Origin of the sequence: Serratia grimesii (assembly GCF_900186025.1) — a bacterium.
Lineage (GTDB): Bacteria > Pseudomonadota > Gammaproteobacteria > Enterobacterales > Enterobacteriaceae > Serratia > Serratia grimesii.
Map to the genome: position 1 here is coordinate 4,067,730 of NZ_LT883155.1, position 57,671 is coordinate 4,125,400.

At 52.1% G+C, this 57,671-nt stretch carries 55 protein-coding genes; 17 read left to right on the plus strand and 38 right to left on the minus strand.

Features of this window, described 5'->3' with window-relative positions:
* Positions 1–70 precede the first annotated feature (70 nt).
* Entirely contained in the window at positions 71–634 is a 564-nt protein-coding gene (gmhB, locus tag SGBXF1_RS19125) for a D-glycero-beta-D-manno-heptose 1,7-bisphosphate 7-phosphatase (protein WP_037426422.1), read from the minus strand.
* A gap of 187 nt (positions 635–821) precedes the next feature.
* Here gmhB and metN point away from each other — a divergent pair, with 187 nt between their 5' ends.
* The 6 genes from metN (at position 822) to proS (ending at position 6,589) form a co-directional block, all read left to right on the plus strand.
* Complete coding sequence (gene metN, locus SGBXF1_RS19130) at positions 822–1,853, plus strand: methionine ABC transporter ATP-binding protein MetN (protein ID WP_037426424.1); 1,032 nt, start codon at positions 822–824, stop codon at positions 1,851–1,853.
* Entirely contained in the window at positions 1,846–2,499 is a 654-nt protein-coding gene (locus tag SGBXF1_RS19135; RefSeq protein WP_012146460.1) for a methionine ABC transporter permease MetI, read from the plus strand. The genes metN and SGBXF1_RS19135 overlap by 8 nt, the downstream gene beginning before the upstream one ends.
* A gap of 60 nt (positions 2,500–2,559) precedes the next feature.
* Positions 2,560–3,375, plus strand: a complete 816-nt coding sequence (locus tag SGBXF1_RS19140; protein WP_037426426.1) for a MetQ/NlpA family lipoprotein — start codon at positions 2,560–2,562, stop codon at positions 3,373–3,375.
* 266 nt (positions 3,376–3,641) lie between these two features.
* Positions 3,642–4,046: an Rcs stress response system protein RcsF gene (rcsF, locus tag SGBXF1_RS19145; RefSeq protein WP_037426428.1), complete on the plus strand. Its 405-nt coding sequence runs from the start codon at positions 3,642–3,644 to the stop codon at positions 4,044–4,046.
* Positions 4,043–4,750, plus strand: a complete 708-nt coding sequence (gene tsaA / locus SGBXF1_RS19150; protein ID WP_186427379.1) for a tRNA (N6-threonylcarbamoyladenosine(37)-N6)-methyltransferase TrmO — start codon at positions 4,043–4,045, stop codon at positions 4,748–4,750. Before rcsF ends, tsaA begins: the two co-directional genes overlap by 4 nt.
* 120 nt (positions 4,751–4,870) lie before the next feature.
* A complete protein-coding gene (gene proS, locus SGBXF1_RS19155) occupies positions 4,871–6,589 on the plus strand; it encodes a proline--tRNA ligase (protein ID WP_186427380.1) in 1,719 nt (572 codons plus the stop codon).
* A gap of 51 nt (positions 6,590–6,640) precedes the next feature.
* Here proS and nlpE read toward each other — a convergent pair whose 3' ends face one another.
* Genes nlpE through SGBXF1_RS19170 form a run of 3 tightly spaced genes read right to left on the minus strand, consistent with a single transcriptional unit; the run spans position 6,641 to position 8,319 of the window.
* Positions 6,641–7,324, minus strand: a complete 684-nt coding sequence (gene nlpE / locus SGBXF1_RS19160) for an envelope stress response activation lipoprotein NlpE (protein ID WP_186427381.1) — start codon at positions 7,322–7,324, stop codon at positions 6,641–6,643.
* A 29-nt stretch (positions 7,325–7,353) separates the two neighbouring features.
* Positions 7,354–7,767, minus strand: a complete 414-nt coding sequence (gene arfB, locus SGBXF1_RS19165) for an alternative ribosome rescue aminoacyl-tRNA hydrolase ArfB (protein ID WP_037426459.1) — start codon at positions 7,765–7,767, stop codon at positions 7,354–7,356.
* 3 nt (positions 7,768–7,770) lie between these two features.
* Positions 7,771–8,319 (minus strand): YaeQ family protein, encoded by a 549-nt coding sequence (locus SGBXF1_RS19170; protein WP_037426438.1) that lies wholly within the window; start codon positions 8,317–8,319, stop codon positions 7,771–7,773.
* 213 nt (positions 8,320–8,532) lie between these two features.
* On the opposite strand from SGBXF1_RS19170, the gene SGBXF1_RS19175 reads away from it, so the two are divergent.
* The gene (locus SGBXF1_RS19175) at positions 8,533–8,733 is read left to right on the plus strand and encodes a YaeP family protein (protein WP_037426441.1); all 201 of its coding nucleotides are present in this window, start codon (positions 8,533–8,535) and stop codon (positions 8,731–8,733) included.
* A complete protein-coding gene (gene rof / locus SGBXF1_RS19180) occupies positions 8,726–8,983 on the plus strand; it encodes a Rho-binding antiterminator (protein WP_004952197.1) in 258 nt (85 codons plus the stop codon). Before SGBXF1_RS19175 ends, rof begins: the two co-directional genes overlap by 8 nt.
* A gap of 86 nt (positions 8,984–9,069) precedes the next feature.
* Here rof and SGBXF1_RS19185 read toward each other — a convergent pair whose 3' ends face one another.
* The 8 genes from SGBXF1_RS19185 to SGBXF1_RS19220 all read right to left on the minus strand — a co-directional run bounded on the left by SGBXF1_RS19185 (position 9,070) and on the right by SGBXF1_RS19220 (position 18,600).
* Positions 9,070–9,387: a c-type cytochrome gene (locus SGBXF1_RS19185; RefSeq protein WP_172479790.1), complete on the minus strand. Its 318-nt coding sequence runs from the start codon at positions 9,385–9,387 to the stop codon at positions 9,070–9,072.
* Between the two features lie 11 nt (positions 9,388–9,398).
* Positions 9,399–10,715 carry a tRNA lysidine(34) synthetase TilS gene (gene tilS, locus SGBXF1_RS19190; RefSeq protein WP_186427382.1) on the minus strand — a complete coding sequence of 439 codons (1,317 nt, stop codon included), beginning with the start codon at positions 10,713–10,715 and terminating at the stop codon, positions 9,399–9,401.
* 56 nt (positions 10,716–10,771) lie between these two features.
* Positions 10,772–12,220: a dipeptide permease DtpD gene (gene dtpD, locus SGBXF1_RS19195; protein ID WP_037426450.1), complete on the minus strand. Its 1,449-nt coding sequence runs from the start codon at positions 12,218–12,220 to the stop codon at positions 10,772–10,774.
* A gap of 64 nt (positions 12,221–12,284) precedes the next feature.
* A complete protein-coding gene (gene cadA / locus SGBXF1_RS19200) occupies positions 12,285–14,426 on the minus strand; it encodes a lysine decarboxylase CadA (protein ID WP_186427383.1) in 2,142 nt (713 codons plus the stop codon).
* Between the two features lie 87 nt (positions 14,427–14,513).
* Positions 14,514–15,857: a cadaverine/lysine antiporter gene (gene cadB, locus SGBXF1_RS19205; RefSeq protein WP_037426456.1), complete on the minus strand. Its 1,344-nt coding sequence runs from the start codon at positions 15,855–15,857 to the stop codon at positions 14,514–14,516.
* Positions 15,858–16,227: 370 nt separating this feature from the next.
* Positions 16,228–17,766: a lysine decarboxylation/transport transcriptional activator CadC gene (gene cadC, locus SGBXF1_RS19210; RefSeq protein ID WP_130381858.1), complete on the minus strand. Its 1,539-nt coding sequence runs from the start codon at positions 17,764–17,766 to the stop codon at positions 16,228–16,230.
* Between the two features lie 89 nt (positions 17,767–17,855).
* Positions 17,856–18,245 (minus strand): VOC family protein, encoded by a 390-nt coding sequence (locus tag SGBXF1_RS19215; RefSeq protein ID WP_037418806.1) that lies wholly within the window; start codon positions 18,243–18,245, stop codon positions 17,856–17,858.
* 121 nt (positions 18,246–18,366) lie between these two features.
* The gene (locus SGBXF1_RS19220) at positions 18,367–18,600 is read right to left on the minus strand and encodes a glutaredoxin family protein (RefSeq protein ID WP_130381862.1); all 234 of its coding nucleotides are present in this window, start codon (positions 18,598–18,600) and stop codon (positions 18,367–18,369) included.
* A 148-nt stretch (positions 18,601–18,748) separates the two neighbouring features.
* On the opposite strand from SGBXF1_RS19220, the gene SGBXF1_RS19225 reads away from it, so the two are divergent.
* On the plus strand, positions 18,749–19,294 hold the full coding sequence (locus SGBXF1_RS19225) for a MarR family winged helix-turn-helix transcriptional regulator (RefSeq protein ID WP_061808476.1): 546 nt from the start codon (positions 18,749–18,751) through the stop codon (positions 19,292–19,294).
* Here the strand turns inward: SGBXF1_RS19225 and SGBXF1_RS19230 are convergent.
* From SGBXF1_RS19230 to rpsB, 18 genes are all read right to left on the minus strand, one after another.
* Positions 19,291–21,435, minus strand: a complete 2,145-nt coding sequence (locus tag SGBXF1_RS19230) for a lysine decarboxylase LdcC (RefSeq protein ID WP_130381864.1) — start codon at positions 21,433–21,435, stop codon at positions 19,291–19,293. The two genes, SGBXF1_RS19225 and SGBXF1_RS19230, sit on opposite strands and share 4 nt — an antisense overlap.
* Positions 21,436–21,545: 110 nt before the next feature.
* Positions 21,546–22,505: an acetyl-CoA carboxylase carboxyl transferase subunit alpha gene (accA, locus tag SGBXF1_RS19235; RefSeq protein ID WP_037418817.1), complete on the minus strand. Its 960-nt coding sequence runs from the start codon at positions 22,503–22,505 to the stop codon at positions 21,546–21,548.
* A gap of 12 nt (positions 22,506–22,517) precedes the next feature.
* Complete coding sequence (dnaE, locus tag SGBXF1_RS19240) at positions 22,518–26,006, minus strand: DNA polymerase III subunit alpha (RefSeq protein ID WP_037418820.1); 3,489 nt, start codon at positions 26,004–26,006, stop codon at positions 22,518–22,520.
* Positions 26,007–26,093: 87 nt separating this feature from the next.
* On the minus strand, positions 26,094–26,687 hold the full coding sequence (gene rnhB / locus SGBXF1_RS19245; protein WP_037418824.1) for a ribonuclease HII: 594 nt from the start codon (positions 26,685–26,687) through the stop codon (positions 26,094–26,096).
* The gene (gene lpxB / locus SGBXF1_RS19250) at positions 26,684–27,832 is read right to left on the minus strand and encodes a lipid-A-disaccharide synthase (RefSeq protein WP_037418825.1); all 1,149 of its coding nucleotides are present in this window, start codon (positions 27,830–27,832) and stop codon (positions 26,684–26,686) included. The genes rnhB and lpxB overlap by 4 nt, the downstream gene beginning before the upstream one ends.
* A 3-nt stretch (positions 27,833–27,835) precedes the next feature.
* Positions 27,836–28,624, minus strand: a complete 789-nt coding sequence (gene lpxA, locus SGBXF1_RS19255) for an acyl-ACP--UDP-N-acetylglucosamine O-acyltransferase (protein ID WP_037418828.1) — start codon at positions 28,622–28,624, stop codon at positions 27,836–27,838.
* A gap of 3 nt (positions 28,625–28,627) precedes the next feature.
* Positions 28,628–29,083 carry a 3-hydroxyacyl-ACP dehydratase FabZ gene (gene fabZ / locus SGBXF1_RS19260; protein ID WP_017893789.1) on the minus strand — a complete coding sequence of 152 codons (456 nt, stop codon included), beginning with the start codon at positions 29,081–29,083 and terminating at the stop codon, positions 28,628–28,630.
* A 278-nt stretch (positions 29,084–29,361) separates the two neighbouring features.
* On the minus strand, positions 29,362–30,393 hold the full coding sequence (lpxD, locus tag SGBXF1_RS19265) for a UDP-3-O-(3-hydroxymyristoyl)glucosamine N-acyltransferase (protein WP_061808473.1): 1,032 nt from the start codon (positions 30,391–30,393) through the stop codon (positions 29,362–29,364).
* 3 nt (positions 30,394–30,396) lie between these two features.
* Positions 30,397–30,894: a molecular chaperone Skp gene (gene skp, locus SGBXF1_RS19270; protein ID WP_037418831.1), complete on the minus strand. Its 498-nt coding sequence runs from the start codon at positions 30,892–30,894 to the stop codon at positions 30,397–30,399.
* A 159-nt stretch (positions 30,895–31,053) separates the two neighbouring features.
* Positions 31,054–33,459: an outer membrane protein assembly factor BamA gene (gene bamA, locus SGBXF1_RS19275; RefSeq protein ID WP_061808472.1), complete on the minus strand. Its 2,406-nt coding sequence runs from the start codon at positions 33,457–33,459 to the stop codon at positions 31,054–31,056.
* 35 nt (positions 33,460–33,494) lie between these two features.
* The gene (gene rseP, locus SGBXF1_RS19280) at positions 33,495–34,850 is read right to left on the minus strand and encodes a sigma E protease regulator RseP (protein ID WP_130381869.1); all 1,356 of its coding nucleotides are present in this window, start codon (positions 34,848–34,850) and stop codon (positions 33,495–33,497) included.
* A gap of 28 nt (positions 34,851–34,878) precedes the next feature.
* Complete coding sequence (gene cdsA / locus SGBXF1_RS19285) at positions 34,879–35,727, minus strand: phosphatidate cytidylyltransferase (protein ID WP_037418841.1); 849 nt, start codon at positions 35,725–35,727, stop codon at positions 34,879–34,881.
* Between the two features lie 9 nt (positions 35,728–35,736).
* Positions 35,737–36,495, minus strand: a complete 759-nt coding sequence (ispU, locus tag SGBXF1_RS19290) for a (2E,6E)-farnesyl-diphosphate-specific ditrans,polycis-undecaprenyl-diphosphate synthase (protein WP_061808470.1) — start codon at positions 36,493–36,495, stop codon at positions 35,737–35,739.
* 278 nt (positions 36,496–36,773) lie between these two features.
* Positions 36,774–37,970, minus strand: coding sequence for a 1-deoxy-D-xylulose-5-phosphate reductoisomerase (ispC, locus tag SGBXF1_RS19295; protein ID WP_061808469.1), 1,197 nt, complete (start codon positions 37,968–37,970; stop codon positions 36,774–36,776).
* 157 nt (positions 37,971–38,127) lie between these two features.
* The gene (gene frr / locus SGBXF1_RS19300; RefSeq protein ID WP_037418850.1) at positions 38,128–38,685 is read right to left on the minus strand and encodes a ribosome recycling factor; all 558 of its coding nucleotides are present in this window, start codon (positions 38,683–38,685) and stop codon (positions 38,128–38,130) included.
* A 123-nt stretch (positions 38,686–38,808) separates the two neighbouring features.
* Positions 38,809–39,534, minus strand: a complete 726-nt coding sequence (gene pyrH / locus SGBXF1_RS19305; RefSeq protein ID WP_004952223.1) for a UMP kinase — start codon at positions 39,532–39,534, stop codon at positions 38,809–38,811.
* 148 nt (positions 39,535–39,682) lie between these two features.
* Positions 39,683–40,534 carry a translation elongation factor Ts gene (gene tsf, locus SGBXF1_RS19310; protein ID WP_037418853.1) on the minus strand — a complete coding sequence of 284 codons (852 nt, stop codon included), beginning with the start codon at positions 40,532–40,534 and terminating at the stop codon, positions 39,683–39,685.
* 128 nt (positions 40,535–40,662) lie between these two features.
* Complete coding sequence (gene rpsB, locus SGBXF1_RS19315) at positions 40,663–41,388, minus strand: 30S ribosomal protein S2 (protein ID WP_004952226.1); 726 nt, start codon at positions 41,386–41,388, stop codon at positions 40,663–40,665.
* Between the two features lie 357 nt (positions 41,389–41,745).
* Here rpsB and map point away from each other — a divergent pair, with 357 nt between their 5' ends.
* The 4 genes from map to SGBXF1_RS19335 all read left to right on the plus strand — a co-directional run bounded on the left by map (position 41,746) and on the right by SGBXF1_RS19335 (position 46,758).
* Entirely contained in the window at positions 41,746–42,540 is a 795-nt protein-coding gene (map, locus tag SGBXF1_RS19320) for a type I methionyl aminopeptidase (RefSeq protein ID WP_037418856.1), read from the plus strand.
* A 74-nt stretch (positions 42,541–42,614) separates the two neighbouring features.
* Entirely contained in the window at positions 42,615–45,293 is a 2,679-nt protein-coding gene (glnD, locus tag SGBXF1_RS19325) for a bifunctional uridylyltransferase/uridylyl-removing protein GlnD (protein WP_061808468.1), read from the plus strand.
* Between the two features lie 121 nt (positions 45,294–45,414).
* A complete protein-coding gene (gene dapD / locus SGBXF1_RS19330) occupies positions 45,415–46,239 on the plus strand; it encodes a 2,3,4,5-tetrahydropyridine-2,6-dicarboxylate N-succinyltransferase (RefSeq protein ID WP_037418465.1) in 825 nt (274 codons plus the stop codon).
* Between the two features lie 129 nt (positions 46,240–46,368).
* A complete protein-coding gene (locus SGBXF1_RS19335) occupies positions 46,369–46,758 on the plus strand; it encodes a DUF3461 family protein (RefSeq protein WP_006318690.1) in 390 nt (129 codons plus the stop codon).
* A gap of 100 nt (positions 46,759–46,858) precedes the next feature.
* Here SGBXF1_RS19335 and SGBXF1_RS19340 read toward each other — a convergent pair whose 3' ends face one another.
* Genes SGBXF1_RS19340 through SGBXF1_RS19350 form a run of 3 tightly spaced genes read right to left on the minus strand, consistent with a single transcriptional unit; the run spans position 46,859 to position 48,441 of the window.
* On the minus strand, positions 46,859–47,308 hold the full coding sequence (locus SGBXF1_RS19340; protein WP_037418462.1) for a flavodoxin: 450 nt from the start codon (positions 47,306–47,308) through the stop codon (positions 46,859–46,861).
* A gap of 33 nt (positions 47,309–47,341) precedes the next feature.
* A complete protein-coding gene (truC, locus tag SGBXF1_RS19345; protein WP_130381871.1) occupies positions 47,342–48,112 on the minus strand; it encodes a tRNA pseudouridine(65) synthase TruC in 771 nt (256 codons plus the stop codon).
* Positions 48,112–48,441, minus strand: coding sequence for a YqcC family protein (locus SGBXF1_RS19350; protein WP_037418506.1), 330 nt, complete (start codon positions 48,439–48,441; stop codon positions 48,112–48,114). Before SGBXF1_RS19350 ends, truC begins: the two co-directional genes overlap by 1 nt.
* Positions 48,442–48,624: 183 nt before the next feature.
* Here SGBXF1_RS19350 and SGBXF1_RS19355 point away from each other — a divergent pair, with 183 nt between their 5' ends.
* Positions 48,625–49,863: an MFS transporter gene (locus tag SGBXF1_RS19355; protein ID WP_037418458.1), complete on the plus strand. Its 1,239-nt coding sequence runs from the start codon at positions 48,625–48,627 to the stop codon at positions 49,861–49,863.
* Positions 49,864–50,480: 617 nt separating this feature from the next.
* Here the strand turns inward: SGBXF1_RS19355 and syd are convergent.
* On the minus strand, positions 50,481–51,032 hold the full coding sequence (syd, locus tag SGBXF1_RS19360; RefSeq protein ID WP_186427384.1) for a SecY-interacting protein: 552 nt from the start codon (positions 51,030–51,032) through the stop codon (positions 50,481–50,483).
* Positions 51,033–51,095: 63 nt separating this feature from the next.
* On the opposite strand from syd, the gene queF reads away from it, so the two are divergent.
* The 3 genes from queF (at position 51,096) to xni (ending at position 54,345) form a co-directional block, all read left to right on the plus strand.
* Complete coding sequence (gene queF / locus SGBXF1_RS19365) at positions 51,096–51,941, plus strand: NADPH-dependent 7-cyano-7-deazaguanine reductase QueF (RefSeq protein WP_186427385.1); 846 nt, start codon at positions 51,096–51,098, stop codon at positions 51,939–51,941.
* 199 nt (positions 51,942–52,140) lie between these two features.
* Positions 52,141–53,505, plus strand: coding sequence for a nucleotide 5'-monophosphate nucleosidase PpnN (gene ppnN / locus SGBXF1_RS19370; RefSeq protein ID WP_037418448.1), 1,365 nt, complete (start codon positions 52,141–52,143; stop codon positions 53,503–53,505).
* A gap of 84 nt (positions 53,506–53,589) precedes the next feature.
* Positions 53,590–54,345, plus strand: coding sequence for a flap endonuclease Xni (xni, locus tag SGBXF1_RS19375; protein ID WP_186427386.1), 756 nt, complete (start codon positions 53,590–53,592; stop codon positions 54,343–54,345).
* Between the two features lie 149 nt (positions 54,346–54,494).
* Here the strand turns inward: xni and rlmM are convergent, their stop codons facing one another.
* The 4 genes from rlmM to SGBXF1_RS19395 form a co-directional block, all read right to left on the minus strand.
* Positions 54,495–55,598 carry a 23S rRNA (cytidine(2498)-2'-O)-methyltransferase RlmM gene (gene rlmM, locus SGBXF1_RS19380; protein ID WP_037418444.1) on the minus strand — a complete coding sequence of 368 codons (1,104 nt, stop codon included), beginning with the start codon at positions 55,596–55,598 and terminating at the stop codon, positions 54,495–54,497.
* Complete coding sequence (locus SGBXF1_RS19385) at positions 55,591–55,986, minus strand: DUF423 domain-containing protein (RefSeq protein WP_115185176.1); 396 nt, start codon at positions 55,984–55,986, stop codon at positions 55,591–55,593. The genes rlmM and SGBXF1_RS19385 overlap by 8 nt, the downstream gene beginning before the upstream one ends.
* Positions 55,987–56,038: 52 nt before the next feature.
* A complete protein-coding gene (locus SGBXF1_RS19390) occupies positions 56,039–56,956 on the minus strand; it encodes a transcriptional regulator GcvA (RefSeq protein WP_020828381.1) in 918 nt (305 codons plus the stop codon).
* Positions 56,957–57,339: 383 nt separating this feature from the next.
* A complete protein-coding gene (locus SGBXF1_RS19395; RefSeq protein ID WP_037418438.1) occupies positions 57,340–57,564 on the minus strand; it encodes a YgdI/YgdR family lipoprotein in 225 nt (74 codons plus the stop codon).
* Positions 57,565–57,671 lie beyond the last annotated feature (107 nt).

The following is a 57,671-nucleotide window of genomic DNA, read 5'->3' on the forward strand; positions in this document are numbered from 1 at the left end:
GCCAGCTCAGAATGACAAGGATTAATATTCACTTTTTATCTGACTGCTCACTATTCATGCATAACGTCTACTAAACCCGCTTTTTGATGGCTTCCGGCAGATCTGCCAGGCTGTTTAACACCCAATCTGCCAGTTTCTCACCTTCTTCAGTGACTGGCTTGCCGGTACGCACCAGTACTTTTGTACCAACACCTGCCGCCACTGCCGCCTGCATATCTTCCAGTTTGTCGCCAACCATATAAGAAGCAGCCATATCAATGTTCAATTCCTGCTGCGCCTGCAACAACATGCCAGGTTGAGGTTTGCGGCAATCGCACACTTGGCGGAACTCTTCTATTACTGCTTCTGGATGATGCGGACAGAAATAGATGCCATCCAAATCAACATCACGATCGGCTAACGACCAATCCATCCATTCAGTCAGGTACATAAACTGGTCTTCACTGAACTTACCGCGTGCGATGCCAGACTGGTTGGTTACCAATACCAGAGCAAAGCCCATCTTTTTAAGTTCGCGACAGGCGTCAATCACGCCATCAATAAAGTGGAAGTTATCGATTTCATGGACGTAGCCATGGTCGACATTAATCGTGCCATCACGATCGAGAAAAATTGCTGGAACGCTTTGTGTCACCGGTTTGCTCCTGAGGGCCTGAAAACGTGCACAGTATCGCATGTTTTACCCAGCGCTGAGAACGGAAGAGAACAGCGTTGATCGTTGACTTAGACGTCTAGACGCCTTAACATCTGAGTCATACCTTGGTCCACGCCAAGGTTTACTTTTATCTAGCCACGGGCAACCACGCTAAAATAAGAAGAATATGATTAAACTTTCTAACATCACCAAAGTGTTCCAGCAGGGTTCGCGCACGATTAACGCGCTCTCCGACGTGACTCTTCACGTCCCTGCAGGGCAAATTTATGGCGTTATCGGTGCATCAGGCGCCGGTAAAAGTACATTGATCCGCTGCGCCAACATGCTTGAGCGCCCAACCTCTGGCCAAGTACTGGTCGACGGGCAGGATTTGACTTCGCTGTCTGAAAGCGAACTGACGCGTGCACGCCGTCAGATTGGCATGATTTTCCAACACTTTAACCTGTTGTCTTCCCGCACAGTATTTGGCAACGTTTCATTGCCGCTGGAGCTGGACAACACTCCCCGCGCTGAAATCAAAAAACGCGTAACCGAGTTGCTGGAATTGGTCGGGCTGTCAGACAAACATGATGCCTACCCAGCCAACCTGTCGGGTGGCCAGAAGCAGCGCGTGGCGATTGCCCGTGCACTGGCAAGCCAACCCAAAGTCCTGTTATGTGATGAAGCCACCAGCGCGTTGGATCCGGCCACCACCCGCTCAATTCTGGAACTGCTGAAAGACATTAACCGCCGTCTTGGTCTGACTATTCTGTTGATCACGCATGAAATGGACGTGGTGAAACGCATCTGCGATCAGGTTGCGGTCATCAGCCAGGGCCAATTGATTGAAAAAGACAGCGTCAGCGAAGTGTTCTCGCACCCGAAAACCCCGCTGGCCCAACAGTTCATTCAATCCACTCTGCATCTGGATATCCCGGATGACTATGCCAAACGCCTGGCGCCTGAACGCAGTGGTGGCCGTCAGCCGCTATTACGTCTGGAGTTCACCGGCCAGTCCGTTGATGCGCCGCTGCTGTCAGAAGCCGCTCGTCGTTTCAACGTGAACAACAACATCATCAGTGCGCAGATGGACTATGCCGGTGGCGTTAAATTCGGCGTGATGCTCGCGGAGCTCCACGGCAGTGATGAAGACGCATTGGCAACGATTAAGTTCCTGCAGGAAAATCAGGTAAAAGTAGAGGTTCTGGGTTATGTCTGAGGCAATGATGTGGTTAATGGCTCGTGGCGTGTGGGAAACCGTCATGATGACCTTTGTCTCCGGCTTCTTCGGTTTCGTGCTCGGCTTGCCGGTTGGCGTGCTGTTGTATGTGACTCGTCCGGGGCAAATCGCCGCCAATAATACGCTATATAGAACACTGTCTGGGTTAGTAAACGTTTTCCGTTCCATCCCCTTCATTATCCTGTTGGTGTGGATGATTCCATTTACTCGCTTGATCGTCGGTACGTCGATCGGCCTGCAGGCGGCTATTGTGCCACTGACCGTGGGTGCAGCACCGTTTATTGCCCGTATGGTAGAAAACGCGCTGTTGGAAATCCCGTCTGGTCTGGTGGAAGCAGCGCGTGCGATGGGCGCAACCCCAATGCAAATCATTAAAAAGGTGTTGTTGCCTGAAGCCTTGCCGGGTTTGGTTAACGCCGCCACCATCACCTTAATCACTCTGGTGGGTTATTCCGCCATGGGCGGCGCTGTTGGCGCAGGTGGTCTGGGGCAAATTGGTTATCAGTACGGTTATATCGGTTATAACGCCACAGTAATGAATACCGTATTAGTATTACTGGTGGTGCTGGTTTATCTGATTCAGTTCTTCGGTGACCGGATCGTCAAGGCCGTTACCCATAAGTAGTTTTTACAGCAACTGCGCTCACACAGCGTATTTCAAATGCGAGTCTAATGAGGAAGGGATATGTCGTTAAAATTTAAATCCATCGCAGCAATCGGCGCACTGATCGGTACTCTGGCTCTGGTAGGCTGTGGTCAAGAAGAAAAAGATCCGAACCATATTAAAGTCGGTGTCATTGTCGGTGCTGAACAGCAAGTCGCCGAAATCGCGCAAAAAGTGGCGAAAGAGAAATACGGTCTGGACGTTGAGCTGGTAACCTTCAATGACTACGTACTGCCAAACGAAGCGCTGAGCAAAGGTGACATCGATCTGAACGCCTTCCAGCACAAACCGTATCTGGATCAGCAAATCAAGGATCGCGGTTACAAACTGGTCGCAGTCGGTAATACCTTCGTGTATCCGATTGCCGGTTACTCCAAGAAAATCAAATCTCTGGACGAACTGAAAGACGGTTCCCAGGTTGCCCTGCCTAATGACCCAACTAATCTGGGCCGTTCCCTACTGCTGTTGCAGAAGGTTAACCTGATCAAACTGAAAGACGGTGTTGGCCTGCTGCCGACCGTACTGGACGTGACTGAGAACCCGAAAAATCTGAAACTGGTCGAGCTGGAAGCACCACAATTGCCACGCTCACTCGATGATCAGCAAATCGCATTGGCCGTAATCAATACCACTTACGCCAGCCAGATTGGCCTGACCCCAGCGAAAGACGGCCTGTTCGTTGAAGGCAAAGACTCACCTTACGTTAACCTGCTGGTTGCCCGCGAAGATAACAAAGACGCGGAGAACGTGAAGAAATTCGTTCAGGCTTACCAATCTGACGAAGTGAATGAAGCAGCCAACAAGATCTTTAACGGTGGTGCAGTTAAAGGTTGGTAATCATTAATTACCGATTTTATTCCTATAATTGCAAGACGGGCTACGGCCCGTCGAGAGAGTTGGCATAGTTCTTTGCGACTAAAAATAATGATTTAGTCGTAATGAAAACAAAGAATTAGATCTTCTGAATTACCCCAAGCACCCGAAAACCACAATTTTCGGGTGCTTGTCTTATATCTAGACGGGCTCCAGCCCGTCTTGTTATTTCCACGATAGATTGCTTCAATAGCGCCACTTCTATATTCCATCAAGGCAGAGGAATCTCAATGCGTGCTTTACCTCTCTGTTTGTTAGCGCTTGCGCTAGCAGGGTGTTCGTCGCAACGTTTCGCGCCCCCCTCAACAAACAGCACCAGCAAACCGGTAGCAACAGCGCCGACGAAAACGACCTCAGCGGCACGTCCGGCGCCGGTTAAACTGTACAAAAGTGCAGAAGAGTTAGTCGGTAAGCCATTCCGCGATCTGGGTGAAGTCTCCGGCGAATCTTGCCAGACGACGGTGCAGGACTCTCCACCTAACCTGGCAACCGCCCGTAAACGCATGCAAATCCGCGCTTCCTACATGAAAGCAAATGCCGTGCTATTGCACGACTGCCAGATTGTCAGTGGCGTTGCTGGTTGTTACCAACAGGCCATTTGCCAAGGCTCAGCGCTTAACGTTTCGTCCAAATGACCGAGTTTGTTTTCAATCAGATCGGAACCATCCGTTCACCGTATAAAGAAAAATTCGCCGTCCCTCGTCAACCAGGGTTGGTGGAAGACGGTGGCGGCGAGTTAGTACTGCTGCCGCCCTATAACCAGGCGGAAGCAGTACGCGGCCTCAATGAGTTCAGCCATCTTTGGGTGATGTTTATTTTCCATCAAACCATGGAAGGTGGCTGGCGGCCAACCGTCCGCCCACCCCGCCTCGGTGGCAACGCGCGTATGGGAGTATTCGCTACTCGTTCGACTTTCCGTCCGAATCCGCTCGGTATGTCACTGATTGAATTAAAAAACGTGCGGGTTCAGGGAAGCGATGTCGTACTTGAATTGGGCAGTCTCGATCTGGTTGATGGTACGCCAGTGGTGGATATCAAACCTTACCTGCCCTTTGCCGAAAGCCAGCCACAGGCACGTGCCGGATTTGCTCAGTCAGCGCCTGCCGGTGATATGCCGGTGTTTTTTGCACCTGAGGCGGAACAGCAGATACAGCAACATCAGAAGCGCTATCCGCAGTTACGACGTTTTATCACTCAGGTTCTGGCTCAAGATCCCCGGCCAGCCTACCGTAAGGGGCAACAAGCGGAACGGGATTACGCGGTCTGGTTACTGGATTTCAACGTGCGCTGGCGAGTTGTGGATCAACAAACCGAGGTGCTGTCTCTCGACCTGCGTTAAAATTCCACCGTCTCTCTTTTGACAACCCGCTCGCACTGGTAAACTAAACCACTTTTGTCACTTTTGGCCGCCACTGTGGCTGCCCAATGCAATTTGCAGTTCTAACGGAACCAAAACACCATGCGTACTAGCCAATATCTGCTCTCCACCCTGAAGGAGACACCTGCCGATGCCGAAGTGATCAGCCACCAGCTGATGCTGCGCGCCGGGATGATTCGCAAACTGGCCTCGGGTCTTTATACCTGGCTGCCAACCGGTCTGCGCGTTCTGAAAAAGGTTGAAAACATCGTTCGCGAAGAAATGAACAATGCTAACGCGATCGAAGTGTGTATGCCGGTGGTACAGCCTGCCGATCTGTGGCAGGAAAGTGGCCGTTGGGAACAGTATGGCCCTGAGCTGTTGCGCTTTGTCGATCGCGGCGATCGCCCGTTCGTGCTGGGTCCAACGCACGAAGAAGTGATCACCGATCTGATCCGTAACGAGATCAGTTCTTACAAGCAGCTTCCGCTGAACTTCTTCCAGATTCAGACCAAGTTCCGGGATGAAGTACGCCCACGTTTCGGTGTGATGCGTTCTCGCGAATTCCTGATGAAGGACGCTTATTCGTTCCACACCACGCAGGAATCGCTGCAAGCGACCTACGATGCGATGTACGAAGCCTACAGCAAAATCTTCAGTCGCATGGGCCTGGACTTCCGTCCGGTACATGCCGATACCGGCTCTATTGGCGGTAGCGCATCACATGAGTTCCAGGTGCTGGCTGACAGCGGTGAAGACGATATCGTATTTTCCACCGGGTCCGATTTTGCCGCCAATATTGAACTGGCAGAAGCCGTTGCCCCAGCGGAGCCGCGTGCCGCAGCCAGTGAAGCACTGCGCATTGTGGATACGCCAAACGCCAAAACAATCGCCGAGCTGGTAGAACAATTCCAGCTGCCAGTGACAAAAACCGTCAAAACGCTGCTGGTACGTGCCAAAGAAGAAAGCGGCCACAAGCTGGTTGCCCTGCTGGTTCGTGGCGATCACGAGCTGAACGAAATTAAAGCCGAGAAGCTGCCGCAGGTTGCGGCTCCATTGGTTTTCGCTACCGAAGAAGAAATCCGCGCCATTATCGGTGCTGGTCCAGGTTCACTCGGTCCAGTCAATTTGCAGGTTCCTGTCGTGGCCGATCGCAGCGTAGCGGCGATGAGTGACTTCGGCGCCGGCGCTAATATCGACGGTAAGCATTACTTTGGTATCAACTGGGAACGCGATCTGCCGTTGCCACACGTTGCCGATATCCGTAACGTTGTAGAAGGCGATGCCAGCCCGGATGGTAAAGGTACGCTGTTGATCAAACGCGGTATCGAAGTAGGCCATATCTTCCAGCTCGGTACCAAATACTCCGAAGCGATGAAAGCCACCGTTCAGGGTGAAGACGGTCGCAATCAGGTACTGACCATGGGTTGTTACGGTATCGGGGTGACCCGTGTGGTCGCTGCAGCTATCGAGCAGAACCATGACGAACGCGGCATTATCTGGCCGGATGCTATCGCTCCATTCCAGGTGGCGATTCTGCCAATGAACATGCACAAGTCTTTCCGCGTACAAGCACTGGCGGAAGAGCTGTACAACACCCTGCGTTCACACGGCATCGACGTAATTCTCGATGACCGTAAAGAGCGTCCAGGCGTGATGTTTGCAGATATGGAACTGATTGGCGTACCGCACTCTATCGTTATCGGCGATCGTAACCTCGACACCGAAGAAATTGAGTACAAAAACCGCCGTGTCGGCGAGAAACGCATGATCAAGACCGGCGAAATCGTTGATTTCCTGTTAGGCCAGATCAAGCGCTAATCCGCTATAGCAGAAACGAAAAACCCGCCGAGGCGGGTTTTTTTATGACGCTTATTTACTGTCGCAATTTTTACTGCGGTCGAAAGCAATTTTGCCGTCAGGCACCAGTGCTTTCTCGGTTAACCCATCTTCCATTGAGGGCTGAACGCTAAAGTGGCCATTCAGGGTCAGGAACACTGGTTCGCCCGGGGTTTTGTAGGCCTTGGCATAACCTTGCTCCAGCGCGATAGTATTATCGACCGGGAAAGTCTGGCCTGTAGCACAGTCTTTAAACACTGCCGCATCCGCCATGTAGGTGTAACTGCCTTTCAGCGACATAGGTGTCTTAGGCAATGCCTTTTCTACAGGATCAAGGCGGTAATTCAGCTGAGACTCAATCACAGCGCCAGTTTGATCAAGCATTTCCAAGCTTTTACCTACCGGGCGGAAATAACGTTTATCACCACGGCTGTCGGTCAGTACTAACTTATCCGCTGTACGCGACCATTTGCCGTAATCAGCAAAGGTTTGATCGCCATCTTTAGTACCGCGATAGGTTTCCTGCAACACAAAAGTGCCGTCTTTATCCAGGAACAACGAAGTATCCAGGCCACCACAATCAGCGCAAGGCAAAATACCTTGGTAGCTTTGTTGCATCGCTTGAAGTGGTTGTTCTTTCGGCTGGTAGTGGTTATTACATCCCAGTAACGAAAGTGCCCCTGCCGCTAAAAACAGGGCCAGTGTTATTTTCTTCACAGTTATTCTCCTACTGTGTTCATGTGTCCTTAAGTGCGGATCTTGCCGCGTAGCGCTTTAGTCGCGCCTTTTCTTACCTTGCCTTCCAGCCGACGTAATTTTGACCCTTTAGTAGGCTTGGTCGCTTTGCGCGCCTTCTCCACTACCATCGCCTGCTGGATTAGCGCGACCAACCTGGCCAACGCCGACTCGCGGTTTAATTCCTGACTACGGTATTCCTGCGCTTTAATAATCACGACGCCATCAGCGGTAATTAAATGATTATTCAGGGCCAGCAGCCTTTCCTTGTAATACTCTGGCAGGCTGGATGCCCGGATGTCAAAGCGCAAATGGATAGCCGTTGAGGTTTTGTTCACGTGCTGGCCACCCGCACCTTGGGCGCGGATCGCCGTCAATTCCAGTTCGTTATCCGGTATGGCTACGTTTCTTGACAGTTCTAACACCAATTACACCTGCGCCTGTTGCCACTCGGCAAACTGGATTTCCAGACTATTCTGAGCGTCAGAAAGCCAGATAGTTCCCTCTTGCAGCGTAGCCTGCAGCGTCATGTTGCGGCTGGCCAACGCGGCCAATTTGCCTAATTGTTCATCATCCAGAAAACGGATGCTTAGGTTTTTGTGGTTTGCCACTTTGCTCTGCATCGACTGCCACCACACATGGCCCGCGCGTTCGCCGTAAGCATACAACACGACCCGCGGTGACTGGTTGCAGGCTTTCTTGATACGCTTCTCATCGGGCAACCCCATTTCGATCCACATTTCCAGCCCGTTATGGTCGTTCCGCTGCCAAATTTCCGGCTCGTCGTCAGCACTCAGGCCTTTAGTAAAGACCAAACGCTCATCAGCGTGGCAGATCCAGGCCAGTAAACGCAGCATCATGCGCTGTTCGGTTTCAGAAGGATGTTGGGCCAGGGTGAGCGTGGCGTCGTGGTAGAAGTGACGATCCATATCAGCGATATTGACCGTGGCTTTATAAATAGTAGCTTTCAGCGCCATGGGTGACCTCATAATTATCAGGCGACAGTGTACTAGATTTCGCCCATCCGCAGCCAGCGCGGCCGGGAAAAGCACGGTACGAAAGCCGCGCGGAGGTGCTAATAACTCCACAATAGCTGTGCTATAGTCGTCTAGGATAGAGCCAAGCTCCGAGAGCCTGCGCCTCATCGCTGTAGGGCTTCGATGACGCAGAGGTTCTTAAGGGAGGAAACTGTGCAACAATACTGTGAGTTAGTACGCCGTTTTTACGCTGAGATCGGCAGTGGTGATCTCGGCTACGTGCCTGATGCGTTAGCATGTGTATTAAAGGCATTGGACGAAGTTGCTGCGAATAACGCGCTACCGTCCTCCGTTAGGGAACAGGCGGCTTTTGCCGCCGCTAACTTATTGGTGAGCGACTATGTTGATGAATGATGAGTACCAATCCATCAATTGCGATGACTATGAAAGCCTGGAACTCGCCTGTCAGCATAACTACATTCTGAAGCTGGAGTTACGCGACGGAGAAAAACTCGAAGGCAAGGCCACCGAGCTGAAGTTTACCAAGGGCGTTGAGTATCTGATTATCGATCAGGCCGGCAATGCTCTCAGCTTGCGTTTGGATCATATCCTCAGTTTCAGTCATCCGGAAATCGGTACCGTGGTCGTCAGCCTGTCTGACTGATTAAACGGTAACGCCATCCCAACAGGGCAGCCCAACGGCTGCCCTCGTCTTTTATATCTTCAGGCTGGCTCGGGTTTGAGACTGGCCTAGGGTTTGAGGCTGGAATAGTAGGCTGCCAGATCGGCAATATCATCATCAGACAACGCAGAGACATAAGCCTTCATTACTTCTGCCTGGCCACCGTTGCGCTCACCTTTTTTATACGCTTGCAATGCATGCTCCAGATACATGGCATTTTGCCCGGCCAGGTTCGGGTACATTGGCACAGAGACCTTCCCTTCAGCACCGTGGCACGCCATACAACTGGCAGATTTATCCTTACCCGCCGCCGCATCACCCGCAGCCATCGCTGGCAGACTGCACAACCCCAACATCACTACCATTGCGCTCACAAATTTCATCATGGTTCCTCAGTCTAATTATTATTTTTACGCCAGTGCAGCCGCCAAGGATGCTGCCCTTCCGGTGTTTGTCCGGCCTCGCAGACAAAAGCCCCCAGCGCAGCAATAAGTTGATCATCATAATAGATCAATGGGATACGCTCACGCTGCCATGGCGGAATACCCAACTCTTGCCACAATTTTTTGATCGACCGGGAATGTGTCCGGCCCAAGATACGGAGCTTGCCTTGCGCGGTAAAACGTATACTTACTTTTTGCTCGGGCTGCGGTGGTCGCAGACAAATATTCCCCTCCCCGGTGACCAGAACACCTAATCCGTCCGGCAGTGTTAATGGGGCTGCCAATGACCAGCTTAGACAGAGATCTCGTAGATCGTCCATCGGCGGCAACAGGTACAAACGCCGGCGGAAACGACGGATCTGATATTGCCGCAGTTGCAGTTGTGGTTCGGCGTCGTCACGGCTGAGTGCGACCTCTTCCCATAGTCGTTGCAACTGTTCACGTGAGGGCATGGTAACGTCGAATAACGCAATCCAGCGGCGTAACACAGCAAAACGCCGGGATGCTGAACACGTCAGCAAACCGTCAATTGCCAGTGCATTGTCTTCATCCAGCAATGAGTGCAGTTGCTCTGCCAGTAACTCGTCCAGTAATTGCTCTTGCTCGGCACACAAGCTGGCGCTACGCGCCGTTGCGGCGGCAAAATGCGGCCAACGCTGATTCAGCAGCGGCAACACCTGAAGACGCAGGAAATTACGGTCAAAACGCGGGTTCTGGTTGCTATCGTCGTCAATCCAGGTGAGTTGATGCTGCTGCGCATAAGCTTCCAACTGTTCGCGTGAAATCCCCAACAATGGACGCAACAAACTATTTTCCCCTCGCGTCGCCTGCACAGCCATCGCCGACAGGCCCGCCGGGCCACTGCCACGCTTTAACGCCAGCAGGAAGGTTTCACATTGATCGTCAAGATGCTGTGCGGTCAGCAAGACCTCACCGGCCACCAGCGTGGTGGTAAAGGCCGCATAACGCGCGGCGCGGGCGGCGGCTTCAATTCCGCCTTGGCTGCTGTCAACCTGCACATGCTGAACCACCAGCGGCAATTGCCAGACTGCGCATTGCTGCTGGCAGTGTGTTGCCCACTGATCGGCAAAAGCACTCAGGCCATGGTGCACGTGCACCGCGCGAAGCTGCAAGCCCGGCAATTGCTGCCGTAACGCAACCAGCAGGTGCAACAGCACAGTGGAGTCAAGCCCGCCGCTGAATGCCACCAGCAAATGCCGGTGTGCACCCAATTGGCGGGCAAGCTGTGCAGATAATTGATTACTCTTCATTGATTAGGCTTATTGACGTCCAGATAGCTGCACGTTAACCCCCGTCATACCATCAATCAAGCATTAACCGCACGGATATGCCGTCCAGTCAGTAACCACCACATGGCCAATACTGCCACCACTGCCGCCGTGCAGCCCAGCGCCCACCAGCCAATTTGAGCAAACAGATGGACATAGGCTTGCGCCGTCGCTCCCGTTGCCGGGTCGTCAGCGGTCTGGCCTGCGATAATACCCGCCAAATAATTGGCTATCGAACCGGTGGTCAGCATATAAATACCGGTCAATACTCCGGTGGCACCGGGAATATTCAGACGCGTAATTTGCGCCATCGCAACAGGATCGATAAACAATTCAGCGAGCCCCATGACCGAAAGCCCGGCGATCATTAACGTCATCGAGCCTTGCCCGTAACGGGCGTTCAGTGCCATCAAGGTAAAACCCACACCAATCAGTAACAAACCAAAGGCGAATTTTCCCCAGATACGCAGTGTTCGGCTCCCACTGCTATTTCCTCTTACCAGCCAGGCCAACATCACACCGCCAAACATGACGGCAAAAGCATTCACCGACTGGAACAATGCGGTCGGTACCGACCAGGAAAACCATTGGCGATCGACATAGTGATCGATAAACAAGCTAATGGAGCTGCCGCCCTGCTGAGCGAAAGCCCAAAATAAGGTACCTAATAGCATCAACATGACGATCTGCCACAACCCACGGCGCTGTATCGTCGTGGCACGAGCCATGATACGCACTACCATCACGACGGCAGCGGCACACACTAGCATCAGTAACTGCCCGGCCAAGTCGTAAATGAACAGCGCGGTGAAAAACAACGGCGCGAGCAACAGCATGACGCTCAACCATACCCAGTTTGGCACCTGTAACGTGGTAGCAGACATTTGAGCACGGTCCACGCCCCGCGTATGGCTGAAATGGCGGCTACCGCACAAGAAAATGGTTAACCCAGCCAACATACCGATACCCGCAAGTGCAAAGCCTACATGCCAACCGTAGCGTTCCGCTGCCAACCCACAGGCGATCGGTGCCAGAATCGAGCCGACATTCCCGGCAGCATACAGCAGGGAGAACCCCCCTTCACGGCGCGTATCCTGCGGCTGATATAGCTCACCCAGTAAGCAACTGATATTGGATTTAAACAGGCCATAACCGCAGATGATGATCGCCAATGCCAGATAGAGTGAATGTGTAGATACGGCGCTCAGGCCGAGTACGATATGGCCCAATGTCATGAGCACCGCTCCAGCAATGACTGCGACGCGGTTGCCAAGCAGGCGATCGGCAAGCAAGCCGCCAAGAATCGGCGTAACGTAAACCAGGGAAGCGTAGGCGCTATAAAGGCTAATGGCGCGGCTGTCGGAATAACCAAGTTGGTGGGTAAGATAGAGAATAAGTAACGCACGCATGCCGTAAAAGCTGAAATATTCCCAAATTTGTATGGCTACGACATAGTAGATTGCGCGCGGCTGTGAGGGTGTTTTCATGGTTTTCTCCCATCAGTCGTTGAACGACAAAGGGGAAGCGCGAACGCCTCCCCTGTTATTGCACTTATTTATCGTTTTTCAATACCTTAACGGTATAACGTCCATCCGCCTGGCGATAAGCGCCGTGGATATCGGTTTCAAAGCCTGGGTAATGCGCGCCGATTTCGCACAGCATTTGCAGGAACTCCAGCACCGGACGACTTTCTTCAGTAAGCATTTCACCCGGCATGACCAGTGGAACACCTGGAGGATATGGCAGGATCATGTTGGCATTCACTTTGCCGACCATCTCCTCCAAATAAACCTCTTCTACTTCACCGTGCAGCTCTTTCTGGAAGGCTTTGAACGGATTCATCACCATGGCTGGCAGCACTTCAAAGGCGCGGTACATCAGATCCGGCAGGTTATGTTGTTTCACCAGATGGTGAATATTCTGAGCCAGCTCCTGGATCCGCATATTCTCATAAAACTCTGGAGCTTCTTTGTACAGCGAAGGCAGCATGTTTTTCACCCGCAGGTTCAGATCGAACGAGCGTTTAAAGTCAGTCAGACCGCGCAGCAGGCTGAGAGCTTTGGTTTTGTCGATACCGATGCTGAACAAGAACAACAGGTTATATGGACCGGTTTTCTCAACAATGATGCCGTGCTCATCAAGGTATTTCGCAACCAGGCTGGCAGGAATACCAAACGATTCCATTTGGCCATCTTTGCTCATCCCTGGTGTCAACATGGTGACCTTGATTGGGTCAAGGTACATATGTTCGTTATCAATACCTTTGAAACCATGCCAGGCACTGTCGGAACGTAGCGGCCAACATTCCGCTTCGTCGATGTGTTCTGGCTGCCAAACATCAAAGAACCAACCTTCAGATTCCACATTCAGGCGTTTGATTTCTTTACGGAACTTGATAGCACGTTCAATTGAACCGTTGATCAGGCGCTTACCGGCATTGCCTTTCATCATTGCCGCTGCGGTTTCGGTAGATGCCACGATACCGTAGTGCGGTGAAGTGGTGGTGTGCATCATATAGGCTTCATTAAAGGTTTCTTCGTTAATGTCACCTTTCACGTGGATCATTGAGGCCTGTGAGAACGCCGCCAGCAGTTTATGGGTAGATTGAGTTTCATAAATCACCTTCCCTTCCACACGACCGCCACTCATGCCGCATTTGCCTTTATAAATCGGGTGGAAATTGGTGTAAGGCACCCAGGCAGAGTCAAAGTGGATAGATTTCACATCCAGCGTGTTCTTAATGAAATCGGTGTTGTACAGCAGGCCGTCGTAAGTCGAGTTGGTGATAACCGCATGTGCAGGCCAGGTGGCGTTCGGCGTTTCTTTCACGCGTTTGGCGATAGTGGCACGGGTAAACTCGCTCTGTGGAATACCACCGAGGATGCCATAAGCATTACGGGTCGGACGGAAATAGATCGGCGTAATGTCGCTCATCATCATCAGATGGGTCAGCGATTTATGGCAGTTACGGTCGATCAACACTGTGCTGCCAGCAGGTGCGGAGTACATACCAACAATTTTGTTGGCCGTAGACGTCCCGTTAGTCACCATGTAGCTACGTTCAGCGTTGAATACGCGGGCAATATACTCTTCAGCTTCTTTGTGCGGGCCGGAGTGATCCAGCAGCGAACCGAGTTCAGATACTGAAATCGAAACGTCGGATTTCATCGCGTTCGGGCCAAAGAAATCATAGAACAAGCTACCTACCGGGCTTTTCTGGAAGGCAGTACCGCCCATATGGCCAGGTGTACAGAAGGTGTATTTACCTTCACGCACATATTTGAACAGTGCCTTGGTCAGTGGAGGCAAGATGGTATCGACGTATTCATCGGTGTTTTGTTTAATCTTGTCAGCAATGTCGTTAGCTGCACCTAAGGCATACTCAAAGAAACGTACCTGCATACGCAGATCGTTCAGGCTGACATCCAGAGTTGAATAGGTATTGGCAAATGCATACAGCGGCATGTACTCATTCAACTGGCTGATTTCTTCACACAACTCAAGATTGTATTTATCCCAGTCGAAGATAACCCCACACAGGCGAGCATTATTCTCGATCAGTTTGAGCAGGTCTTCGCGGTCGTTCGGATAAACAATGCGGAAATTCAGTTTTTCTAACGCGTTGTGCAGTTCGCGGATGGGCTCTTCTTTAAAGTAGACACCCATGTGGTTCATGATAGCAATAACGTTCATAATCATTTCTCCAGGTAATGCGAGCCCCTTGCCATCACGGATGACAATTGTTGCAAGGGGCTGAATTAGAAGTGGGTCAGTGCGTACTTAGTGCGCTTTGGCCGTCGTGTTGCCGTCGATAGCTACGGTTTTGGCCGTCTGGCGAGTATTCATTTTGCGGGCGTAGAACATCAGAATGATCAGGCTAATGATGAAGGTGCCGGCCAGTTCGAACGATTCGGCGCCCATCAGTGCGATGAAGCAGAAGCCACAACCCAGAACCGATGCAATCAGGCTCAACAGGTTACGTATATTGACGCCTTCAAAGCGGATCAGGTCTACGCAAGAGTAGAAGTAAGGCAACATGGTCAGCAGTACCGCAATACCGGTTAACATCCCGAACAGATCGGAAGCTTTACCGCCACCGGAGCTCATGGCAGTAATCAGCACCATCAGCGCGGTCATTTTACAGCTGGCCAACAGTAGACCTTTTCTAGGAATGCCGTTCTTATCCAGCTCGCCGTACACTTTCGGGAAGTTGCCGTCATTGGCGGCACGGACCCCAGCCTGACCAACCAGCATCATCCAAGACCCCAGTGAAGTCAGGCAGGCAAAGGCAGTGAAGGCAGAGACCAGAGGTGCAGCCCAGTTACCCATAATGGCGGAGGCGCTGACGGCGAACGGTGCACCGCTGGCAGCCATTTGGCTAGCCGGGAACATACCGCTCATCACCTGAGTGGCCGCAATGTAGATAATCCCGGCCAGCGCGGTACCCAGCATGGTTGCCAGCGGTACGGTGCGTTTCGGGTTTTTCACCATGCCGGTGCTCACAGCGGCAGACTCTACGCCGATGAACGCCCACAGGCACAGCAGAATACTTTTGATTACCGCATGGCTGTCGGTGGTACCGGAAGTGTTCCAGTTAGCGTGGTAGGTTGCAGCGTCGAACCAATGCCAGCCGGCAGTCGCGGTCACAATCACCGGGATCAGCACCAACACCAGGCCGAGGGTGGTCAAACGGCTGACCCATGTCCCGCCGAGCAGGTTAATAAAGGTGAACACCCACACGATAGCAATACAGGCAATACCTGCCGGTACCGGGTTATTCAGTGCAGGGAAGAAGGTAGAAAGGTAAGAAACTGCGGTAATGCCGATGGCCAAATTACCGATCCAGTTAGCATGGTAATAAAGCACGCCGGTCTGGAAACCAAATGCCGGGGAAATTTCACCCGCGTAAGCAATAGGACCGCCCTGTTGAGGATTTTTAGTGGCCAGACGCGCATATACATAAGCCAGTGACATCGCGCCAATAATGGAGATTACCCATCCCCAGATAGCGATAGAACCGAGACTTGCCAGGTTCGCAGGTAATAAAGCAATGCCGCTCCCCATCATATTACCGGCAACCACGCCGGTGCAGGCAATAAGCCCTATTTTCTTGGATGAAGCCATGGTCAGTTTCTCCTGATTTTGATTTCTTATAAGTCTTGGTCGTTATGCACATTTGCTAATGACCGGACTTGATAGTCAGGATGCTAATGATCGGCAGGAATAAAGTCCTAAAGATAAAGTGATATTACGCTCATGATCATACAAATGATAAATTGAGCTTTTTCATTAACACATCAAGAGATAAACCCGCTCTCAAGAAAAGATAAACATTCAATTAAAACATAGAGGTAGTGTTGTTATTCGATAATAACAAACGGGATTTTTATGGCGTAAACTTCCAACCAGAAAATTTATTTAATTTAACAAATAAAGCACAATAAATAACACCGCCTATCCGATAATGCGTTCAGGCGGTGTTAATCAACAGACATTATTTATTTGGGTTGTAGTTTTCCAGGTAAGGAACCACGGTGTTTACTGAGGTGTGGAAGACAGCATTACGGATCCAATGCAGCGTATTCTCTCCTGGGCGAAGATTAAATGCAGTGATATAGGAGTCTGCGGCTAAACGGTTATGGCCCTGCATTTCGTAAACTTTGCCAAGTAACACATAATTCATCCATGACATTTGCAACTCAATGCCTTTATTTATCGCCTGATAAGCTTCGTCCGTTTTCCCCTCCCCCAGCGCCTGTATCGTATGGATTTGCTGAATAATGGGACTGTCTTTTAATGCAGGTAACGTGTCCAGGTGAGCAATCTCCGTGCTCAATTGTGCCAACTGCGCACTGTCAAAAGGTTGATAAGAGTTGCGCAGTAAATCCGCCAGCGCTTTTTCCGCAGCAATATAAATAAAGTCTGGTGAAGCTTTTGCCATCTCACCCAGCATGCTACTGGCATGCGTCAGGGAGTCGATATCCCCCTGGATTAACAATTGATGCGCCTGATAATACTGTTGCAAGGCCGGGCCTGAATTCGGTAAGAGCCGCATAAGACGCTGCTGCAACTGGGGTGGCCATGGTTGATTGAGCGCAACTGACAGGCTGCTAAGGAAGTCTTCCTGAATTTTCAGTTGGTTATCTGCAGTGACAAAGTAGCGTTTATCCAACATGATGGAGCTGTCCGCATTGTCCACCAGCCTTACCGACAGGAAGCACTGCTGTGCACGGTAATGGCGTTGATTGACGAACTCAATGGTCAGCGATTTTCCCGAACTGCTTGGTCCGGTGTAGTTGTAGTTGGTCTGATCGTGCACCAGGAAAGTGGAATAAGTATTCAGCGAATCCGTCACCACTTCGCTCAGGCCAACGACGTAAGAGAGCTGCGGCGTCCAGTTACTGCAACTGTTGCCCCCCTGAATACGGATATCAATATCGCGCGGATTCATCAGTACCGGCATGGTGGATTCCGGTATGCGCCGCGACAAGGTAGCAATGGCGACAAATACCACGCAGGCGCTCAATGCCACCAGAAAAGCCAACCACACCCAGAACGGTGATTGACGGTAAAAAGGTACCTTCGACGTAGTCGGTGGCATTTGAGTCACTGAGGGTTTTGGCGGTTCATAGTCTTCACCGTCATCTTCACTGCCATCTTCCGGCTCGTGAGTAATGACCGCCACCCGCGGCAACACCGCATCTTCCCCTTCACACCACATGACCGGGGCAGCCAATTTATAACCGCGCTTAGGCACGGTAATAATGTATTCAGGACTGTTGCTATCGCCGTCTTTCAGGTATTTACGCAGTTCGGAAATACTCTGCGTCACCACATGGTTGGTGACGATGTTGCGCTTCCAAACGTTATCGATCAGCTCATCGCGACTCAGCACCACATCCGGGTGCCGGGCGAAATATTGCAGCATATCGATTAACCGCGGTTCCAACGCCAGTTGGCGCCCATCACGGCTTATTTTGTTGTCTGCGGGAGTAACCAACCACTCACCAACGCGAAAAACGGGTTCTTGCATAGTGAAAATAACTCAAAAGGGGGGTGCGGCAAGCGCGGGATAATACCATATGAGCGCCCGACCTGCGTCGATATACCCCGATTAAGCATTCATACCTCATATAATTCTAGAGGCAACCCATCGGGATCGCTGAAAAAAGTGAACCGGGACTGAGTATAAGGATCGACCCGCACCGGTTCACAAATCACACCGGCATTTTGCAAATGCAGGATAGCCTGTTCGATGTCATTGACGCTGAATGCCAGATGGCGCAGGCCACAGGCCTCTGGGCGACTGACCCGAGCCGGTGGTGACGGGAAGGAAAACAGTTCGATGCTGTATTGGCCATTGAGTGCCAAATCGGCCTTCCAGGAGTCGCGCTCCTCGCGGTAAAACTCGCCGAGTAAGGTAAAACCCAGGATATCGCAATAAAAATGTTTACTGGCCGCATAGTCCGAACCAATGACGGCAATATGATGTATCTGACGAAGTGCCAACATAGTGTGTCTCATTATCAGTGTGATGAGGCACGGTATCTGGCGTTGTTGGTGACGTCAACGACAAAAAGCCCCGCATATAAGACGGGGCCGTCATTCAGAAATCAGCAACGCAACAGGCAGATCAGGCTTTAAGATCTGCCAACGCAGCACCGTAGTTGATGTGCAGTACTTGCCCATCCACCACCAGCGCCGGTACGCTCTGTACCCCGGCTTTTTCTGCTTCGGCGATACGCGCCGGTTTTTCACCCAAATGAACTACATCCACTTGCACATCCTGGCTCAACAGACCCAACAACTGCTGTTCTGCGCTAACGCAAACCGAACAACCGGCATGATAGAAAACGGCCTTGGTCATGATAATTCTCCTTGGTTCTGACTGTGTGTGAAATAAATTCACTTATTTAGTTTCGAATCGAAACCAAATGCACAATAAATCCTCCATCACGACTTGTCAATATAGTTTTTAATCGATACTATTTTCCCACACTAACGAGGATCCCATCTTGAGACTGTTTGATTTATTGGAGCGGCTAAATAGCCTGCAACGCAGCTGGTTGCGCAGCCATGAAGAGCTGGAAAGCCTGCCGCCGGTACAGCTAAGTGCGTTGTACTATCTGGCACGCTGCAACCATTACTCCAACACGCCGATGGCGGTAGCGGAATATCTCGGCCTGACCAAGGGCACGGTATCGCAGTCGCTGAAAAAGCTAGAGAGTAATGGGATGATCGCCCGTACTGCAGACGAGAAAGACCGGCGAAGTGTCAGGCTTAAGCTGACTGATAAATCACGCATGTTGATGGATGCTTTGTTCCCGCCCGCCTATTTGCAAGATGCACAGAATGCCATGCAGCAGGAAGGTGGACAGTTGGTGGAATTGCTAACGCAGTTGCTGCGTCAGCTGCAAAAACAAGACGATAATGTGGCACTCTTTGGTGAGTGCCATAGCTGCCGTTATCATCAGCGGCATGATGGCCTGCCGTTTTGTGGCCTGACTCAGGAACCGCTGCCACAAAGCAGCGTGAACCTGATCTGTCGAGAGTTTGCTTAAACTAATGGCGTCTTCAGCACCTTAACCAAATAACGCCCATCCTCAGTCAATTTTGCACCGTGGATATCGGTTTCAAAGCCTGGGTAATGTTCACCGATCGAGCACAGCATCAGCAGGAAATCCAGCACTGCACGACTCTCCTCGGTAATCATCTCTCCTGGCATTACCAGCGGCACCCCTGGCGGATAAGGCAGAATCATATTAGCCGCCACTTTGCCGACCAACTGATCCAGCTCGCAGGTTTCCACGTTGCCGCGCACTTGCTGTTGGAACATCTGATGTGGCGTCAACTTCATTTCCGGCAGCACGTCGAACGCACGCTGCATCAGACGTGGCAGATCGTGTTGGCAGATTAAGCGGTGGATCCCAGCAGCCAGATCCTGAATACGCATATTCCGGTAAAAATCCGGATCTTCCGCGAACAAGTCCGGCAGCATATTCTTCACTCGCAGGTTAAGATCATAAGCACGTTTGAAATCGGTCAAACCGCGCAGCAGACTCATCGCCTTGGTTTTATCGATGCCAATACTGAACAAGAACAACAGATTATAAGGCCCGGTCTTCTCCACGACGATACCGCGTTCATCCAGGTATTTTGCCACCAGCGCCGCCGGTATACCGTCTTCCTCCAACATGCCAAGCTCGTTCATGCCCGGCGTCAGAATAGTGACTTTGATCGGATCCAGATACATGTGATCGCTGTCGGTGTTGCCGAAACCGTGCCAGTTATCATCAGGATTCAGCGGCCAACACTGCGCCTCGTCTATCTCTTCCGGTTGCCAGATGTCGAAGAACCAGCTATCGCTCTCCTCCCGCAACCGCTGCACTTCGCGGCGGAAATGCAGAGCACGCTCCACTGAACGGTTAATCAATCGACGGCCTGGATTGCCCCTCAGCATCGCGGCAGCCGTTTCCATCGATGCCACAATGCCGTAATTCGGCGAGGTGGTGGTATGCATCATATAGGCTTCGTTAAAGGTGCTTTCGTCGTAGTCACCCTTAATGTGAATCATCGAGGCCTGCGAAAACGCGGCCAGCAGTTTGTGCGTAGACTGGGTTTCGTAGATCACCTTGCCGGGCGTACGTTCGCCGCTCATACCGCTCTTGCCGTCGTAAATGGGATGGAAGTTGGTATAAGGCACCCAAGCGGAATCAAAGTGGATTGAGGGCACATCCAGCGTCTGTTTTATGTAGTCGGTGTTATACAACAAACCATCATAGGTAGAATTGGTGATCACTGCATGCACTGGCCAGCTTGCATTGGCCGTCGTCGCGACCCTAGCGGCAATACTTTCATGGGTGAATTCGTGGCGTGGAATGCCACCAAGAATGCCATAGGCATTGCGCAGTGGACGTAGGTAAATCGGCACGATATCGCTCATCATCAACAGATGACACAGCGATTTGTGGCAATTTCGGTCGATCAAAACAGTGCTGCCACTTGGCGCAGAATACATCCCGACAATTTTATTGGCCGTGGAGGTGCCATTGGTCACCAGATAGCTTTGTTCGGCATTAAAAGTGCGCGCAATATACTCTTCAGCTTCCAAATGCGGGCCAGTGTGATCCAGCAACGATCCCAGTTCAGTGACAGAAATCGATACGTCAGCTTTCAGGGTATTGGCACCGAAAAAGTCGTAAAACAGGCAACCGACCGGGCTTTTTTGGAAGGCCGTACCGGCCATGTGGCCTGGCGTACAGAACGTATATTTCCCCTCTCGCACATAATTGAACAGCGCTTTGGTCAAGGGTGGCGTAATGGTATCGATGTATTCAGCTGTGTATTGCTGGATGCGCTGTGCAATATCATCCGCCGCATTCAGTGCGTATTCAAAGAAATACAAAGCCATACGCATTTCGTGCAGGCTGACGTCAAAGGTGGAGTGAGTATTGATAAAGGCATACAGTGGCAGGTATTCGTTCAGCTCGTTGATGTCGCTGCACAATTCCAGGCTGTAGTCATCCCAGTCAAAGATCACCCCGCAGATGCGCGCATTGGCCTCGACTAACTTCAGCAGATCACCGCTGTTTTTTGGATACACCAGTTGGAAATCCATTGCAGTCAGTGCAGTGTGGAGCTCACGGATCGGCTCGTCTTTGTAATAAACGCCCGCTGGGCTCATGATCGCGATGATGTTCATCGACTGCTCCTGTCAGTTAACTGCCAAACCCTTATAACAACATGAAAATCCGGTGGTGTGTAGCCAAAAAAAACCGCCCGAAGGCGGTTTCTTGCAACGCAGAGCGGAACTCAGCAATAGCCGTAGTTCATCAAGCGCTGATAACGGCGGTTGAGCAACTCTTCGTTGTTCAAGCCGTCGAGATCTTTCAGATCAGCCAGCAGCTGTGCTTTCAACGTCGCAGCCATCGCAGGCACGTCGCGGTGAGCAGAACCCAACGGCTCCGGGATCACCGAATCGATCAGCTTAAGCTCTTTCAGACGTGGTGCGGTGATGCCCATCGCTTCTGCAGCCAGAGGTGCCTTATCAGCGCTCTTCCACAAGATTGATGCACAACCTTCCGGTGAGATCACCGAGTAGGTGCTGTACTGCAGCATATTCACCTTGTCGCCAACGCCGATAGCCAATGCGCCGCCAGAGCCGCCTTCGCCAATTACGGTACAAATCACCGGAATATTCAGACGAGACATTTCACGCAGGTTATGGGCAATCGCTTCTGACTGGCCACGCTCTTCCGCACCCACGCCCGGGTATGCACCTGGGGTGTCGATGAAAGTGATCAACGGCAGCTTAAAGCGAGAAGCCATTTCCATCAGGCGTAATGCTTTACGATAGCCTTCTGGTGCCGGCATACCGAAGTTGCGGCGGATTTTCTCTTTGGTTTCACGGCCTTTCTGGTGACCGATGATCATCACCGGGCGACCATCTAAGCGCGCAATACCACCAACAATCGCTTTATCATCGGCATAGGCACGATCACCCGCCAATTCTTCGAAGTCGGTAAAGATGTGTTTGATATAATCCAGGGTATAAGGACGGCGCGGGTGGCGTGCCAATTGGGCAACTTGCCAAGCCCCAAGATCGGAAAAAATCTTGCGCGTCAGCTCAACGCTCTTTTCACGAAGGCGCTGAACCTCTTCGTCCAGATTAATATCTAATTTTTCGTCTTGACGGCTGACTGCAGTCAGCGAGTCAATTTTCGCTTCCAGCTCTGCAATCGGCTGTTCAAAATCAAGAAAATTCAGACTCATAGCATTCCTATTTTAGTCAAATTCCAGTTCCACCTGCTCATTACCTACCAAAGTCCGCAAATCAATCAATAAGCGGTCGGTTGGCGTCACGCGCCAGGTTGCGCCAAAACGCAGCTTGGCCCGCGCATCTTCCCGTTGATAGTAAAGATGCACTGGAATCGTCCCCGAGCGATGGGGTTCCAAAGACTGACGGAGACGGTTCAAAAGCTGGTCATCAATTTGCCTGTCCGTCAGCGAGATAGCAAGCCCGCGAGCGTATTTTTCACGGGCTTCACTGATGTCCATTAGCTCACGGGCGGTCATTTTAAGCCCACCGCTAAAGTCATCAAAGCTGACCTGTCCACTGGCGATCAGGATACGGTCTTTTTCCAATAAATGCTGGTATTTTTCTAACGCATCGGTGAATAACATCACTTCCAGACGGCCAGAACGGTCATCCAGGGTACAGATTCCGATGCGATTACCGCGCTTGGTGACCATAACCCGCGAGGCAATCACCAGCCCAACAGCGGTCGTCATTTTGCCCCGATCCGTCGGGTGCATATCTTTCAAACGCTGGCCACCGGCATAGCGTTCGATTTCCTTCAGGTACTGGGTGATCGGGTGCCCGGTGAGGTATAACCCCAAGGTTTCCCGCTCACCGTCCAGTACCACCTGCTCCTGCCAGCGAGGCACGTTAGCGTAGGATTGCTCCACTTGCTCTGGCGCTTCCGCCAGTACGCCAAACATGTCCACCTGACCGATAGCTTCGGCTTTGGCATGCTGATCGGCCGCTTTCAACGCATCGCCCAATGAATTCATCAGCGCAGCACGGTGCGGTCCAAGACGGTCGAATGCCCCGGACATGATCAGCTTTTCAAGAATGCGACGGTTCAGTTTTTTGATATCTGAGCGTGCACACAAATCGAAAAGGTCTTTAAAGTAGCCTTGCTCGCCGCTGTTACGTGCTTCAAGAATAGCTTCAATCGGCCCTTCACCCACACCTTTGATGGCGCCGATGCCGTAAACGATCTCACCTTCATCGTTAACGTGGAAATGGTACTGCCCGCTGTTGATATCCGGCGGCAGGATTTTCAGGCCCATACGCCAGCACTCATCCACCAATCCCACCACCTTATCGGTGTTGTCCATATCGGCAGTCATAACCGCCGCCATAAACTCAGCGGGATAGTGTGCTTTCAACCACAATGTTTGGTATGACACCAATGCATAGGCGGCAGAGTGCGATTTGTTGAAACCGTAACCGGCGAATTTCTCCACCAGGTCAAAGATTTTTACCGACAGCTCACCGTCGATCCCGCGCGATTTTGCCCCATCTTCGAAACCGCCACGCTGCTTGGCCATTTCTACCGGGTTCTTTTTACCCATCGCACGACGCAACATGTCCGCGCCGCCCAGCGAGTAGCCAGCCAGCACCTGGGCAATCTGCATAACCTGTTCTTGATACAGGATGATGCCGTACGTTGGCTCCAGCACAGGCTTAAGTGACTCATGCTGCCACTGGATATCCGGATAGGATATCTCTTCTCGGCCGTGTTTACGGTCGATAAAGTTATCAACCATGCCTGACTGCAGCGGCCCTGGGCGGAACAGCGCCACCAATGCGATCATATCTTCGAAGCAGTCGGGCTTCAGGCGTTTGATCAGATCTTTCATGCCGCGTGATTCAAGCTGGAAGACCGCTGTGGTCTCCGAACGCTGGAGCATGTCGAAGCTTTTCTTGTCTTCGAGCGGGATGGCGGCGATATCGATCGGCTCCAGCCCGGTTTTGGCTCGGCGGGCGTTGATCATTGCCAGCGCCCAGTCGATGATCGTCAGAGTACGCAGGCCGAGGAAGTCGAACTTCACCAGACCGGCGTATTCCACGTCGTTCTTGTCAAACTGGGTTACTGGATGTTGGCCTTCGGCATCACAGTACAGTGGGGCAAAGTCAGTGATTTTCGTCGGCGCGATGACCACACCACCGGCGTGCTTACCGGCGTTACGTGTCACCCCTTCCAATTTTCGCGCCATGTCGATCAGCGCTTTGACTTCTTCATCGGCCTCGTATATTTCCGGCAGTTGAGGCTCAGCAGCAAAGGCTTTTTCCAGCGTCATCCCCGGATCAGGTGGCACCAGCTTGGAAATGCGGTCGACGAAGCCATACGGGTGGCCCAACACACGCCCCACGTCGCGAATAACCGCTTTCGCTGCCATGGTACCAAAGGTGATGATCTGTGATACCGCTTCACGACCGTACATTTCCGCCACGTGATCGATCACCAGGTCGCGTTTTTCCATGCAAAAGTCGACGTCAAAGTCGGGCATCGAAACACGTTCCGGATTAAGGAAACGTTCAAATAGCAGATCAAATTCTAACGGGTCGAGATCAGTGATTTTCAGCGCATAGGCGACTAACGAACCGGCACCGGAGCCACGGCCCGGGCCAACCGGCACGTTATTGTCTTTCGACCACTGGATGAACTCCATTACGATCAGGAAGTAACCTGGGAAGCCCATCTGGTTGATCACTTTCAGCTCAATATCCAGACGTTCGTCATATTCAGGGCGGCGCTGAGCACGCACTTCCGGATCAGGGAACAGGAACTCCAACCGGTCTTCCAAGCCCTCCTTCGACTTCAGGATCAGGAAATCCTCGGTGGTCATGTCACCGGTCGGGAACTGCGGCAGGAAGTATTCGCCGAGACGAATGGTCACATTACAGCGTTTGGCAATTTCGACGCTGTTGAGCAACGCTTCTGGAATGTCGGCAAACAGCTCACACATCTCGTCTTCACTCCGCATGTATTGCTGCGGCGTGTAGTTACGCGGGCGTTTGGGATCGTCTAAAGTAAAACCGTCATGGATAGCAACGCGGATCTCATGGGCATCAAAGTCATCCGCGACCAGAAAACGTACGTCGTTAGTGGCAACCACCGGTAGCCCGCGCTCGGTAGCCAGCGCCACCGCGGCATGCAAATAGTTTTCTTCGTCTGGCCGTCCGGTGCGGATCAGCTCGAGATAATAGTTGTCAGGGAAGTACTGTTGGTAGAACTCCAGGCATTGCTCCACCTGAGGCTGGTTGCCGCGCAGTAAAAACTTACCGACATCACCCTGACGTGCGCCAGAGAGCAGGATAAGCCCTTCCCGGTGCTCAATCAGCCAGTCACGATCGATGATCGGGCCAGCGGCACCGTAACCACGCTGGTAAGCGCGGGAGATCAACAGCGTCAGGTTTTGGTAACCCTCATTATTGGCAGCCAGCACAGTGAGCTGTGCCAGCTCATCACCCAGCACGTCGCTTTGCACGTGAAAATCTGCACCGATGATCGGTTTGATCCCGGCGCCGTGCGCGCTGCCATAAAACTTCACCAAACCGCATAGGTTGGTAAAGTCGGTAATTGCCAAAGCAGGCATGGCTAACGCGGCGGCTCTTTTCACCAGCGGTCCGATCTTGGCTAATCCATCAATCATGGAATAGTCACTATGAACGCGCAGGTGAATAAAACGAGGTTCGGCCATATCCAGATACCTGAATCTATGGGCTCAGTGAACTGATGCCCGGGTTAACTCTATCGCGTGCCTGGTCTGGATGCCCAGACCAGCAAATTACAGCGCCAACACCCTTTTTACCGGGGCAAAGCTGCGGCGATGATGCTCGGTCGCACCCAGCGCGGCCAGCCGCTCCAGATGGAAGGCGGTCGGATAACCTTTATGCTGCGCAAAACCGTAGTCCGGGAATACACGATCCAGCTCGGTCATTTCATGGTCACGCGTCACTTTCGCCAGAATGGACGCCGCGCTGATTTCCGCGACACGACTATCACCCTTCACTACCGCCTGCGAACGCATCGGCAATGTCGGGCAACGGTTGCCGTCAATCAATACCATGTCCGGCGCAATATGCAATCCAGCAACAGCACGCTGCATCGCCAGCATGGTGGCATGCAGAATGTTAAGTTGGTCAATCTCATCCGGCTCAGCGCGTCCCAGACTCCAGGACAGAGCCTTTTCAATGATCTCGTCATATAACGCCAATCGGCGCTTTTCACTGAGTTTTTTCGAGTCAGCCAAACCAACGATTGGTCGGGTAGGATCGAGAATCACTGCGGCGGTCACAACCGCGCCCACCAAGGGGCCGCGGCCAACCTCATCCACACCGGCAATCAATGTCGCGGCAGGATAAATGAAAGGTTCAATCATGCTTTTGCCAGCTCCAACACAGCCTGAGCGGCCTGTTCATCAGCACCGCAACGGATGCTTTGGTGCAAAGTAAGGAAAGTCTGTTTCAGTTCATCGGTTTGCGGACTCTCTTCCAACAGAGGCATCACCGCCGCTGCCAGTTTTTCCGGTACGCAATCATGCTGTAACAGTTCAGTGACTATTTCACGGCCCGCTAATAAATTAGGCAATGAAACATAAGGGGTTTTCACCAACCGCTGTGCCAACCAGAAGGTAAATGGCTTCATGCGGTAGCCCACCACCATCGGGCATTTGGCCAACATGCATTCCAGCGCAGCAGTACCAGAGGCCAGTAATGCAGCATCGCTGGCGATCATCGCCTCACGCCCTTGACCGTCCAGCAGATGAACCCGCAGTTCTGGTGCCACTTCAGCCTTGATACGCTCGAACTGCTCACGTCGCTTGGCATTAACCAAGGGTACGACCAATTCTAAATCTGGATAACGCGTACGCAATAACTGTGCAGTCTTCAGGAAATCGGCACTCAGCATCTCGACTTCTGCGCCGCGGCTCCCCGGAAGCAAAGCGAGACAACGTGCATCAGGCGCGATACCTAATGCTGCACGCGCAGTCAGTTTATCCGGCTGAAGAGGCATTGCGTCGGCCATCGTATGGCCAATAAAACGACAAGGAACGTTAAAACGATCGTAAAACGCTTTTTCGAAAGGGAGAAACGCCAGCACCAAATCGGTGGCTTTGCCAATTTTGAAAACGCGCTTTTGACGCCAGGCCCAAACGGACGGGCTGACATAGTGAATGGTGCGGATACCGCGTTGTTTCAGTCGACCTTCCAGAGTGATATTGAAGTCTGGTGCATCAATACCCACAAACACGTCCGGTTTCAGGTCGCTGAACCGGCGGGTAAGATCCTTGCGGATCTTTAACAGGCGTGGCAGGCGCTCAAGCACCTCGACCACGCCCATTACCGCCAGTTCTTCCATTTCATACCAGGTTTCGCAGCCTTCCGCCTGCATCAGCGGGCCAGCGACGCCCACAAAACGCGCGTCAGGAATCTGCGCCTTGAGCGCACGGATCAAACCGGCGCCAAGAATATCACCGGACGTTTCTCCGGCGACCAATCCGATAGTCAATGGGCGATTTAGCATAGGTCAGCGAATAATGCCGCGGGTTGAACGGGTGAAGAAATCGAGATATTGCTGCACCACTGGCTGTTCTTTAGCCAGGGCTTCGATTTCTGTCTTCGCCTCATCCAGCGTTTTTTCACTGCGATAAAGGATCTTGTAGGCATTACGGATCGCCTGCATTTCATCCTTATCAAAACCACGACGCTTCAGACCAACGGCGTTAACGCCGAATGGTGTAGCGTGGTTACCTTGTGCGATGACGAAAGGAGGCACGTCCTGAGCAACCCCGGAGCAACCGCCAACCATCACGTGCGCGCCAATAATGCAAAACTGATGAATAGCCGTCATGCCACCGATAATGGCATGATCATCAACTTCGACATGGCCCGCAAGCGTGGCATTGTTGGCCAGTACGCAAGAGTTACCAACTACGCAGTCATGCGCAACATGCACATTAACCATCAACAGGTTGTCGCTGCCCACTTTAGTCAGGCCAGAGCCCTGCGCAGTGCCGCGATGAATAGTGACGCTCTCGCGGATGCGATTACGGTCGCCAACTTCAACGCGCGTTGGTTCGCCCGCATACTTCAGATCCTGGTTCACTTCACCGATGGATGCGAACTGATAGATCTGATTATCGCGGCCAATCTTGGTAATGCCGTTCACCACAACGTGGGACTTCAGTACCGTACCAGCGCCGATTTCCACCTGGGAGCCGACGTAGCAGAAGGGACCGATATGCGCGCCAGCGCCAATAATGGCGCCTTCTTCAACTATTGCGCTAGGGTGGATAAAGGCGGTTTCGTCAATCACGGATTATGCCTCCCGGCTGCGGGCACACATCATGGTTGCTTCGCAGACAATTTTGCCGTCTACCGTCGCCACGCCTTTGAAACGCGTCAAGCCACGGCGGGTTTTCTCAAAGGTGACTTCCATGATCATCTGATCGCCTGGCACTACCGGGCGTTTGAAGCGGGCTTCGTCAATACCGGCAAAGTAATACAACTCGCCCGGTTCCAGTTTGCCGACGCTTTTAAACGCCAGGATACCGGTGGCTTGCGCCATGGCTTCCAGAATCAATACGCCTGGAAAAATCGGTTTACCAGGGAAGTGTCCCTGGAAAAACGGCTCATTTACAGATACGTTCTTCACCGCACGCAGGAATTTGTGCTCCTCAAACTCGAGGACGCGATCGACCAGCAAGAACGGGTAACGGTGAGGAAGCAGCTCTAAAATTTCTGCAATATCCAGAGTATGAGTGTCAGTAGTCAAAATACTCTTCCTGTCTCTAAAAACTGATGGCATCAACAACACGGCCTGCGCTGCCCCCAATAAGGAGGAAGTCATGCAGGCCGCAAATTAACAACTCTTTGCGCTTTTGGTCTCATGACCAACGCGTTTCGTTTTGTACCCAGTGTGGCGGGCGGCAGTGATTATACCCTACATCGTGCAAACTGCATGTTGTTAGCTGCCTTCACTTATCCCCCAGTAGCATCGTGTTTTAGATGCCAAGGGATTCGCTCAGTTGCCGCCGCAATGCAGCGTACAATTTATCGGGTATCGTCTTTTCCGACTTTTCGTTCGACAGCTTTTAAGCGCTTGCTAATCTCATCGATATTCATCACCAACGCAGCGGTTTTACGCCACACTTTGTTGGGTTGTAACGGAATGCCCGAAGAGTATACCCCAGGTTCGGTGATTGGTCGCATAACCATTCCCATTCCGGTGACAACAACCTTGTCGGCGATCTCCATGTGACCATTGATCACACTGGCTCCACCGATCTGGCAATAGCGGCCGATTTTCAGGCTGCCAGCCATAATCACACCACCGGCGACGGCGGTATTGTCGCCAATCACCACGTTATGTGCAATCTGGCATTGGTTGTCGATGATAACACCATTCCCAATCTGGGTGTTATCCAGCGCGCCGCGGTCAATCGTGGTGCAGGCACCAATCTCGACGCGATCGCCAATAATCACCGTACCCAGCTGAGGGATCTTGATCCACTCGCCGCGTTCGTTGGCATAGCCAAAACCGTCAGCACCAATCACAGTCCCGGACTGGATCAAGCAGCGCTGGCCGATCTCAACTTCATGATAAATCGTTACGTTCGCCCACAGACGCGTACCCGCGCCAATGCGTGCGCTTTTGCCGATAAAACAGCCAGGGCCGATAACCACGTTATCACCCAGTACTGCACCAGACTCGATCACCGCATTTGCCCCGATGGCAACATGCTGCCCCAGCGTAGCGTCAGGGGAGATAACCGCACTTGGGGCGATATCCTGAGCCGGGGATGGCGTCGTATCCATCAGCTGCGCCATACGCGCATAAGTCAGGTAAGGGTTTTTAACCACCAGCGCCGCAGAACGGCAGTGTGGTAAATCCGCTTCGGTAAGCACTACTGCGCTTGCCTGGCAGGAAGACAGCTGCTCTTGATAGCGGCTGTTTGACAAAAACGTGATTTGGCCAGCCTGTGCCGAATGCATAGAAGCAATGCCGGTGATGACGAGATCGCCATCACCGTGCAATTGTGCATCCAACTGCTGCGCTAAATCAGCCAGTCGAATTGAAGGCATGTGTTATTTAACCTGTTTCAGCACGTCAGCAGTGATGTCTTTAGAAGAACCTGCGTAGGCAACAGCGTTAGCATCGATGACTACGTCGTAGCCTTCTTTGCTGGCAACAGATTTCACAGCGTCCTGAATACGGCTCAGGATTTTGTTACGCTCTTCCATCTGACGGCGACGGTTGTCCTGCTCAAAAGCCTGTGCTTTCTGAGAGAACTGCTCGCGCTGTGCCATCACGTCCTTTTCCATCTTGCTACGATCGCTAGCTTTCATGGTAGCGCCATCACGCTGCAAACGTTGCATTTTGGTCTGAAGGCTACGCTCCATGTTCTGAAGCTCACCAGCACGGCCTTTGAACTCGTTTTCCAGCTGTTTGGCAACGGCTTCACGAGCCGGCAACTGTTGGAAAATGCTGGAGACGTTAACTACAGCGATCTTATCTGCTGCCTGAACGCCAGCTGAAGCAGCCATTGCTAAACCGAGGCCTGCGGCACACAACCACTTTTTCACTATAAACTCCTTACCATCACCCATTTGTGTCATATGACACTTGAAGTACACAATCTGCCAGACTTATCCCGCAAAACAATGAGAATCATCTCTCTATGCTCTGACGGGCGCCTGGCATTTGCGATTCTTAATAACTGCTATGCCCAGAAGCGGGACCTGTTACCAGGTCTTGCCAATGTTAAATTGGAACTGTTCGGACTTGTCGCCTTCGTATTTCTTGATCGGGTTGGCATAAGAGAACACCAACGGACCCAAAGGTGACATCCACTGCAAAGCGATACCGGCAGAAACGCGGATATTGCTCGCTTTACTGTAGTCCGGAATATCATACATGCTGGTCTGCGCAGTATTCTGCCAATTGGTATCCCACACGGTACCCGCATCCACGAACAGTGAAGTACGCACTGAGTTGGCGTATTTCTCGCTGATGAATGGCGTTGGTGTGATCAATTCCATACTGGCGACTGCCATGGCGTTACCGCCCACTGCATCGTCCGAGTTACAAATCGTCGTGCCATTGGTGCAGCTATACGAGCTGGAATTGTAGTACACCGCTTTCGGACCAATGGTGTTGGAGCCGAAACCACGCACGGTGCTAGAGCCGCCGGCGTAGAAGTTCTCGTAGAACGGCATCTCTTTGCTGCCAATGCCATCGGCATAGCCCAGACGACCACGACCCAACAGCACCCAGGTACGATCGTCGTTGATCGGAACGTACTGCACGCTGTCTAACGTCAACTTGTAGTATTCGTTATCTGACCCAGGAATGGTGACTTTACCATTAAGCGTTGTGCGGTTACCCGAAGTTGGGAAATAACCACGGTCAAGGTTGTTGTAGGTCCAACCCAGGTTCAACGTGAAGTCATCGGCAGAATAGCTGGCGCGATCGGTGGTGTTAGGGTTCAGACCCATTGAGTCCAGATAACGCCACATAGCAATCTGCGGCTGCATGTTCGACAGGCCGTTATGCACATAACCCAAGCCGGTACGCAACGAGTTGTTTTCGTTGATCGGGAAGCCTAAGGTACCGTCTATACCGTAACTCTTGTTGGTATAATCAGACAGGTCGGCGTCATCTGCTTTAAAGTCGTTGTAGAAGATGCGCCCACCCAAACTCACACCGTCAACGGTGAAGTACGGGTTGGTTACCGACAGCTCGGTATAAGTCTGGTAGTCGTTCTTGGTGCCGCTGATGCCGACGGAATAGCCGGTCCCCAGCCAGTTGTCTTGCTGTACACCAGCCTGGAAGCTAACACCGCTCTCGGTGCCGTAACCGACGCCGAAGTTGAAGGTACCGGTGTTACGCTCTTTCACCTTATAGGTGACGTCAACTTGGTCAGCAGTACCTGGAACGCGCTGGGTTTCAACATCGACCGTCTCAAAGTAACCTAAACGGTTGAGACGTTCTTTACCCTGCTCAACTTGAGCATTACCCAGCCACGCACCTTCCATCTGACGCATTTCACGGCGCAATACGGAGTCTTTACTGGTGTCGTTACCCTCAAACTTGATACGGCGCACGTAGAAACGGTTGCCTGCATCAATATTCAGGTGCAGCTTCACGGTTTTATCCGCGTCGTTGATTTCTGGCTGAGTGGAAACACGTGGGTAGGCATAACCATAACGGCCCAACATCGTTTTGACGTTGTCTTCCATTTTGGTCACTTTACTGCCGTTGTACAGCTCACCTGGCTCAATCTTGGTCAACTGGGCAACTTCCGCCGAGTGACCTGCCAGATTACCATTCACTACCACGCCGGTAAGCTTGTACTGCTCGCCTTCCGTGATATTGATGGTGATGTAAATGCCTTTTTTGTCCGGCGTCAGGCTAACCTGAGTCGAATCAATATTGAAGCGCGCGTAACCGCGGTCCAGATAGAAACTGCGCAGGGTTTCAAGGTCACCCGCCAGTTTTTGCTTCTGGTATTTGCGATCGCCGACCACGTTCCACCACGGCACTTCATCACGCAGTTGGAAGCGCGAAATCAGTTCATCGTTGGTGAAGGCATGATTGCCGACAATGTTGATTTGTTGAATCTTGGCGGAAACCCCTTCCGTGAACACCAGTTTCAGGTCAACACGGTTACGCGGCAACGGCGTAACAACGGCTTTCACCGAGGCACTGTATTTACCGACGCTGTAGTAGAAGTCTTCCAACCCTTTTTCAATGCTGGAAATCGTGGTGCGGTCAAGCGCTTCGCCAACCCGAACGCCAGAGGCTTCCAGGTTTTGCTTGAGCATGTCATCTTTCACCGACTTGTTGCCGGAGAAAGTGATGCTGGCAATGGTAGGACGTTCCTTAACCTGAACAATCAGCGTATTACCATCGCGCAGCACGCGAACGTCCTCGAAGTTGCCAGTGGCAAACAAGGCTCGGATGGTATTACTGATATCATCGTCAGTGACGGTATCGCCTACGCGAACCGGCATGTTGAGTAACGCCGCACCGACGGCGACTCGCTGCAGGCCTTCGAAATGAATATCCTTCACTACGAACCCGTCTGCACCGTATACGGTGGCGCTGCCAAACAGCAGCGACGCTATGAGCAACTTTTTCATCGCCATCGTTGTTATGCGTTCTTCCTAACCTATCCCCGCCCCTAAAGACGAGAAAAATCATTGAAAAGTGCAAGACCCATTAAAAGCACCAACACGATCGAACCAATGCGGTAACTGTAGTCCTGTACTCGCTCGGAAACCGGCCCACCTTTCAGCTTTTCTATCGCCAGGAAAAGGAGATGCCCACCATCTAACACCGGTAATGGGAACAGGTTGATGATACCCAGGTTGACACTTATCAACGCCAGGAACATCAGATAATACACAAACCCGACCCCAGCTGATGCCCCTGCTCCCTGTGCAATCGAAATCGGGCCACTCAGGTTGTTCAGCTTTACATCACCGGTTATTAATTTGCCCAGCATTTTGACCGTAAGGCTCATTAGCTGCCAGGTCTTGTCCCCAGCCTGATACAGCGCTGGGAAAGGTCCATACTGGCGAATCGTTTTATACTCGTCTGGCAGCGGCAGCACTTTCGGAATGATGCCTGCAAAACCCACGGTTTTGTCTTTTCCCACCGGCTTTGTATCCGGTATCAGCGTCAAAGACAAGGGGGCGCCGTTTCTTTCGATCTCTAAAGCCAGTGGTTGTCCTGGACCGTTGTGGATCCGTTTAACCAACGTTTGCCAACGACCCAATAGCTGACCATCGACTTTAACGATCCTGTCCCCTGCTTGTAAACCCGCCTTTTGCGCTGCCGAATTCGGCTGCACTTCGGCAAGGACAGATTCTATCTGCGGGCCACGCGGAATGATACCCAATGCCACCACGGGATCTTGCTTGTCCGGCTCAAAGTTCCATTGGCGTAAATCCAGGGTTTTAGTCACCACCCGAGAAGAACCAAACGGCGCGATACCTACTTCAGTTTGCGCGTCGCCAATCTTTGTCACCAGCGCCAAACGAACTGATTCCCAATCAGGCGTTTCGATACCATCGACAGACTTAAGTTCCATTCCAGGCGAAATTTCAGCGTTGGCCGCGATCGATTGTGGTGAGATTTCACCGATCACAGGACGGAAACTGGGAACGCCGATAATGAATACCAGCCAGTAGGCAAGGATAGCGAACAGGAAATTAGCGATAGGGCCGGCACTGACGATAGCCGCGCGTTGCCACACGGTCTTATTGTTAAATGCCTGATGGCGGAATTCCGGTGCAACCGAGTCAACACGCTCATCAAGCATCTTCACATAGCCGCCCAGCGGGATCAGGGCAATCACATACTCCGTACCCTGGCGATCTGTACGACGCCACAAAGCACGGCCAAAACCAATGGAGAAGCGCTCTACACGGACGCCGCAACGACGAGCAACCCAAAAGTGCCCGAACTCGTGCACGGTGATTAAAACACCGAGCGCAATAAGAAATGCGACTAAGTTCCAGAGCACGCTAACCATAATCCCTTCACTCCCCGCCATTGACGGATTAAAACACTAACAGCATCAGGCAGGCAAATACAGGCACTGCTGCGGTCAGGCTGTCGATACGATCCAGTATACCGCCATGACCCGGTATCAAATGACCACTGTCTTTGATACCTGCTTCGCGTTTGAACATGCTCTCGGTAAGGTCACCCAGCACCGAAGCCAGCGCAGCCACTATCGAACAAATCAGTAAGGTCGCCGGCACCACATTCAACGGGGCGTAACGGCCAAACAGCCAAGATATCAGGGCTGAGGTGATCAGGCCACCAATGAGCCCCTCCCAGGTTTTCCCCGGAGAAACTTTCGGTGCCAGTTTATGCTTGCCAAACAATTTGCCAAACATATAGGCGCCGGAATCCGCGCCCCAAACCAACAACATCACATACAGCAGCCACCAGGCGCCGGTGAAGTGGTTTTGTTCATAACCGAACTGACGCAACGACAGCATGCCCCAGAAGAACGGCACAATGGTCAGCAGACCGAAAACCAGACGTATCGGGCGTGAGTTACGCCACAGTGCTGCCGAACCGGGATAAAACAGGACCAGTAACAACGCTGCCAGCCACCAAACCAGTGACAGCCATAACGGCCCACCGACCTGTGGCAAATGGACCGACTGGTGATAAGCCGGAATGCTGAGCATCATTAACGCCAGCAGGAAGCCGCACAATATCGCCAACCAGATGCGCTGCGAGCGGGAAGTAAAACCGGCCAATTGGCCCCACTCCCAGGCAGCTAACATGCACACAACGAGCGTTACCAGGGCAAAGCCCACCGGCGGCAGCAAAAACAGCGCTGCGATAACAATCGGAATTAAGATCAGAGCAGTTATGAGGCGATACTTCAGCAAAAGTTCCCCCTAGGACGCATTGGCGCCGATAGGTGTTGTTCCCCCGAAGCGACGCTCGCGTTGTGCAAATGCATTCAGCGCACCTTCAAAGACAAGTTCATCAAAATCAGGCCAGAGTACATCAGTAAAGTAAAGTTCGGCATAAGCAATTTGCCACAGCAAAAAGTTACTGATGCGATGTTCACCACCAGTGCGGATCACCAGATCCACCGGTGATAGGTCACTCATACAGACCCGCTCACCCAGTAACTCTTCGCTAATTTGATCCGGATGCAGTACACCATCCTTCACCTGCTCAGCCAGTTCCCTTACTCCCTGAATAATATCCCAACGGCCACCATAGTTGGCAGCAATGTTGAGTGTCAGGCCATCGTTATTTTCTGTCAGTTGCTCAGAGCGATGGATCCGCTCTTGCAAACGCGTACTGAAACGGCTGATGTCGCCGATCACCCGCAGTCTGACGTTATGTTTATGCAGGCTTTTTACTTCGCTATCCAGGGCACGGACAAAAAGCTCCATTAAGGCGGAGACTTCCTGCACCGGACGGTTCCAGTTCTCGCTGCTGAAGGCATAAAGCGTGAGCGCATCTAAATGGTTGTTGGCGGCAAAGCTGACAGCACGCCGAACCGATTTCACCCCTGCTTTATGACCGAAGACACGTAACTTACCCTGACGTTTAGCCCAGCGTCCGTTGCCGTCCATAATAATGGCGACATGTCGTGGCCCCAGAGTGGACGGATTAGCCTCTTGTTGATTTGCGGACGACATAACTCGTACTTATTTCCTCAATAGAAATACAACTGCCCTTCCGGAACATCAGACCCTTACGCGCAAAAAAAGCCGTGTGCCCGACACGGCTTTTCAGTCTGCCCAGCGACAGCAGGTAATATCTGCTGCGCTATCGGCATTCGAGATGTCAATCAGGCCATAATTCAACGGTATAACCGCTGACAGGTGGCGCAGACTATACCACCTCAACCGGGCCTGAACAAACGGCCCCACTGCGGCACGCGCAATTTGCGAACAAAATAGGATAATTGCCGGTATCAGTTACGCAGTGATTTAACGAATCCAACTGCAACCTCACGTGCCTGACGATCTATTTCTAAGACCGCATCAATGCAAGACGGTTCCTGCACTGATAGCCGCTCGACCACTTTTTGGTTCACTGCCGCTATATCGGTAAAGCGAATCTGCTCCTGCAAGAAAGCCGCCACAGCGACTTCGTTGGCTGCATTCAGTGCTGTCGTTGCCGCCTGACCAGCATCAAAGGCTTCAATTGCCAGATACAGGCAGGGATAGCGCTCCCGCTCAGGTTCAGCAAAGGTCAGTGAGCCAATACGGCAGAAATCCAGTGCTTCTACACCTGAACTGATACGCTGAGGATATGCCATCGCGTGGGCAATCGGGGTACGCATATCCGGCGTACCCAACTGAGCCAGCACACTGCCATCAGCGTAGCGCACCATTGAGTGGATCACCGACTGCGGATGCAGAATCACTTCCATTTGTTCGGCCGAGGCATTAAACAGCCAACGGGCCTCAATATATTCCAGTCCTTTATTCATCATGGTGGCGGAATCTACCGAGATCTTGCGCCCCATCGACCAATTAGGATGGGCGCAGGCTTGATCCGGTGTCATCGTGGCGAACTGTTCCATTGGCGTAGTACGGAATGGGCCACCAGAACCGGTAAGCACGATGCGCGAGACACCATGACTGTCTAATGAAGAGTATCCCAACTGACGCTGAATGCTCTCAGGCAAACTCTGAAAAATCGCATTATGCTCGCTATCCAGCGGCAACAACTGCGTCTGGCTCTTTTGAACCGCGTCCATGAACAGGCGTCCGCAGGTCACCAGCGACTCTTTATTCGCCAATAGCACCTGTTTGCCGGCACGAATGGCCGCTAACGTCGGCAGCAGCCCGGCAGCGCCAACTATGGCCGCCGTAACCTGGTCGACATCGTCCAGCGCCGCCAATTCACAGGCAGCCTGTTCACCTGACATCACCTCGGTGGCAATGCCGTTTTCCGCCAGCAGGATGCGCAGTTCACGTGCAGCGCCTTCATCCGCCATCGCAGCATAGGCTGGACGAAATTCTATGCACTGTTGCGCCATGACCGCTACATTACGGCCGGCAACCAGTGCTTTAATCGCGAAACGGTCGGGATTTTCCCTAACCACGGCCAGGGTACTTGTCCCCACTGAACCGGTAGAGCCAAGAATAGTCAGTTGCTTCATGAGCTCACTCTGAATAACTGTCTGATGAGATCGGAGGTGCTCCAGTGTGTAACCTTGGCCACCACTTGTCCATGATCAATCAGTACGATGAAACGGGATCTGCGCCACAAAAAACAAAGCGCCGCCCAGGCGACGCTTTTTTTCTGCGCGATGCTGATTAGAATTCCATCAGCTCTTTTTCTTTATCCGCCAGAGCGGCATCCAGAAGTTTGATGTAGGCATCAGTCAGTTTCTGAACATCGTCCTGTGAACGACGGTCTTCGTCTTCACTGATTTCTTTGTCTTTCAACAGCGCTTTAACTTTATCGTTGGCATCGCGGCGAACGTTACGTACCGCCACACGGCCCTGCTCTGCTTCATTGCGCACGACTTTGATCAGGTCTTTACGACGCTCTTCAGTCAAAGGAGGCAATGGAACGCGGATAACGCTGCCCGCTGAGCTTGGGTTCAGACCCAGATCAGAAGACATGATGGCTTTTTCTACCGCTGAACCCAAAGAGCGATCAAACAGGTTGATTGCCAAGGTACGGGAGTCTTCAACGGTTACGTTAGCCAGCTGACGCAGCGGCGTGGCGGAACCATAGTATTCCACCATGATGCCGTCCAGGATGCTTGGAGAAGCACGGCCAGTACGGATTTTACTGATTTGATTTTTGAATGCTTCTACGCTTTTTTCCATGCGTGAATCAGCATCTTTTCTGATTTCATTAATCACGTTGCGAACCCTTGGAAGCTGGATACTTGGCAGGCTATACCACAGTATAGCCCGTGAATTTTACTCAAGGAGAGCGCACAGCGCATAGCGTTACCCGCTCCCACTAAATTTGGCAGAACAGCCTTATTTGCTGATCAGCGTACCTTCGTTCTCACCCATCACCACCCGGCGCAGCGCACCCGGCTTGTTCATGTTAAATACGCGGATTGGCAGACCGTGATCGCGAGCCAGCGTAAATGCCGCCAGATCCATCACTTTCAGCTCACGCTCCAACACGTCTTGATAGGTAATATGCTCATACAGTGTTGCATCCGGGTTTTTAACCGGGTCAGCGGAGTATACACCATCCACTTTGGTCGCTTTCAATACCACATCCGCTTCGATCTCGATCCCGCGCAGACACGCAGCTGAATCGGTGGTGAAGAACGGGTTACCGGTACCGGCGGAGAAGATCACCACGCGGTTATTACGCAGCAGGCTGATTGCCTCTGCCCAACTGTAGTTATCGCACACGCCGTTCAACGGAATTGCCGACATCAGGCGGGCGTTCACATAGGCACGGTGCAGTGCATCACGCATAGCCAGGCCGTTCATCACGGTAGCCAGCATTCCCATGTGGTCGCCCACTACGCGGTTCATGCCAGCTTGCGCCAGGCCCGCGCCGCGGAACAGGTTACCGCCGCCAATAACTACACCAACCTGAATTCCCAGTTCGACCAGCTCTTTAACTTCCTGAGCCATGCGATCCAAAACGCTAGCGTCGATACCAAAACCTTCTGCGCCTTGCAGGGCTTCGCCACTCAGTTTGAGCAGAATACGCTGATATACGGGTTTTGCATTGGTTGCCATGGAGTTCTGTCCTAAGAAGCAGTGTTTGTATTGGGGATTTCAGCCGATGAAACGCGCCTGTGCTGAGTATAATGCCACAGGGCTTGCCACCGGTGTAATTCTGGCTGGATAAAATGGAACCGCCAGACGGCGGTTCCATTAACAGTCATTAAGACTGTTTGCTCATTGCTGCAACTTCAGCAGCAAAGTCATTCTCAACTTTTTCGATGCCTTCACCCACTTCGAAGCGGATAAAGTTAACAACGTCAGCGTTGTGCTCTTTCAGCACTTGGCCAACGGTTTTGCTTGGATCGATAACGAAAGGCTGACCAGTCAGAGAAACTTCGCCGGTGAATTTCTTCATACGGCCTTCAACCATCTTCTCTGCGATTTCTTTCGGCTTGCCAGACTGCATGGCGATGTCCAACTGAACCTGGTACTCTTTTTCTACCACGTCAGCAGAAACGTCTTCTGGTTTCACGAATTCTGGCTTGCTTGCCGCAACGTGCATAGCAATTTGCTTAACCAGCTCTTCGTTAGCGCCTTTAGCCGCGATCAGAACACCGATACGCGCACCGTGCAGGTAGCTACCCAGAACTTCGCCTTCCAGAGAAGCAACACGACGGATGTTGATGTTCTCACCGATTTTTGCAACCAGCGCTACACGTTCTTCTTCGAACTGTGCTTTCAACACGTCAACATCAGTGATTTTGCCTGCAACAGCAGCGTCCAGCACTTTGTCAGCGAATGCCTGGAAACCAGCATCTTTAGCAACGAAGTCAGTCTGGCAGTTAACTTCCAGAATCACGCCGTAGTTGCCTTCGATCTTGGTTTTGATCACGCCGTCAGCAGCTACGTTGCCTGCTTTTTTCGCCGCTTTGATCGCACCAGATTTACGCATGTTTTCGATTGCCAGCTCGATGTCGCCGTTGGATTCAACCAGCGCTTTCTTACAATCCATCATGCCAGCGCCAGTACGCTCGCGCAGTTCTTTTACCAGAGCAGCGGTAATATCAGCCATTTCTTTTTCCTCGGTTATCTCGTGTAGAGATAGTTCTCATTCAGATAAGCAAAGGGGGCCTATAAAGGCCCCCCTAACCAACATATTCAATACCTGGTTAATAAGGGCTCAGTGACGAGCTTGCCTTATTATTCAGCTTCTACGAAGCTTTCTTCCGCTTGAACGGCCAGATCTTGAGAACGACCTTCACGGACGGCGGCAGCAACGGCAGTCAGGTACAATTTGATTGCACGGATTGCATCGTCGTTACCAGGGATGATGAAGTCAACGCCGTCTGGATCGGAGTTGGTATCAACGATAGAGAATACCGGGATACCCAGGTTGTTGGCTTCTTTGATCGCGATGTGTTCGTGATCAGCATCGATTACGAACAGAGCGTCAGGCAGACCACCCATGTCCTTGATACCACCCAGGGAGTTTTCCAGCTTAGCCAGTTCGCGAGTACGCATCAGCGCCTCTTTCTTGGTCAGCTTGTCAAAGGTGCCATCTTGAGACTGGATTTCCAGATCTTTCAAACGTTTGATTGACTGACGAACGGTTTTCCAGTTAGTCAGCATGCCGCCCAACCAGCGATGGTTCACGAAGAACTGGTCGCAGTTGTTAGCATATTCTTTTACCGCTTCGCTTGCTGCGCGCTTAGTACCAACGAACAGGATCTTACCTTTACGGGAAGAGATCTTGGTCAGTTCAGCCAGTGCTGCGTTGGCCATTGGTACAGTTTTTTCCAGGTTGATGATGTGAACCTTGTTACGTGCGCCGAAGATGAAAGGCTTCATTTTCGGGTTCCAGTAACGAGTCTGGTGACCAAAGTGTACACCAGCCTGGAGCATGTCGCGCATGGAAACAGTTGCCATGATTAAACCTCTATAGAGTTAGTTGGGGTTATGCCTCCACGTATCCCATAACGCCGACCCTGGCGGTGATAAATCACCTCAGGGCACCCCGGCGGATGTGCCGATACGTGTGTGTTATTTACACAAAGTGAGTGCAGTTAAAGTATTTTCGGCCTTTTCCGTCATTATCACAAGGACGAAGAGCGGATCTGCCGGCGCGCTTTATACCATAAACCCGCCCCCGACACCAACTTTTGTTACCGCCCAGAGGCTGGTAAAGAAATCAAATTTGGCAGCCTCTGGCCGGGCTGGTACCATAAGAGACTGCTTCTTATTTCTTTCTGTTGTCGGCGAGCACGACACCTGCGGACGAATTTCATGGCAATCTCAATTAAAACACCTGATGACATCCAAAAAATGCGCGTGGCTGGCCGATTAGCCGCCGAAGTGCTGGAAATCATCGAGCCGCACGTCAAACCTGGCGTGACCACCGGCGAACTTGATCGTATCTGTCACGATCACATCACTAACCAACAGCAGGCCATTTCGGCTTGTCTTGGCTATCACGGTTTCCCAAAATCGGTCTGTATCTCGGTCAACGAAGTGGTCTGCCACGGTATCCCGAGCGATGACAAAGTGTTGAAAGATGGCGACATCGTCAATATCGACGTCACCGTGATCAAAGACGGTTTCCATGGTGATACCTCCAAAATGTTCATTGTTGGTAAGCCAACCATTTTGGGCGAGCGCCTGTGCCGCATCACTCAAGAAAGCCTGTATTTGTCACTGAAAATGGTGAAGCCAGGCATCCGCCTGCGCACGCTGGGCAAAGAGATCCAGAAGTTCGTCGAAGCCGAAAACTTTTCTGTGGTGCGTGAGTACTGCGGCCACGGCATTGGCGAAGTGTTCCATGAAGAACCACAGGTACTGCACTATGACGCCGATGACGGCGGTGTGGTGTTGCAACCCGGTATGGCCTTTACTATTGAACCTATGGTTAACGCCGGTGATTACCGTATCCGTACCATGAAAGACGGTTGGACGGTAAAAACTAAGGATCGCAGCTTGTCGGCACAGTATGAGCATACTATTGTGGTCACAGATAACGGCTGCGAGATAATGACGTTGCGCAAGGATGACACCATCCCCAACATCATTACGCACGAGATGTAAGCGCCGCGGCGTTTTGCCGCGATGCATGATGTCACAGGCCGGCTTTTGCCGGCCTTTTTTATGGGCTGCGTATTATGTCTGAAAACTTTCGCCAACAAGACACCTCGGTCATTCCACAACAGGCCGTGCCGGAACAGCCTGAATATCCCAACGCCTACGGCGATGATGAGATTAACTGCATCGCGCTGAAACAGCGCCTTGAACAGTTTCAACTCTGGCTCGCGGCGGCATTCAATGCCGGCTCCAGCGCCGAAAGCCTGGTTGCCGCCCGTAGCGACTTTATCGATCGCCTGCTACGTCGCCTATGGACCTTCTACGGCTTTAAAGATATTCCTGAAACCGCACTGGTGGCCGTTGGCGGCTATGGCCGTGGCGAACTGCATCCGCTTTCGGACATTGACGTACTGGTGCTGAGTCAGAGCCGTCTGAATGAGCAGCAGTCGCAGCGTGTAGGGGAATTTATCACCCTGCTGTGGGATCTGAAGCTGGAGGTGGGCCACAGCGTACGAACGCTAGAGGAGTGTCTGTTGGAAGGGTTGGCAGACCTGACTGTCGCCACCAACCTGATCGAATCGCGGATGATCTGCGGCGATGTCGCCCTCTTCCTGCAAATGCAGAAGCACATCTTCAGCGATGGTTTCTGGCCATCCCCCAAATTTTTCCACGCGAAAGTGGTTGAGCAACAAGAACGCCATCAGCGTTATCACGGCACCAGCTACAACCTTGAGCCAGACATCAAGAGCAGCCCCGGCGGGCTTCGCGATATTCACACGCTATTGTGGGTCGCTCGTCGTCACTTCGGGGCGACCTCACTGGATGAAATGGTCGGTTTCGGTTTCCTCACGCAGGCAGAGCGCAACGAACTCAACGAGTGCCAGAGCTTCCTGTGGCGTATCCGCTTTGCCCTGCATCTGGTGCTGCCGCGCTATGACAACCGGTTGCTGTTCGATCGCCAACTCAGTGTGGCGCAGCTGCTGCGCTACGAGGGAGAAGGCAACGAGCCCGTTGAGCGCATGATGAAAGATTTTTATCGCATGACGCGCCGCGTGGGCGAATTGAATCACATGCTGCTGCAACTGTTCGACGAAGCTATCCTGGCACTGGACGCGACGGAAAAGCCGCGTCCGCTGAATGATGATTTCCAACTACGCGGCGATCTTATCGACCTGCGTGACGAAACATTGTTTATCCGCCAACCGGAATCCATCATGCGGATGTTCTACCTGATGGTACGCAACCGCGATATCAAAGGCATTTACTCCACTACAGTGCGCCAACTGCGTCACGCGCGCCGGCATCTAAAGCAGCCACTGTGCAACATTCCAGAGGCACGTGAGCTGTTTATGGCCATTTTGCGCCACCCAGGTGCGGTTTCACGGGCGCTGGTGCCGATGCACCGTCACAGCGTGTTGTGGGCCTATATGCCGCAGTGGGGCAAAATTGTAGGGCAAATGCAGTTCGATCTGTTTCATGCCTACACCGTCGACGAACACACCATTCGCGTCCTGCAAAAGTTGGAAAGCTTTGCCGATGCAGAAACTCGGCCACGCCATCCGCTGTGTGTTGAGCTGTATCCGCGCCTACCAAATCCGGAACTGTTGTTACTGGCCGCCTTGTTCCACGATATCGCTAAAGGACGTGGTGGCGACCACTCTATCCTCGGCGCACAAGACGTGTTGGAGTTCGCTGAGCTGCACGGTTTGAATTCCAGAGAGACTCAATTGGTTGTCTGGTTGGTACGCTGCCACCTGTTGATGTCGGTGACCGCACAACGCCGTGACATTCAGGATCCGACAGTTATTCAGCAGTTTAGTGCAGAAGTACAGAGCGAAACCCGTCTGCGTTACCTGGTCTGCCTGACCGTAGCGGATATCTGTGCCACCAACGAAACCCTGTGGAACAGCTGGAAACAGAGCCTGTTGCGTGAACTGTATTTTGCCACCGAAAAACAATTGCGGCGTGGCATGCAAAACAGCCCGGATCTGCGTGAGCGTGTGCGACATCACCGCCTGCAGGCCTTGGCACTGTTGCGTATGGACAATATCGACGAAGAAGCGCTGCACCGTATCTGGAGCCGCTGCCGTGCCGATTACTTCCTCCGCCACTCACCTAATCAGCTGGCCTGGCACGCCCGCCACCTGCTGGCCCATGATTCCACCAAACCGTTGGTACTGGTCAGCAGGCAAGCGACACGTGGAGGCACAGAAATTTTCATCTGGAGCCCGGATCGCCCTTACCTGTTTGCCGCCGTAGCTGGCGAAATGGATCGTCGTAACCTAAGCGTGCATGACGCACAGATCTTCACTAACCGCGACGGCATGGCAATGGATACCTTTATCGTGCTGGAGCCAGATGGCAGCCCGTTAGCCCAGGACCGTCATGCAGCGATCCGTCACGCGCTGGTACAAGCCATTACTCAACGAGAGTATCAGCCGCCGCGCGTGCGCAGGCCGTCCTCCAAACTGCGTCATTTCAGCGTACCGACCGAAGTCAGTTTCTTACCAACCCATACAGACCGTCGTAGCTATCTGGAACTGACCGCACTCGATCAGCCAGGTCTGCTGGCCCGGGTAGGAGAAGTGTTTGCCGATCTCGGTCTGTCTTTACACGGCGCACGCATCTCCACCATTGGCGAGCGGGTTGAGGATTTATTTATTCTGGCCGACAGTGATCGACGCGCTCTTAACCCGGAAACGCGCAGAAAGTTGGAACAACGGTTGACAGAGGCCCTCAATCCAAACGATAAATTGTGATATACCCTAAATAATTGACGTTGCATCATGGCGGCAAAAGTGCGAACCAACACAGATGCAACGTTAAGAATGACAGGTAACAAGTAACTTTTTCGTAGACAACATCAGGACAGAGAACAGCATGCAGCAATTACAGAACGTTATTGAAAGCGCCTTCGAACGCCGTGCAGAAATCACTCCGGCGAACGCAGACACCGTAACGCGCGAAGCGGTAAACCAGGTGATCGGCCTGTTGGACAGCGGCGCCCTGCGCGTTGCCGAGAAGATTGACGGTCAGTGGGTAACGCATCAGTGGCTAAAAAAGGCCGTGCTGCTTTCTTTCCGCATCAATGACAACAAAGTGATGGACGGTGCAGAAACCCGTTATTACGACAAGGTGCCAATGAAGTTCGCCGATTACGATGAAGCGCGCTTCCAGAAAGAAGGCTTCCGCGTTGTACCACCAGCCACAGTTCGCCAAGGTGCATTTATTGCTCGCAACACGGTTCTGATGCCTTCCTACGTGAACATCGGTGCTTATGTTGACGAAGGCAGCATGGTAGATACCTGGGCAACTGTCGGTTCTTGCGCGCAGATCGGTAAAAACGTTCACCTGTCAGGCGGCGTCGGCATCGGTGGCGTACTGGAGCCCCTGCAGGCTAACCCAACCATCATCGAAGACAACTGTTTCATCGGCGCACGTTCAGAAGTGGTTGAGGGCGTGATCGTGGAAGAAGGCTCTGTTATCTCCATGGGCGTATATCTGGGTCAAAGCACCCGCATTTACGACCGTGAAACCGGTGAAGTGCACTACGGCCGTGTACCGGCGGGTTCCGTTGTGGTTTCCGGTAACCTGCCATCCAAAGATGGCTCTTACAGCCTGTATTGCGCGGTTATCGTCAAAAAAGTCGATGCTAAAACGCGCGGTAAAGTCGGTATCAATGAGCTATTACGTACCATCGACTAAAATAGATATGGCGGGTGATTAACCCGCCATTTTTTTGTCTTCATTACGTGAGCTGTCACAGTCTCTGGCATGGTTATTCGCCATAATCCCAGACCGTGGAATAAAGTCTATTTATAAGGTGGCGCTATTATGTATGACAACCTGAAAAGCTTAGGAATCAATCAACCGGAAGATGTCGATCGCTATAGCCTGCGTCAGGAGGCCAATAACGACATTCTTAAGATTTATTTCCGCAAGGATAAAGGCGAGTTCTTCGCCAAGAGCGTGAAATTCAAATATCCGCGCCAACGTAAAACTGTGGTAGCAGACAACGCCGGTCAGGGTTACAAAGAAATCCACGAAATAAACCCGAACCTGCGCTACGTAATTGATGAACTGGATCAGCTATGCCAACGCGATCAGGTGGAAGTGGATCTGAAACGCAAAATTCTTGATGACCTGCGTCATCTGGAAGGTGTGGTTTCCCACAAGATTGCCGAGATCGAATCCGATCTGGAAAAACTGACTCGCGGTAAATAAGGGTTCAGAGAACTGACAGTACAGATTGTAGGGGCGCAGCATACTGCGCCCGTATTAATCGGGGCGAATATATTCGCCCCTTACAAGACGTCGGGTAATTCTATTTCAGCAACGTGCCCCATTTCTCAACCCATGGGCAAGAAACCACTTCTGGTTCAGGCTGCTCCATCGCATCGATTTCCAGCACTTCACCTACGCGGGTGGCCCCTTGTTCCTGCAGCAACGCATCAAACGCACGCCCGGCACCGCAGAAATTGTCGTAGCTACTGTCACCCAGGGCGATCAGCCCATAGCGTAGCTCCGGTTGGTAGCCGACCTGGTCACGGATAGCGTGGAACAGTGGTGCAATGCTGTCCGGCAAATCACCCTGGCCGGTAGTTGAGGTAATCACCAGCGCATAGTGCTGACGGTAAAACTGCCAAGCCTCAAGCGTGCCTTCTTCAAACAGTTTGACCTCATGGCCTTGCTCACTGAGGATAGTTTCAGCCTCTTCCGCCACCAATAATGAGTTGCCGTAGACCGTTCCCACGAAGATTCCAACCTGAGCCATTGCCCCTACTCCCTTCAATATCTTTGAAAATGATCAGTTATCCTGACCGCTAGCCGGGGGAAACTCAACCCTGGCAAGCTCAGGGATACTCTCTGTCCAGCCAAACTGTGACATTACGCCCTGCCAAGGTTCATCCCAACGCGCAGAAAGGTGCAACGGCTCACCGGTCACCGGGTGGTTCAGTTGCAAATGACTGGCGTGAAGCATCAGGCGTGAACAACCGAAATGCTGAGCCATACCACGATTCTGGCGCAGATCGCCATGTTTGCTGTCACCGATGATCGGATGGCGGATATGCACCATATGACGGCGCAGCTGGTGCTTGCGACCATTTTCCGGCGTCAGTTCAACCAAGCTATAACGCGCACTGTCATAACGACCAATGGCCACCGGCATCTCTACCTGCGCCAGCGACCGATAATGAGTCACTGCCGGCTGTGGACCTTTGTCCTTCGAAGCAAACTTGTCCGCAATTTTATCCAGCTCTTCCGTCAACGGATAATCGATAGTATCGCCTTCGGGCACAAAACCACGCACTACCGCATGGTAAGTTTTTTGCAGCTGGTGCTGCTCAAATTGCTGCGATAACAATCGCGCGACGTCGCTGGAAAGTGCCATTAGCAACACTCCAGAGGTAGGACGATCGAGGCGATGTACGGTAAACACATGCTGGCCAATCTGATCACGAACGGTCTGCATGACAAATTGGGTTTCATGACGATCCAGCCAACTGCGGTGAACAAGCCACCCGGAAGGCTTATTCACCGCCACCAAATACTCATCCTGATAAAGGATCTCAAGCATTATTGTGGCTCTTTATTCAGCATGACATCCAAACGCTGCAACTGCACCAGCAGCGGCATGCAGTTAGGCTCATTATCTTTCAGCGCCTCTTCAAAGTAAGGCGTGATAGCGAAACGCGTCGGCAACGGCGCACCTGCATCCAACAGCGCGTACATACGCGGCAAAAAGACCCATTGCAACCACGCTTCCGCCGACATGCTATCTATGCAAAACGGCTCGGGGCTGGCAAAAGCTTCAGGCTCTGGCGGCGTGGCCTGCCACAGCGCCAACTCTCGCATCGACTGTTCAATTGCCTGCAAACTAAGGCGAACCTGATTTTGTATACTCATCTGCATTCTCGATCTGTTTAAACCATGATATTCAGCGGCGCGGCTGAAAGGCCGCAAAGCATAGCATTTTACTTTTTATAGCCCAAATCCAGCTGAGTGGATAACGTTCGAACATTTGAACTGGTGGCCTACAGCGCCACACGGCACAATATACTTACCAAATAAACCACGCAGATTAGACAGATGCCCGCAATTACAACGACAAAAAATCACGCCACGCCTGGCAAAGCCATGCTTGCTTCGGTCACCGGCTACGCGATGGACGGCTTCGATTTGCTGATCCTCGGCTTTATGCTGCCCGCAATCAGTATCGAAATGGGACTAAGTTCTTCCGCCGCCGGCTCACTGGTCACCTGGACGCTGATCGGCGCCGTACTGGGAGGGGTGATTTTCGGCCACCTCAGCGATCGCTTTGGTCGTATTCGGGTATTGACTATCACTATCCTGATGTTTTCATTATTTACGGGTCTGTGCGCCCTGGCGCAAGGCTACTGGGATTTACTCGCCTATCGCACACTGGCGGGGATCGGACTCGGTGGTGAGTTTGGCATCGGTATGGCACTTATCGCCGAAGCCTGGCCTGCGGAAAAACGCAACCGTGCCTCTGCTTATGTTGGCATGGGATGGCAACTTGGGGTGCTGGCAGCGGCGTTTCTCACGCCACTGCTGCTGACTCATATAGGCTGGCGCGGTATGTTCCTGGTTGGCTTACTCCCTGCATTGGTGTCATTCCTGATCCGTCGCACCTTGGGTGAACCGGAAGAGTTCGTCCGCCAACAACGTACCGGTGAGCAATTGTCATTCGCTCAACGTATAAGGTTGCTGTTCAAAGATCGGGCCACCAGCAAGGCCAGCATCGGCATTTTCATCCTGTGTTCGGTGCAGAATTTCGGTTATTACGGACTGATGATTTGGATGCCAACATATCTGGCAAAAAATTTCGGGTTCTCGCTGACCAAGTCCGGCTTATGGACCGCGGTCACAGTGATCGGCATGACATTCGGTATTTGGCTATTTGGCGTATTGGCCGATCGCTTCACTCGCTGGAAGATTTTTATCAGCTATCAGATTGGCGCTGTAGTGATGGTGATAGTCTACGCGCAGCTTAGCGACCCAACGCTAATGCTGTTTGCCGGGGCACTGATGGGATTGTTCGTTAATGGCATGATTGGAGGCTACGGCGCCTTGATCTCGGATACCTACCCCGTTCAGGCACGCGCTACCGCGCAAAACATCCTGTTTAATCTTGGCCGTGGTGTTGGCGGACTCGGGCCATTGGTCATCGGCGCATTGGTGACACAGGTATCCTTCACTGCGGCAATCAGCCTGTTGGCGGCAATTTATCTGCTGGATATTTACGCCACATTATTCCTGCTACCGAAGAAACAGGGTCATGGCGATACGCTGGGGGCGATTGGTTAACAACTGAGATGAATTTGAGCAGGGACAAGCATCTTTGGTGCTTAATGCATAACCAATATAAAAGTTGAGGGCACTGCGCTAACAGTGCCCTCGGTTCGTTTTATAGCAGTCCTGCTACACAGTGTGCTCCCTGCTCAATCCTTGAAAACTTTTCCTACGGCCATCCTGACCAAACCGTCCTGGCGTTATCCTGTAGCATCATCCTGATGCGGTTCCTCAGCCTTCATGGCCCGCCAACCATCCTGTGCCGGCTCTCAATCTCCGTCCTGGAGGTGTCCCTGGTTTCAATCCTGAAACATCCTGAGCATCTCCTGACGCCATCCTTCGCTCTTCACTGAGCGCATCCTTTTCTTCGTCCTGAAGCTGCATCATCCTGATGCTTTCCAGCTCCACAGCGTCCCTTCCGGTAAACATAAGATCGCTTAATTATCTCTGGTTCACAAGGGCTTACTGGTTGGTTGACAGGAAATTAATGCTAAGAGTTATCCTAAAGAAAATCTAACCAATTGATCTGGATAACAATAAAACGCGTCTGAGCCGCTGGCAGGGAAAAATTAAAAGCGATCTCTCACAGCCCGTGTGAGAGATCTCTCACACGGATTACGGTGAAATTAGCGTCAAACATCAAGCTGTGGGCGCAATGCGTCGAGGAAATTGCCCAACGAAGCCGCCAGCAACGTGCGCTTATCACTCCCGAATTGCTCCAGTACCACATTACCGCTCACGTTGCACAATGAGACCATAGTCATTTCTGATTCAGTGGTGGCCAAGAATAACGTCGGTGATAATTTTAGGCGTTTTTGCGTCACAAGATGGCCGATCAGGTTTTCTTGCAGGCGAATAAAATCGTCCTCGCTCCACACCTGCAACAACGTCACATCATGCTCGCCAAACTGGGCGCTCATGTCACCCGCATACTGTTGGGTATAAAACAGGTGGATGTCCGGCTGCAGGCGAAGCTCAAGCGCAGTTTCTACCTTTTCCAGGGTCGCTGATGGGGTAAACGGCTGCGGTAACCACAGCACCTCGTCATCCCGGTTTTCTACGAGACAAGGCGATGGCACGCCGTACAGATCTTGGCTTGCTGGCGCATGACCGCGTTCCTGCTGCCAAAGATCAACATAGCGCTGGGTGAACTCACGCAGAGCGTGCGGTACTTCATGGTCCATATTTTTTCTCGCATACGGTAAACTGGCATCCATTGTACCTATCTATTACCAAGGTGACAGCAGATGTCCTCATATCAAGACCATCACGCCCTGTCGGCATTGACCCTAGGCAAAACTACCGCGTACCGCGATCGCTATGACGCGACATTGCTGCAAGCTGTACCACGCAGCATGAACCGTGAGCCGCTGGGTTTGTATCCGGACAACTTGCCGTTCCACGGTGCCGATATTTGGACGCTGTACGAACTCTCCTGGCTGAATGACAACGGCCTGCCGCAGGTAGCAGTCGGAGAGATTAGCCTCAACGCTGACAGCATCAACCTCATTGAGTCCAAGAGCTTCAAACTTTACCTCAATAGCTTTAACCAAACGCCTTTCAACGACTGGGAGACTGTACGCAGCACCTTGCAGCGCGATCTGTCTGCCTGCGCTCAGGGTGAGGTCAGCGTCTCATTGTTCCGCGTAGATCAACTGGAAGGCAGCCAGATCGCCCGACTGGATGGCGAATGCATCGATAACCAGGACATCCGTATCGATAACTATGAGTTCAATGCTGACTACCTGCAAAATGCGACCGGCACGGAACAGGTAGAAGAGCAGCTTGTCAGTCACCTGTTGAAATCCAATTGCCTGATCACCAACCAGCCAGACTGGGGCTCGGTGCAAATTCATTATCGTGGTGCGCAGATCGATCGTGAGTCACTGCTGCGTTATCTGGTGTCCTTCCGTCACCACAATGAATTCCACGAACAGTGTGTAGAACGTATTTTTAACGATTTGATGCACTATTGTCAGCCGCAGAGCCTGACGGTGTATGCGCGCTACACCCGCCGTGGCGGGCTGGACATCAATCCATGGCGCAGTAACACTGATTTTGTCCCGTCACATGGCCGTCTGGCACGCCAATAGTGCGAAACAGTGCTCAACAACTGAGCTAACGAGCGGTTTCTATTGGTAAAAAACAGGGGACGGCGGTAAGGTTAAATCAGGAGCGCTGGGCATTGCGACTGGCAAACGATGATGTTGCCGTCGTGCGCTAACTATAACGAGATGCTGTTCTGCTGCGTATGGATTACTACTGCCCCTTTCCGGGTGCAAAGGAGTTACCTTGATTACACACATCAGCCCGCTTGGCTCTATGGATTTGCTGTCGCAGCTGGAAGTAGACATGCTGAAGCGCACTGCCAGCAGCGATCTATACCGTTTGTTCCGCAACTGTTCACTGGCAGTTTTGAATTCTGGCAGCCAGACCGACAACAGCAAACAGCTGCTGTCACGCTACGAAAGCTTTGATATTAACGTGTTGCGCCGTGAGCGCGGGGTCAAACTTGAGCTTGTGAATCCACCTGAAGACGCCTTTGTTGATGGCAGGATTATCCGATCGCTGCAAGCCAACCTGTTCGCTGTGCTGCGCGATATCCTGTTCGTTCACGGCCAAATAGACAGCGCTGGCCGTTTTCAGCATCTGAACCTGGAAAACTCAGCCCATATTACCAACCTGGTGTTCTCTATCTTGCGCAACGCCCGTGCGCTGCATCTCGATGAAGATCCTAATATGGTGGTGTGCTGGGGCGGCCATTCAATCAACGAAAACGAATATCTGTACGCACGCAAAGTTGGCAGCCAACTCGGGCTGCGCGAGCTGAACATCTGTACGGGTTGCGGGCCAGGGGCAATGGAAGCACCGATGAAAGGTGCTGCTGTAGGCCATGCGCAACAACGCTACTATAACAGTCGCTTTATCGGCATGACCGAACCGTCGATCATCGCTGCCGAACCGCCTAACCCGCTGGTCAATGAACTGGTGATCATGCCGGACATTGAAAAGCGCCTGGAAGCCTTCGTACGTATCGCTCACGGTATCATCATCTTCCCGGGTGGTGTCGGCACCGCGGAAGAGCTGCTGTATCTTCTGGGTATCTTGATGAACCCTGAAAACAGCGAGCAGGTATTGCCACTGATCCTCACCGGCCCGAAAGAAAGTGCCGACTATTTCCGTGTGCTGGACGAGTTCATCATGAACACGTTGGGGGAAGAAGCTCGCCGCCATTACACCATCATCATCGACGATCCGGCTGAAGTCGCACGTCAGATGAAGAAAGCCATGCCATTGGTGAAAGAGAATCGCCGCAATACCGGTGATGCCTACAGCTTTAACTGGTCAATCCGCATAGCACCAGATCTGCAATTACCGTTTGAGCCAAGCCACGAAAATATGGCGAATCTCAACCTGTATCCGGATCAGCCAGCCGAACAGTTGGCAGCTGCGCTGCGCCGCGCATTTTCCGGTATCGTAGCCGGTAACGTGAAGGAAAATGGCATTCATGCTATCGAGCAGTTTGGCCCGTACAAGCTTCACGGCGAACCGCAAATGATGAAGCAGATGGACAGCCTGCTTCAGGGCTTTGTTGCCCAGCATCGTATGAAGCTACCCGGTACCGCTTATGTTCCCTGCTACGAAATCGTAGCCTGACCATCTCCGGGCGGCGCTAAAGCCGCCCTTCTTTTTTCTGACTTTATCAAGTCACAATACTGCAGCTTGAAAGACAACGCGTAAATGCCTATACACCTACTGATCGTTGATGCTCTGAACCTCATCCGCCGCATACACGCCGTGCAGGGTTCTCCCTGTGTGAATGCTTGCCAGCACGCGCTGCAGCAGTTGATTCAGCACAGTCGGCCAACGCACGCCGTGGCGGTATTTGACGAAGATGACCGTAGTGAAAGCTGGCGTCATCAAATTCTGCCCGATTACAAAGCCGGGCGTTCTCCAATGCCAGAAAATTTACAGCAGGAAATGCCGCAGCTCCGACAGGCGTTTGAAGCGCTCGGTGTGGCCTGTTGGCATTCTCCGGGCAATGAAGCGGACGATCTGGCGGCAACGCTGACCGCGAAGGTCACAGGTGGCGGCCATCAGGTGACCATTGTGTCCACCGACAAAGGCTATTGCCAACTGTTAGCACCCAGCGTACAGATCCGCGATTACTTTCAAAAACGCTGGTTGGATATGCCCTTTGTACAGCAAGAGTTTGGGGTATCACCACAGCAGTTGGCGGATTACTGGGGGTTGGCGGGAATAAGCAGCAGCAAAATCCCTGGCGTGGCAGGTATTGGACCGAAGACGGCAGTATTGCTGTTACAGCAGGCAGGTTCGCTGGATGGGTTGTATCAGGATTTGGAACATGTGCCGGAGAAATGGCGCGGTAAACTGCAACAGCACCGCGAAATGGCTTATATCAGTAAAAAAGTGGCGACATTACGAACTGATCTGACGTTAACCGGCAACCTACAACAACTGCGGTTACCGCTTTAACGATACCCGACAGACTTCAAGTTGCAGGGGCATTGGTGCCTTTACTCACCCGAATCACTTATTTTGAGTAAACTCATCGGGACTCGCTCAGTTACCGCCTGCCTGCAACTCGAATTATTTAAGGTTTAAGGTTACTGCCGACAGCGTTTTTATTCACGCTCGTCGCGACGACCTGCCACAGCCGACCACATACGGCGAACGTGCACGGTAACTTCTTCACGATCGTGGTACAGCTGCTTGGCATGAATCTCTGAGCTGATACCCGCCGAATCCAACGCTTCCTTGATAGACAACAGGTTCTGAGAAACCTCTTCGTAGCGCTTTTTCATCGGCAGTTTAAGGTTAAAGATCGCCTCACGGCACCAGCCCTTCACCAGCCATTGAATCATCAAGCTAGTCACCTTCGCCGGCTTCTCCACCATGTCACACACCAGCCAGTAAATCTTGCTGCTGGAAGGTTCATATCTGAAGCCATCGGCACGGTGATGCGTTACCTGGCCGGTATCCATCAGGCTCGGTGCCATTGGGCCATTATCTACCGCATGTACCATCATGCTGCGCTGGACCAATTGATAGGTCCAGCCGCCCGGGCAAGCGCCCAGATCAACCGCATGCATACCGCTCGCCAAACGTTCGTCCCACTCATCGGCAGGAATGAATACGTGGAATGCCTCTTCCAGTTTCAGCGTAGAACGGCTTGGGGCATCGGATGGGAACTTAAGACGCGGAATCCCCATGTAGAACGGCGAGTTGTTATTGCTGAAGGAATAACCGACATAGCAGCAACCCGGCGCGATAAAGAACACGTGAACCACTGGGCGGGTCGCGTTCTCACGCGCCATCAACACCTTCTGTTCGCGCATTGCAGAACGCAACGGCACCGTCAGCTTACGACAGAACTTCAACAGTTCTTTGCTTTCATTAGTGTCCGGTACTTCCACGCGTAGCTCACCACCACGATCAACCACGCCTATCAGCATGCCAACAATCGGTGATACACGGTCTTCCGGCGGCAAATCACGCAGCAACTCACCAACCACCAACATCTGGCGGGCAAAGATTAGTTCACGGAACGGGATTTCCCGAGCCAGGCGATCAGCATCATCCGGTTGATAACATTCGAACAACACGTAGCCGCTGTTATCCTTCACTCTGGCAAAGCCGAACACTTCCAGTTCAGCAGCCTTTGCAGTAATTTCCGCCGCACACTCTTTTTCAAAGCCTTGACGGCAATACAACGCAAGTCTATTCATGGCGCTCGGCCTTTTTCCTCAGACGCAAAGCGCCAATCAACATCAATGCCCATCCGATCAGGAAACACACACCGCCAACCGGCGTGATATAAACCCAAACCTTCAGGTGTGACAGCGCCAGACAGTACAGGCTGCCGCTGAACAGTACAGTGCCGAGCGCCAAGAGCGCCCCGCTCCAATAAAACCACAGGCTAACGCGGCGTTGCATCGCCACGGCCAACGCCAGGATCGCCAGGGTATGGAACCCTTGGTAGTCCAGACCAGTACGGATCCAAACCATCTCGTTAGCACCTAGCGTGCCACTTAATACGTGTGCGCCAAACGCGCCCAGAGCAACAAATACAAAGCCGCTGATAGCAGCAAAAATCAGCATTGAACGACTGCTCATCGTTATTTACCTTTATTAAAGAGAGCCGGTTGCGATAAAACGGCGACCGACCTTATTGTTCGTAGCGAAAGCGGAACTTTTCTTGTTCGCTGGCTGCTCGTGCCAGGATCCACTGACGAAAGGCGGCTATTTTACCCAGTTCTGCCTGGCTGTCATGACATACCAGATAAAAAGCATTTTTACTGACCAAAACATCGTTAAACGGGCAGACCAACCGTCCGGCTTCAATTTCGGTCTGCGCCATCACGTTATTCACCAGTGCAATCCCCTGCCCATGCACCGCAGCCTGAACGACCATGGCGCTGTGACTGAAAATCGGGCCTTGCTGCACATTAATGTGTTGTAACCCCAATTGACGTGTATAGGCCAACCAGTCGCGGCGGGAAGTATCATGCAGTAGCGTGTGATAAGCCAGATCGCTCGTCACTTTTAATGCATGTTCCCCGGTCAGCAAGCTCGGTGAACACACCGGCAACAGATATTCCGCGTATAAACGCTCGGCACGTAAACCTGTCCAGTTACCACGACCATAGAAAATCGCCACATCGACATCATCCGCCAACTTGTCTTCTTCACGGTCCACCGCCTGGATTCGCACATCGATTCCCGGATAAGCTGAGTTAAAGCCTGACAGTCGTGGCACCAACCACTGAATAGCAAAACTCGGGGGCAAACTGACGGTTAATGCACCCTTGGCGCTACGCGCCTGCAGCTTACGCGTGGCCTCATTGATCGAGGAGAAGATTTCCTTGATATCCAGGTAATAACTTTGCCCTTCTTCCGTCAGTAACAGAGAGCGATTACGACGCCGAAACAACTTCAGGCCAAGGAAGTCCTCCAGCGACTTGATCTGGTGGCTCACCGCGGCCTGGGTGACAAACAGCTCTTCTGCCGCTTTGGTAAAACTCAGGTGACGGGCAGCCGCGTCAAAGACCCGCAGCGCATTAAGAGGTGGTAAGCGTTTAGACATTTATTAGCTACTTTTGTGTAACAATATTCCGAATGATTCGGCATAAAAAATCAAGCGGCGTTGTCTGCCGTGCAATAGGCACAGGACAGCAAAACGCTACCATTAGTTTTTTTAATCCGAGCCATTATAAATTGTCCGTTGAGCATGCGCCAGCAAATACCTATAGTGGCGGCACTTCCCGGGCCGGAACGAAAAGGAATTGGGTGTCGAGGACATCGATGAACTTTTGGCTTGTGGTTGTGATGTTGTGTTTGCAAATTGTCTGGCAATCCAGACGTGGTAGCTAAGCTACTGTTTTTTCACTTCCTGTACATTTACCCTGTCTGTCCATAGTGATTTTATGCAGCACCGCAATCTTTGCGGTGCTTTTTTTTGCCTGACGTTTACTGGTTGCTTTCAACCATTTCTTTCACGTCGGAACGGTTGATCTGCTGCTCAACGCCGTTAGCATCTTTATAGCTGATCATACCGGTGTCGTTGTCCACTTTTGGCTTGCCGTCAGCGACAATAGTGCGCCCATCATTGGTGTGCATCACGTAGTTGCTGGAACAGGCTGCCAGGGTGAACGTAAGCATCAGAGCAGAGATAATTGCGGCTGTCTTCTTCATTGTGGACTCCTTGTAGTTTTAAATGCTGTAAAAAACCCTTTATGTTATTCAACGCCATTATTTAGCGCGTACTTATTAGCATAACAAACTTATCCATAATTTCCAGC

Coding starts and splice junctions, on each gene's coding strand:
- metN (WP_037426424.1), top strand. CDS start 822: ATGATTAAACTTTCTAACATCACCAAAGTGTTCCAGCAGGGTTCGCGC.
- SGBXF1_RS19135 (WP_012146460.1), top strand. CDS start 1,846: ATGTCTGAGGCAATGATGTGGTTAATGGCTCGTGGCGTGTGGGAAACC.
- SGBXF1_RS19140 (WP_037426426.1), top strand. CDS start 2,560: ATGTCGTTAAAATTTAAATCCATCGCAGCAATCGGCGCACTGATCGGT.
- rcsF (WP_037426428.1), top strand. CDS start 3,642: ATGCGTGCTTTACCTCTCTGTTTGTTAGCGCTTGCGCTAGCAGGGTGT.
- tsaA (WP_186427379.1), top strand. CDS start 4,043: ATGACCGAGTTTGTTTTCAATCAGATCGGAACCATCCGTTCACCGTAT.
- proS (WP_186427380.1), top strand. CDS start 4,871: ATGCGTACTAGCCAATATCTGCTCTCCACCCTGAAGGAGACACCTGCC.
- SGBXF1_RS19170 (WP_037426438.1), bottom strand. CDS start 8,319: ATGGCGCTGAAAGCTACTATTTATAAAGCCACGGTCAATATCGCTGAT.
- rof (WP_004952197.1), top strand. CDS start 8,726: ATGAATGATGAGTACCAATCCATCAATTGCGATGACTATGAAAGCCTG.
- SGBXF1_RS19185 (WP_172479790.1), bottom strand. CDS start 9,387: ATGATGAAATTTGTGAGCGCAATGGTAGTGATGTTGGGGTTGTGCAGT.
- tilS (WP_186427382.1), bottom strand. CDS start 10,715: ATGAAGAGTAATCAATTATCTGCACAGCTTGCCCGCCAATTGGGTGCA.
- dtpD (WP_037426450.1), bottom strand. CDS start 12,220: ATGAAAACACCCTCACAGCCGCGCGCAATCTACTATGTCGTAGCCATA.
- cadA (WP_186427383.1), bottom strand. CDS start 14,426: ATGAACGTTATTGCTATCATGAACCACATGGGTGTCTACTTTAAAGAA.
- cadB (WP_037426456.1), bottom strand. CDS start 15,857: ATGGCTTCATCCAAGAAAATAGGGCTTATTGCCTGCACCGGCGTGGTT.
- cadC (WP_130381858.1), bottom strand. CDS start 17,766: ATGCAAGAACCCGTTTTTCGCGTTGGTGAGTGGTTGGTTACTCCCGCA.
- SGBXF1_RS19215 (WP_037418806.1), bottom strand. CDS start 18,245: ATGTTGGCACTTCGTCAGATACATCATATTGCCGTCATTGGTTCGGAC.
- SGBXF1_RS19220 (WP_130381862.1), bottom strand. CDS start 18,600: ATGACCAAGGCCGTTTTCTATCATGCCGGTTGTTCGGTTTGCGTTAGC.
- SGBXF1_RS19230 (WP_130381864.1), bottom strand. CDS start 21,435: ATGAACATCATCGCGATCATGAGCCCAGCGGGCGTTTATTACAAAGAC.
- accA (WP_037418817.1), bottom strand. CDS start 22,505: ATGAGTCTGAATTTTCTTGATTTTGAACAGCCGATTGCAGAGCTGGAA.
- dnaE (WP_037418820.1), bottom strand. CDS start 26,006: ATGGCCGAACCTCGTTTTATTCACCTGCGCGTTCATAGTGACTATTCC.
- rnhB (WP_037418824.1), bottom strand. CDS start 26,687: ATGATTGAACCTTTCATTTATCCTGCCGCGACATTGATTGCCGGTGTG.
- lpxB (WP_037418825.1), bottom strand. CDS start 27,832: ATGCTAAATCGCCCATTGACTATCGGATTGGTCGCCGGAGAAACGTCC.
- lpxD (WP_061808473.1), bottom strand. CDS start 30,393: ATGCCTTCAATTCGACTGGCTGATTTAGCGCAGCAGTTGGATGCACAA.
- bamA (WP_061808472.1), bottom strand. CDS start 33,459: ATGGCGATGAAAAAGTTGCTCATAGCGTCGCTGCTGTTTGGCAGCGCC.
- rseP (WP_130381869.1), bottom strand. CDS start 34,850: ATGGTTAGCGTGCTCTGGAACTTAGTCGCATTTCTTATTGCGCTCGGT.
- ispU (WP_061808470.1), bottom strand. CDS start 36,495: ATGTCGTCCGCAAATCAACAAGAGGCTAATCCGTCCACTCTGGGGCCA.
- ispC (WP_061808469.1), bottom strand. CDS start 37,970: ATGAAGCAACTGACTATTCTTGGCTCTACCGGTTCAGTGGGGACAAGT.
- pyrH (WP_004952223.1), bottom strand. CDS start 39,534: ATGGCAACCAATGCAAAACCCGTATATCAGCGTATTCTGCTCAAACTG.
- tsf (WP_037418853.1), bottom strand. CDS start 40,534: ATGGCTGATATTACCGCTGCTCTGGTAAAAGAACTGCGCGAGCGTACT.
- rpsB (WP_004952226.1), bottom strand. CDS start 41,388: ATGGCAACTGTTTCCATGCGCGACATGCTCCAGGCTGGTGTACACTTT.
- map (WP_037418856.1), top strand. CDS start 41,746: ATGGCAATCTCAATTAAAACACCTGATGACATCCAAAAAATGCGCGTG.
- glnD (WP_061808468.1), top strand. CDS start 42,615: ATGTCTGAAAACTTTCGCCAACAAGACACCTCGGTCATTCCACAACAG.
- dapD (WP_037418465.1), top strand. CDS start 45,415: ATGCAGCAATTACAGAACGTTATTGAAAGCGCCTTCGAACGCCGTGCA.
- SGBXF1_RS19335 (WP_006318690.1), top strand. CDS start 46,369: ATGTATGACAACCTGAAAAGCTTAGGAATCAATCAACCGGAAGATGTC.
- SGBXF1_RS19340 (WP_037418462.1), bottom strand. CDS start 47,308: ATGGCTCAGGTTGGAATCTTCGTGGGAACGGTCTACGGCAACTCATTA.
- truC (WP_130381871.1), bottom strand. CDS start 48,112: ATGCTTGAGATCCTTTATCAGGATGAGTATTTGGTGGCGGTGAATAAG.
- SGBXF1_RS19350 (WP_037418506.1), bottom strand. CDS start 48,441: ATGAGTATACAAAATCAGGTTCGCCTTAGTTTGCAGGCAATTGAACAG.
- SGBXF1_RS19355 (WP_037418458.1), top strand. CDS start 48,625: ATGCCCGCAATTACAACGACAAAAAATCACGCCACGCCTGGCAAAGCC.
- syd (WP_186427384.1), bottom strand. CDS start 51,032: ATGGACCATGAAGTACCGCACGCTCTGCGTGAGTTCACCCAGCGCTAT.
- queF (WP_186427385.1), top strand. CDS start 51,096: ATGTCCTCATATCAAGACCATCACGCCCTGTCGGCATTGACCCTAGGC.
- xni (WP_186427386.1), top strand. CDS start 53,590: ATGCCTATACACCTACTGATCGTTGATGCTCTGAACCTCATCCGCCGC.
- rlmM (WP_037418444.1), bottom strand. CDS start 55,598: ATGAATAGACTTGCGTTGTATTGCCGTCAAGGCTTTGAAAAAGAGTGT.
- SGBXF1_RS19385 (WP_115185176.1), bottom strand. CDS start 55,986: ATGAGCAGTCGTTCAATGCTGATTTTTGCTGCTATCAGCGGCTTTGTA.
- SGBXF1_RS19390 (WP_020828381.1), bottom strand. CDS start 56,956: ATGTCTAAACGCTTACCACCTCTTAATGCGCTGCGGGTCTTTGACGCG.
- SGBXF1_RS19395 (WP_037418438.1), bottom strand. CDS start 57,564: ATGAAGAAGACAGCCGCAATTATCTCTGCTCTGATGCTTACGTTCACC.